This window comes from Streptomyces sp. NPDC049954, from assembly GCF_040656295.1.
Taxonomy (GTDB): Bacteria; Actinomycetota; Actinomycetes; order Streptomycetales; family Streptomycetaceae; genus Streptomyces.
The window spans coordinates 1-57671 of record NZ_JBFALS010000009.1 but is presented as its reverse complement, the minus strand read 5'-3'; the positions used below and the strand labels follow the sequence as shown (position 1 = coordinate 57671).

The window sequence follows — 57671 nt, the reverse complement described above, 5'->3', positions numbered from 1 at the left end:
GCCCATCGGCATGTCACAGGCCCTCGCGGCGGCGCGACGGGTCAGGCGAAGACGACGCAGGAGGCCGCGGGCGCCTCGACACTGCCCGCCCTGCGGGGCAGACCGGTCCCGGGGTCGAGGACGAACCAGACCACCGTGCCCGAGCGCTCGTTGGCGGTGTAGAGGAAGCGGCCGCTCGGATCGATCGCGACGTCTCGCGGCCACTCGCCTCCGCACGGAACGGTGGTGACCAGCCGGGTGGTGGACCCGTCGGCGCCCAGCGCGAAGACCGACACGACGTCCTCGCCGCGCACGCCCGCCCACAGGAACCGGCCGTCGGGCGACACCCGCACCGCCGAGCCGTACGCGTCGCCCGCGGGCGCCTGAGGCAGGAGCGCGGTCTCGCTCAGGGCGCGCAGATCCCCCTCCGCGGCGTCCCACCGGCACACGGTGAGCGTCGGCGAGAGTTCGTTGAGGACGTACAGGTGCCGGCCGTCCGGATGGAAGGCGAGGTGCCGCGGGCCGGAGCGGGGGCGCATCGCGATCTCGCGGTGGACGACCGGGGCACCGCCCACCAGCCGCAGGACGCGCAGCGAGTCGGTGCCGAGATCGACGGATACCGCCCAGCGGCCCGAGGGATCGGCGAGCACCTGGTGGGCGTGCGGCTCCTGCTGACGCTGCGGGTGCGGGCCCGAGCCCTTGTGCACGACGACGTTCGGCTCCGGGTCGAGAGAGCCGTCGGGGCGCAGTGCGAGAGCGCTGACGCTGCCCGAGTTGTAGTTGGCGGTCAGTACGTGGCCGTCGAAGAGGGTGAGGTGGGTGGGCCCGTCACCGTCCACCGGGACGGGTGCGCCGAGCGGTCGCGGGCGCTCGCCCGTGGTGTCGAAGGCGGCGACCGCTCCGGGAGTGGCCTCGCTCACCGCGTAGAGGCGTCCGGCCCCGGGCGCGAGCACGAGGTAGGACGGGTCCGGGACGCTGTCGAGGGAGTCCAGGACGCTCAGCGCTCCCGTCCGCGGGTCGACCGAGGCGGTCAGGACGCCCCGTCCACCGGCCGCGGTGAAAGATCCGATGTACGCCCGCCCGGCGTCTGTGCCGCTCACTGCTGGTCCCCTCTCGGCCCTGAGCGCGGTGATCGGCGCGCTCGTCGCGCCGACGGTAGCAGGGGGTCAGGACCGGGCACGGGCCCGGCGGCGAGGCGCCGGACCTCCGGGGCGGGCCCGGCCCGGACCCGCCCCTCGCGCTTGGCATGCTGGGGTCATGAGCACAACGCGTACGGCACCGGCGGGCACCGCGGTCCTCTTCGATCTCGACGGCACCCTCGTGGACAGCGAGCCGAACTACTACGAGGCGGGGCGGCGCCTGCTCGCGGCGCGAGGCGTCACGCTCACCTGGGAGCAGCACGAGCGCTACGTGGGCATCAGCACGCGCGAGACGCTGACCGACTGGCGTGAGCGGTACGGACTGCGCGAGGACGTGGCGGACCTCCTCGCCGAGCAGGACCGGATCTATCTCGGCCTGGCCCGCACCTCGACCGAGGTCTACCCGAGGATGCGGGAGCTGGTGGAGCTGCTGCACGGTGCGGGGGTTCCGCTCGCGGTGGCCTCCGGTTCCTCGCGCGAGGCCATCGGGGCCGTGCTCGCGGGTACCGGCCTAGCGGGCCGCTTCACGCTGTACGTCTCCGCCGACGAGGTCGCGCGTGGCAAGCCCGCCCCGGACGTGTTCCTGGAGACGGCGAGGAGGCTGGGCACGGCCGCGGCCGACTGCGTGGTCCTGGAGGACTCCGGACCCGGGGTGCGGGCGGCGCGCGCGGCCGGGATGCGCTGCGTGGCGGTCCCCTACCTCGCGGACCGGGCTCAGGAGGCCGAGTTCGCCGGGGCGGATCTGCTGTTCCGGGGCGGTCAGGCGGAGTTCAGCGCGGCGGCCGCCCACCGGTGGATCACCGGCCGGGCCGGCTGAGGGGGACGGCCCCGGCCGCGGGATGTCGTGCCGTCCGCCACGAGGCGGGCCTCCGGTCCCGCACCTTCCCTCTCCGGGGCCTCCGCTCCTCGCGCACGCGCTGCGGCGTCCCCACGGACGGCGGCAAGGCCCGTTGCCGCGACGGCAAATACGGCACGGACCGGACCTGAGGCCGCCTCAGGGGTCATACTGGTCCCGCAAAGAACAGGTGTACGCCTGCCCCTCCCGGAAAGAAGGGGAGGACAGGCAGGACCGGCAACGGTCTCCCGGACGGAAAGGCGGCGATCGCCGTGCATCTCCTCGGCCTGGTCCTCGTCGTCCTCGGGGCCTGGATCGTCGCCTCGCTCGTTCTCGGCCTGGCGCTCGCCCGGCACACCCACCGCGGCTACCGCCGCCGCCTGGGCGCGGCCCGGCGTCTGGTCATGCTCAGGGTCCCGGCGCGTCGTTCCCCCTCGGACACGAAGGCGGAGCAGCCCTCCGGGCGCGGCGCCCGCACGACCGTCTGACGCGCCCGCACGGACGTCCGGCCGCGGGGGTACGGCGCACGGAGCCCCGCCCCGGGCGCCGCCGCCCTCCGGCGCACCGGCCCCGCGGGCCACGCCCCGGCGTTCTTCGCTCCTGTGAATTCTCCACGCGGGTCCGTCAGGCGGACCCGCGTACCACCAGCTCCGTCGCGAGGACGACCTGGCGGTGCGCACGCCCCGAGTCGGCGATCTCGTCCAGCAGCAGCCGGGTCATCGCGCGACCTATCTCCTCGATCGGCTGACGGACGCTGGTGAGGGGCGGATCGGTGTGCCGGGCGACCATCGAGTCGTCGAAGCCGATCACGGCGACGTCCTGCGGCACCCGGCGACCGCTCCCCCGCACCACCTGCACGGCCCCCGCCGCCATGACGTCGGAGGCGGCGAAGACGGCGTCCAGGGAAGGCCGGCGCTCCAGCAGCTCCCGCGTCGCGGCGCGTCCTCCCTCCTCGGTGAAGTCCCCCACGGCCACCAGCCCTTCGTCCGCGACGATGCCCGCCTGGGCGAGCGCCCTGCGGTAACCCGACAGGCGCGCTCTGGCCACCTCCATGTCCAGCGGGCCGGTGATGGTCGCGATCTCCCGGCAGCCCCGGCCCAGCAGGTGACGCACGGCGCTGCGCGCTCCCCCGACGTTGTCGGCCTGCACGTAGCTGAGCGATTCGAGGTCGGAGCGGCGCCCCGCGAGCACGGCCGGCATGTCGAGCCGCTCCAGGAGGTCGGGCAGCGGGTCGTTCCCGTGCACCGACACCATCAGGACCCCGTCGACGTGCTGGGCCGCGAGGTAGGACGCCAGCCGTTCCCGCTCCTTCGCGTTGCGCACCAGGATCAGTAGCAACTGCATATCGGTGTCGGCCACGGCTGCCGCGACCCCCCGGATGATGTCCGAGAAGTAGGGCTCCGAGAACAGGCGCGTCTCCCCTTCGGGCACGACGAGGGCCAGCGAGTCGGTGCGCCGGGTCACGAGGCTGCGGGCGGCCCGGTTCGGCACGTAGCCGAGTTCCGCGATGGCGGCCTGCACGGCGGCCCTGGCACGTTCACTGACCCTCGGCGAGCCGTTCACCACCCGCGACACGGTGCCCCTTCCGACCCCGGCCCGCGCCGCCACCGCCTCCAGGGTGGGGCGGGCGGCGCGCGGGGCGGGAGGGCGCGCGGACTGACTCATCGTCACCTTCCAGTGATCAGGTCCTGAACGTGGCCTCATTGTGACCCCTTGGCGACCGAACCGAGGCCAAAGGCCGCCAAGAGTGCTCCCACCTGCGCGAGTTCGCTGTTGCGCGGGGCCGGCGGTGCCTTGCCGGCCCCGGGTCCTGCCGTCACGGCATGACCTGCGGGACACCTCCGGGCAACAGAACCGACTTCAAGTCTTGACATGGAGGTGAGGCAGGCAGCAACCTTCCGGCATCAGCCCGTGGGAACGCTCCCATAGTGTGCCAGGTTCCGTCCGGCACTCCGCAGGAGCGTGCGCCCGCGGGACATCAGGCACCACCGGCCCCTCCTCCACATGCCGCGGCGCGCAGCGCCGGGCGTGCGCCGAGGGTCGAGGTGGTGCGGGTCGGTCCTGCCCCCAAGACCCCGGTTACGCACTGGCACAAGGAGTAGTGGAATGCGCATCACCCGCACGGCCCCGGGACGCGGCCGAAAAGCCGCCGTCCTCGCGACCACGGCCCTCACGGCCTCGGCCCTGCTGCTGACCGGCTGCAGCAGCGACGACTCCGACGACTCCGCGGCTGATTCGAACGGGAACATCACCCTGACCGTCACCGACTACGGACAGTTCGGGTACAAGGAGGCCAAGCTCTTCGCGGAGTACCACAAGCTGCACCCGAAGATCACGGTCAAGGAGGAGACGACCGCCAACGAGGCGGACTACTACCCGAAGTTGCTGCAGCAGCTCAACAGCAACAGTGGTCTCGGCGACGTCACGGGCGTCGAGGTGGGGCGCATCAAGGAGGTCGTCGACACGCAGGCCGACAAGTTCGTCGACCTGAGCAAGACGATCAACGTGGACGACTGGGTCTCCTGGAAGGAGAAGCAGGCCACCGCCAAGAGCGGCGCCGTGATCGGTGCCGGGACCGACATCGGCCCCATGTCGCTGTGCTACCGCAGCGACCTCTTCAAGCAGGCCGGCCTGCCCAGCGACCGCGAGTCGGTCGGCAAGGCCGTCGCCGGCGGCTGGGAGGACTACCTCAAGCTCGGCGAGGACTACAAGAAGAAGGCTCCCCAGGGCACTTACTTCATGGACACGGCCAGCGCGATGTTCAACGGGGTCGTCAGCTCCAGCCCGCAGCAGTACTACGACGCGGACGGCAAGGCGATCTACAAGGACAGCCCGAGCGTGAAGGCCGGCTGGAGCCTGGCCGCCGACTCCGCGTCCAAGAAGCTGAGCCAGGGCCTCGCCCAGTTCGACAAGCCGTGGCAGGCCGCCCTTCGCAAGGGCACCATCGCGAGCGTGGTGTGCCCCGCGTGGATGGCCAACCAGATCCAGCTCTACTCGGGCGACTCCTTCAAGGGCAAGTGGGACATCGCGAAGGCCCCCGGTGACACCGCCGCCAACTGGGGCGGCTCCTTCCTGACCGTCCCGAAGTCCGGCAAGCACGTCAAGGAGGCCACCGCGCTGGCCAAGTGGCTGACAGCTCCCGAGCAGCAGGCCAAGATCTTCAAGGCGACCGGCCTGTTCCCGTCGAACAAGAAGGCCTACGAGCTGCCTGACGTGAAGACCGCGAAGCTCTCGTACTTCAGCGACGCGCCGATCGGTGAGATCTACGCCTCCGAGGCCACCGCCATCCCCGAGGCCGTTCTCGGCCCGAAGGACGCGGCCATCAAGGATGCGATCTCCCAGGAGATCAACAACATGGAGCAGCGGAACACCAAGCCCGACGACGCCTGGAAGGCCGCGACCCAGAAGATCGACAAGTCCATCGGCTGACCACCGGGCAGGCGCGGCCCGGCCCTCCGCGGCGGGCCGGGCCGCGCCTGCCGTCCCCCGTTCCACAGCATCCAGGGAAGGACTCCCGTCAGTGGCCACCTCGACCCCCACCCGGGGCACCCGCACCCCGCCTCCCGATCCCTCGGGAAACGGGCCGAAGAGTCTGTCGTCAGGCCGTCAGGCATGGCGCAGCCGGTTGTGGCGTTTCGACGACAAGTTCTCGCCGTACGCCTACATCTCCCCCTTCTTCCTCGTCTTCGCCGCCTTCGGGCTCTACCCGCTGATCTACACCGGGTGGATCGCGATGCACCGCGTCGAGCTGACCGGCCTCGACCAGATGGAGTGGATCGGCTGGGACAACTTCAGCCGGGTGCTCCAGGACTCCGAGTTCTGGAACTCCGTCGCCAACACGTTCATCATCGGCGTCATCTCGACCGTCCCGCAGCTGATGGTCGCCCTCGGCCTCGCCCATCTGCTCAACTACAAGCTGCGGGCCAGCACCTTCTGGCGCACCGTCATCCTCACCCCGTACGCCACCTCGGTGGCCACGGCCGCGCTGGTCTTCTCTCTGGTCTTCCGCGCCGACGGGGGCCTACTGAACTGGGTGCTGCACTTCGTGGGGCTGGGTGACACGAACTGGGCCAACGGACACTGGACTTCGAAGATCGCCATCTCGGTCATCGTGATCTGGCGCTGGACCGGTTACAACACCCTCATCTACCTCGCCGCGATGCAGGCGGTGCCCGCCGATCTCTACGAGGCGGCCGCGATCGACGGGGCCTCACGCTGGCAGCAGTTCCGCAAGGTGACCATCCCCTCGCTGCGTCCGACGATCCTGTTCACCATCGTGATCTCGACCATCGGCTCGATGCAGCTCTTCGGTGAGCCGCTGCTCCTGGAGGGCGGCACGCTGGGCGCGACCGGCGGCAACGAGAACCAGTACGAGACCATGAGCATCTACCTCTACAACTACGGCTGGAAGCTCGGTCACCTCGGCCCGGCCGCCGCCGTGGCCTGGGCGATGCTCGGACTGCTACTGCTGATCGCGCTGATCAACTGGATCGTCGGCCGTCGCGTGCGCAAGAGCGCGGCCTGACCGGGAGCGACCTCAATGACTTCGACGCCCACCACCACGCAGGGCCGCCCCCGTGCCCTGACACCCACTCCCGACAGCCCGCCCGCGCCCGGCGCAGGACGCCGGCGGTTCCGCATCGGCGCCGGCGAACAGCTGCGCGGCGGTCCCCTCACCTACGCGGCGCTCGTCGTCGTCGGCCTGCTGTCCGTCTTCCCGCTGTACTGGACGCTGGTGGCCGCCTCGCACAACCAGCAGCGGGTACTGGACTCGCCGCCGCCCCTGATACCGGGCGGCAAGCTCTTCCACAACCTCCAGGCGGCCTGGGAACAGGCGAACCTGGGCAAGGCCATCGTCAACACGGTGATCGTGGCGGGCTGCATCACCCTGGCGACCCTGTTCTTCTGCACCCTGGCCGGGTACGCCTTCGCGAAGATGCGGTTCAGGGGACGCGGCTTCCTCATGACCGCCGTCATCGCGACCCTGACGATCCCCCCGCAGCTCAGCGTCGTCCCGCTGTTCAAGATCATGGCGGACATCGGCTGGGGCGGTCAGCTGGAGTCGGTGATCTTCCCGACCCTGGTGAGCGCCTTCGGAGTGTTCTTCATGCGGCAGTACCTCCTGGAGGCGCTGCCCTACGAACTCGTCGAGGCCGCCAAGGTCGACGGTGCGAACAACCTGCGCATCGTGTGGACCATCGTCCTGCCGGTGGCCCGGCCGGCGATGATGGTCCTGGGCATGCTCACCTTCGTCCAGGCCTGGAACGACTTCTTCTGGCCCTTCCTGGCCCTCAACCAGCAGAACCCGACCATCCAGGTGGCGCTCGGTCAGCTCAGCGCCTCCTACACGCCCGACCAGTCCATCGTGATGGCGGGCGCGCTGATCAGCACGGTGCCGCTGCTCGCGGTGTTCGTGATCTTCGGCAAGCAGATCGTCGGAGGCATCATGTCCGGCGCGGTCAAGGGCTGAGAGCCCCTGCCGCTGCGCAGTCCGCCGCCGTGACCCACCCCCTCAGCACCACCGCATGGGAGCGCTCTCATATGACCGCCGTACGTTCCGAGACCACCCCCCGCCCGACGCCCGAGGAGACCAGGTTCCCCACCGGCTTCCTGTGGGGGGCGGCGACCGCCTCCTACCAGGTAGAGGGCGCCGCGACCGAGGACGGCCGCACCCCCTCGATCTGGGACACCTTCAGCCACACCCCGGGCAAGGTACGCAACGGGGACACCGGCGACATCGCGGCCGACCACTACCACCGCTTCCCCGAGGACGTCGCCCTCATGAAGGAGCTGGGGCTGGGGGCGTACCGCTTCTCGGTCTCCTGGTCCCGGGTCCAGCCCACCGGGCGGGGTCCCGCCGTCGAGCGGGGGCTGGACTTCTACCGCCGGCTGACCGACGAACTGCTCTCGGCCGGCATCACCCCGGTGGCCACGCTCTACCACTGGGACCTGCCGCAGGAGCTGGAGGACGCGGGCGGCTGGCCGCTGCGGGACACCGCCGAGCGGTTCGCGGACTACACCGCGCTGGTGGCCGGTGCGCTCGGTGACCGGGTGCCGGTGTGGACCACGCTCAACGAGCCGTGGTGCTCGGCCTTCCTGGGCTACGGCTCCGGGGTGCACGCCCCGGGCAGGCACGAGCCCGCCGCGACGCTGCGCGCCGCCCACCACCTCAACCTCGCCCACGGCCGGGGGGTCGAGGTGCTGCGCTCCGTCCTCCCCGAGTCCGCGCAGACCTCGATCACCCTCAACCTGCACCAGGTGCGGGCGCTGACCACGAGCGCCGAGGACGCGAACGCGGCCCGCCGTATCGACGCGGTCGGCAACCGGGTGTTCACCGGCCCGATCCTGGACGGCGCCTACCCGCAGGACCTGCTGGAGGACACCGCGCGGATCGTGGACTGGAACGAGCTGGTGCACGACGGGGACCTGGAGACCATCTCCCGCCCGATCGACCTGCTGGGTGTCAACTACTACACCCCCACGGTCGTTGCGGCCGCCGAGGAGGGCGCGGGCGACGCGCAGGACGACGGTCACGGCGCCAGCGCGTACTCCCCGTGGACGGGCGCCGAGGACGTCGCCTTCCACCTCGCCCCGGGCGAGCGGACCGCGATGAACTGGGCGGTGGACCCGGAGGGCCTGTACACGCTGCTGCGGCAGGTGGGCGAGGCGCACCCGGAGCTGCCGCTCATGGTCACCGAGAACGGCGCGGCCTTCGACGACTACGTCTCGCCGGAGGGCCGTGTCGAGGACCCGGAGCGGATCGCCTACCTGCACTCCCACCTCGACGCCGTACGCCGGGCGATCGCGGACGGGGCCGATGTGCGCGGCTACTTCCTGTGGTCCCTGCTCGACAACTTCGAGTGGTCCTACGGCTACGCGAAGCGGTTCGGCGCGATCTACGTCGACTACGCGACGCAGACGCGCATCCCGAAGTCCAGTGCCCGCTGGTACGCCGAGGTGATCCGCCGGGGCGGGCTGCCGGCCTAGGAGTTGCCCAGTGGTGCCACCGCGGCCCCCGCGAGCGGCTACGCCTTCGGGCGCAGGTCGCTCTCGGGGGCCGCGCGCAGCAGGAAGGCGCACCACGAGCGCAGGGGACGCCACTGTTCACCGATCTCGCGGTAGCGCTCGTCGGGCGCGTTCTTCGCGAGCCCGTACGCCCGTCGCATCCGCTCCTTCAGCCGTGGCTCGGAGGCAGGCAGGACGTCGGGCGCGCCCGCTCCCCTGACCAGGATCAGCCCGGCGTAGAACGGGCCGACCCCGGGGAGCTGGCCGAGTCGCTCGACGGCTTTCTCGGTGGGCAGGGCCCGCAGGGCGGCCGCGTCCAGGGTTCCGTCGAGCGCCGCCTCGGCGAGCGCCTGGAGGCGGGCGAGCCGGGGCGGCTCGACTCCGGGCAGTGCGGGGGCGTCGATTACCTGGTGCGGCGGGGGAAACGCCGCGCGCTCCTCCCCCTGCCAGGTGACGCGTGGTCCGGTCTCCCGCCGCACCCGCCGGCTGACGGTGGACGCGGCCCGCACCGAGGTGCGGTGCGAGAGCACGGACCAGCACACCGCCTCCCACGTGCTCCAGAACAGCACCGGGCGCAGCCCGGGGGCGGCCTTGAGGCGGGCGGCGACGACCGGGTCGGTGGCGGCGATCCTGGACAGCGGGGTGGCGTCCACGTCCACCGACAGGATGCGCGCGACATCGGCGAGAAGCTCGTCGGTCACCGTGCGCGAGGCCTCGACCCGCAGGGTGCGGTCCTTCTGGGTGACGCGGACAGTGGTGGGGGCCCAGTCGCCGGGGGTGCAGTAGGTGAAGTCGAGGGACGTGTCCCCGTGCTCGCCGGCCGTGGGGGGCCAGCCCTCCAGGAAGGCGAGCGAACGACGCAGATCGAAGGCGCCGAGAGGGTGCAGCTCGGGCATGTGGGGACCTTCCCGTACGGCGGCCGGGGTGAGCGGCGGGCGGGTGGCGCGGGCCCCTTCACCACGGGGCGCGGCCCGGGACTCACGCTAGGGCCGATCCCGCGCACCCGCACGGCCGGTGTCACGCGAACGGGGCCGGTCCCGCGCTGGGACCGGCCCCGTTCACCCGTTCGGCACCGGGTCGGGTGGGCGTCGTGCGCTCGGCCGCCCGGTGTGCCGGATCAGGAGCTTGTGCACCCCTTGACCACCGGCTGCGAGGCGTCGTGGATGAGGGCCTGCTGTGCGGCCTTCACCTTTTTGACGTCGGGCTTCATGATGCTGCGGTCGTAGGTCATGAGCCCGTTGAGTTCCCCTTCGACGTCGGCGATCTGGGTGTAGACGGACCCGTTGCTGCCCTTGCAGGCCAGGGCCCGCACCTCGTCGACCTTCTTGAGGTACTCGTCGGTGTACTGCTCCTTCTCGACACCGATGTAGCTCTGCTGCACGGGCCAGGCGTGGCCCGGCAGGGCAAGGCCGAGTCCGCCGAACTCCCCGCTGACCAGGGCACGCTTGCCGTCGGGCTCGGGCAGGAGCGGGCTCGGGTAGCCGTGGGCGTCGGCGATGTCGCCGTTGCCCCCGTCGACGGCGTCGCAGCAGTTGACCCCGCTCATGTTGTTGACCAGCCGGGTCGGGTCCCAGGCCTTGGCCTCGTCGGCGACGCGGGCCTGGTCGTACTGGCCCCAGCCCTCGTTGAAGGTGACCCACATGATCACCGAGGGGCTGCTGCTGTGCTGGTCGATCATCTGCTTCAGCTCGTGCTCGTACTCGGTACGGGCGGCTGCGTCGGGCGTGCGGTCGTTGTCCATCGCCGGCATGTCCTGCCACACGAGCAGGCCCAGCTTGTCGGCCCAGTAGAACCAGCGGTCCGGTTCGACCTTGATGTGCTTGCGCACGGAGTTGAAGCCGAGCGCCTTGTGTTCCTTGAGGTCGTAGGCCAGGGCCTCGTCGGTGGGCGCGGTGTGCAGCCCGTCGGGCCAGTAGCCCTGGTCGAGGGTGGCCATCATGAACACGGGTTTGCCGTTGAGCACGGTGCGCGGGGTGCCGTTGATCTTCTCGACGGATATCTCGCGCATCCCGAAGTAGCTGCCGACCTCGTCGTCACCGACCCTCACCTTGAGCTGGTAGAGGTGCGGGTCGTCGGGCGACCACAGGTGCGGGTCACGCACCGGGACGTTCAGGGTGGAGCCGGTGCGTCCGTTGGCGGTGGCGACCTTGCGCTTGCCGTCGTAGGCGGTCGCGGTGACGGGGACTCCGTCGCGGACCCCGCGCACGTCGACGGCCACCTTCTGGCCCTTGACGTCGGGGGTCAGCTTGAGCGAGTCGGCGTGGTCGGCGGCGACCGGCTCCATCCAGACGGTCTGCCAGATACCGGAACTGGGGGTGTACCAGATGCCGCTGGGGTCCTCGCGCTGCTTGCCCATGGGCGGGTTCTCCCCGTCCTTGGCGTCGGTCGGGTCGTACACCCCGACCAGCAGCTCCTGGGTGCGTCCGGGCTTCAGGGCCTTGGTGATGTCGGCCGAGAAGTGGTCGTAACCGCCCTTGTGCTCGGTGACCTTGACGCCGTTGACGTAGACCTCGGACTGCCAGTCCACCGCGTCGAAGTTGAGCTTGAGCTGCTTGCCGTGCCCGACCTTCCAGTTGTCGGGGACGGTGAAGGTGCGGCGGTACCACATCCGGTCCTCGTGGCGCTCGATCCCGGAGAGCTGCGACTCCACGGGGTAGGGCACCAGGATGTTCTCGCCCAGCTTCTTGCCCACCGGCGGCTTCTCGCCGGCCTTGGCGGCGGCGAACTGCCACGTGCCGTTGAGGTTCTGCCACTTGTCGCGGGTGAGCTGCGGACGCGGGTACTCGGGGTGGGCGTTGGAGGGACTGACGTCCTTGGACCAGCGGGTCTTGAGCTGGTACTCGGACTGGTTGTCGCCGCTGGCCCAGAAGGGGTCGAGCGCCTTGCCCTCGCTGGTGCTCAGGCCGCCCTTCCCGTCGTAGCGCAGGTCGACGGCCCCGCCCTGGCCGACGACCGGCTCCTTGAGCGGGAGGATGAGGCTGCTGGGGTCCTTCGGGTCGGCCTTCGCCTTGCTCAGCGGCCAGTCCGCGCCGCCGATGTTGGCGGTGAGGTGCTCGGTGAGACCGGCGGGCGGTGCCGCGAGTTTCTGGGTGAAGCCGACGCGCAGGCTGCGGCCGTCCTTGAGGACGGTCGCGGAGGTCGCGCCCTCGTAGTCCCAGCCGTCGGGCAGCAGGAAGGCCGACTGCGGGACGGGCTCCTTGGCCCCTCCCGGCGGGGTCCAGTCGAGGTGGAGGTTGGATCCGCCCTCGTGCTCGAAGTACTCGACCTTGATGTCGTAGGCGTGGCCTTCTTCGAGGTCGACGGGCTGGGACTTCTGCTCCACGTCCCAGTCGTCGACCCAGTGGTCGATGACGAGTTTGCCGTCGATCCACAGCCGGAAACCGTTGTCACCAGTCATCGAGAAGGTGTGGGCGCCGGAGTGTTCCGGCACGAGTTTCCCGGTCCAGCGGACGTTCACGTCGTCGGCCTGACCGGTGGCCGCTTCCAGCTTCCCGTCGAGGCTGTCGATGTCCAGGTTCGGGTCGAAGGCGGTGCTCTTCAACTGGTCGAAGTCGAAAGCGCCCGGGGCACTCTGTGTGTAGTAGTCGCCCTTGAGCCCGTGCACGGCTGCGGGACCCGGGTCGTCCGCGGCGTTCGCGGTGGGCACCGCGGTCAGTCCTGCGGCTCCCAGTACCCCTGCACACAGCAGGGTGAGGGGGGACATTCTCCTTCTGAAACGCACGTACTCCTCCGTTGTTGAGGAAGGGTGGCGGCTCGCCGCTCCAGTCTGTACAACGTTGCAAGCAACGGCAGATGGCATGAGAGCACGCCGTCTCGCCTACTGTCCAGGGTCATGACAAACGCCCCCAGTCGGCGGGGTGTTGACAAAGCGGAGGAGATTCCGTGCGGGTGAGCCTCAAGGATGTCGCACTGCGGGCGGGCGTGTCGATCAAGACGGTGTCCAACGTCGTCAACCAATACGAGCACGTCACACCGGCCATGCGAGCCAAAGTGCAGCGTGCCATCGACGAGTTGGGATACCGGCCGAACCTGACGGCACGACACCTGCGCAAGGGCAGGACCGGAATCATCGCGCTCGCCGTACCGGAGCTCGGCAATCCCTACTTCGCCGAGGTGGCGGGTGCCGTGATCGACGCCGCCGCCGAGCACGATCTGACGGTGCTGCTCGACCACACGCGGGGCGAGCGGGAACGGGAGGTGCTGGTCAGCCAGGGATTCCGGGCCCGGGTCATCGACGGGCTGATCCTCTCGCCGCTGGAGCTGGACCAGCAGGACCTGGAGGCGCGCGTCGACGACGTACCGCTCGTGCTGCTGGGGGAGCGCGAGTACCCCCTGCCCTACGACCACATCGCGATCGACAACGTGGCGGCGGCGCGGCAGGCGGTGCGCCACCTGCTGGACCTGGGGCGCAACCGGATCGCCTTCCTCGGCGCGCGGACCGATTCCCCCAACCGACCCGCCCAACTGCGGCTTCAGGGCTGGCGGGAGGAGCTGACGGCGGCCGGAATGGACACCTCCGAGCGGTTCGCGGCGCCGACCGGGGGCTGGGACCGGGGCGACGGGGCGGCCGGCATGGCCCGGCTGCTGGACTCCGGAGTGCGGCCCGACGCCGTGTTCGCGTACAACGATCTGGTAGCGGTGGGTGCTCTGCGCGTCCTGCACGAGCGGGGGCTGCGGGTCCCGTGGGACGTGGCGGTGGTCGGCTTCGACGACATTCCGGAGTCGCGGTACGGCTCGGTGACGCTCACGACCGTCGCCCCGGACAAGCGCGCGATCGCGAGGCTCGCGGTGGAGTCGCTGGTCAGGTCGCTGGCGCGGGCCTCGGACAAGAAATCGGGCCTGCAGCCGCCGGTGGAGACGGAGTTGATTTCGGTGACCGCTCCGTTCGAACTTCTACAGCGGGAGAGCACCCTGGGAAGGCGCTGACGGGCGTGGCGCGGGGACGTGCCGGCAAAGCCGCGCGCCCCGGAGGGTTTACAGCAGCCTTCCAACGATGTAAAAACCTGACCCACAAGCTGAGTTGACCGTAAGTGCCATTCACCCGACGGCGTGTCCGCGCCCGGGTCCGTGCCGCAATGGGGACTTCCATGAAGCCGACCGCACTGCTCTACCGCACCACCGTGAAGACCGCACTGGCCGCCTCCCTCGTCGCGAGCCTCGCGCTGGCGACCGGCTGCTCGAAGTCCGAGGACGACGGCGGCGACACGAAGGACAAGGGAGCGAGCTCCGCGCAGAGCAAGGACTCCGACCAGGTGGTGCAGACCCCCGAGGCCGGGGGAAAGACCTGCACCTCCGACACGTACGGGGCGAAGAAGATCGATCTGTCCTCGGCGACGGTCGGCTTCTCGCAGTCCGAGAAGGAGGCGAACCCCTTCCGCATCGCCGAGACCGCCTCGATCAAGGCGGAGGCGAAGAAGCGCGGGGTCAAACTGCTCACCGCCAACGCGCAGTCGCAGTTCTCCAAGCAGATCAGCGATGTGCAGGACCTCATCGCCAAGGGCGCGGACCTGCTGGTCATCGCCCCGCTGAACTCGGACGGCTGGGAGCCGGTGCTGCGTTCGGCGAGCGCCAAGAAGATCCCGATCGTCACGGTCGACCGGCAGATCAACGGGACGGCCTGCAAGGACTACGTGAGCTTCATCGGCTCCGACTTCGTCAAGCAGGGCGAGCGGGCCGCCGACAGCATGATCGAGGCGACCGGCGGCAAGGGCGAGGTGGCCATCCTGCTGGGCGCCGCGGGCAACAACGTCACCACCGAGCGCACGAAGGGCTTCAAGGACCGCATCGCGCAGAAGGCCCCCGGCCTGAAGGTGGTGTTCGAGCAGACCGGTGACTTCGCCCGCGAGAAGGGGCAGTCGGTCACCGAGCAGCTCATCCAGTCCAAGCCCGGCATCAAGGGCATCTACGCGGAGAACGACGAGATGGGCCTCGGCGCCGTCAACGCCCTCAAGGGCGCGGGCAAGAAGGCCGGAGCCATCAAGATCGTGACGGTGGACGGCACCCGCAACGCGGTGCAGGGCATCGTGGACGGCTGGATCTCCGGGGTCATCGAGTCCAACCCGCGCTTCGGTCCGCTCGCGTTCAAGACCCTGGACGAGTTCACCCAGGGCGAAGAGGTGCAGCAGAACATCCTGATCCAGGACAGCGCCTACTCCGAGGACAACGCCGAGGCCGATCTGGGGAAGGCGTTCTGATGCTGACGGTCTCGGGTCTGACCAAGGTCTTTCCCGGCACCCGGGCCCTCGACGGCGTGGACTTCACCGCCCGCGCCGGCGAGGTGCACGCCCTCATCGGAGAGAACGGGGCGGGGAAGTCGACGCTCATCAAGGTGCTGACCGGGGTGTACCGGCCGGACGAGGGGACCCTCACCTACCAGGGCTCCCCGGTCCGTTTCGCCACTCCGCTGCAGGCCCAGGAGGCGGGGATCTCCACGATCTACCAGGAGGTCAACCTCGTCCCGCTCATGAGCGTGGCCCGCAACCTCTTCCTGGGTCGTGAGCCGCGCCGGGCCTTCGGCCTGGTGGACTTCGGCCGGATGCACCGGGAGGCCGACGAGGCGCTGCGCTCGCTCGGCGTCCGGGTCGACGTGCGTCGTCCGCTGAGGGAACTGAGCGTCGGTACGCAGCAGATGGTGGCTCTGGCCCGCGCGGTGTCGGTGGACGCCAAGGTGGTCATCATGGACGAGCCCACCTCCTCGCTGGAACCGCGCGAGGTGCAGACGCTGTTCGGTGTCATCCGGATGCTGCGGGACCGCGGGATCGCGGTCGTCTACGTCAGCCACCGGCTGGACGAGCTGTACGAGGTGTGCGACCAGGTCACGGTGTTGCGGGACGGCAAGGTGGTGCACACCGGTCCGCTCGCCGAGCTGGAGCGGCTGCGGCTGGTGTCGCTGATGCTGGGCCGGCAACTGGGCGAGGTGCGTGCCGAGGGCGTCACGAAGTTCACCGGCAACCACAGCAACGACTCCGAACCGGTCCTGGAGGCCCAGGACCTGACCGCCCGGCACCAGTTGCACGGGGTGTCCTTCGCGGTACGGCCCGGTGAGGTGGTGGGCCTGGGCGGTCTGCTCGGCTCTGGCCGCAGCGAGACCGTGCGCGCGGTGGCCGGGGCGCTGTCCCCGGACAGCGGGCGGGTGCGGGTGGCCGGGCAGGAGGTGCGGACGGGTTCGACCCCGGCCGCGATCCGCGCCGGGATCAGTCTCCTGCCGGAGGACCGCAAGGCCGAGGGGATCGTTCCGGGTCTGTCGGTGCGCGAGAACATCGCGCTCGCCGCCCTCCCGGGGCTGTCCCGCTTCGGCCTGGTGGACGAGGGGCGGGTGGACCGGGTCGTCGAGACCTTCGTGGAGCGGCTGCGGATCAAGTCGGCCGGGGTGCACCAGAAGGTGGGGGAACTCTCGGGCGGCAACCAGCAGAAGGTGCTGCTCGCCCGGTGGCTCGCGATGCAGCCGAAGGTGCTGCTGCTGGACGAGCCGACGCGCGGGATCGATGTCGGGGCCAAGGCCGAGGTGCAGCGGCTCGTGGACGAACTGGCCGAGGACGGGCTGGCCGTCGTCCTCATCTCCTCGGACCCCGAGGAACTGGTGGAGGGCTCGGACCGGGTGATGGTGCTCAAGGACGGGGCGGTGGTGGCGGAGCTGACGGGGGACGAGGTGAGCGAGGACCGGCTGATGGCGGCGATCGCCGCGGCTCCGCCGGCCAGGGACGGCGCGGTCGTGGAGACCGTGCGCGTGGACGGCCCGCTGGTGAAGGGGGCGGAGGATGACTGACCTGACGCTGCGCGGGTTCACCGCGGACCGGGACCGGCTGCGCCACCTGCTCCAGGAGTACGGGGTGTACGCGGGCGTCGTGGTGCTGCTGCTCGTGAACATCGTGTTCACCCCGCACTTCCTGTCCGGCGAGAACTTCCGCACCCAGGCCGTGCAGGTCGCCCCGATCATCATCGTGGCGCTCGGTATGGCGCTCGCGATCGGGACGGAGGGCGTCGACCTGTCGGTGGGCTCCGTCATGGCGCTCGCCACCTCGCTGGTCTCGCTGTACCTGGGGTACGGGCTGTGGGCGGCGCTGGTGGTGGCGGCCGTCGGCGGGATACTGGTCGGGCTCGCGAACGGGGCGCTGGTCGCGTTCGTGGGAGTCCAGCCGATCGTGGCGACGCTCGCGCTGATGGTGGGCGGGCGGGGCCTGGCGCTCGTGCTGCTGCCGCAGCTCAAGGACGTGCGCAACGAGGGCATGGCCTCCCTGGGATCGGGTGCGGTGCTCGGCATCCCGTACCTCGTGATCATCGCGGCGGTGCTCGCGGTGGTCGTGGCCTTCGTGGTGCGGCGCACGACCTTCGGCCGGCAGCTGCTCGCCGTCGGCGACAGCCGTCCTGCGGCGAAGCTCGCGGGCCTGCCGGTGCGCCGGGTCCTGATCGTGGTCTACGTGTGCTCCGGGCTGCTCGCGGCGATCGCCGGGGTGCTCGCGACGGCCCGGCTCTCGGCGAGCGACCCGACCTCGCTGGGCACGCTCATGGAGCTGTCCGCGATCACGGCGGTCGTGGTGGGCGGCACTCCGCTCACCGGCGGCCGGGTGCGGATCGGCGGCACGGTCGCCGGCGCGGTGCTCATCCAGTTGCTCACCGCCACGCTCATCAAGCACGATCTGCCGCCGTCGTGGACGCAGATCGCACAGGCCGTGGTGATCGTTCTCGCCGTGTACGCGGCCCGGGAGAGGGGGAAGCGGTGAACAGCACGGTCACGAAGCCCGGGGCGCCCGTGGAGGACGGTCCGGTCGTCGAGGAGGAAGCCCTCGGCGCGAGCCGCTCGGAGCGGCTGAGCGCGCTGGCCCAGCAGCACGGTGCCCTGATGACGCTGGTGGTGGCCGTCCTGGTCGCCTCCCTGTGCTTCGACACCTTCATGACGGGTGACAACCTGGAGAACATGGCGGTGTCCTCGGCGTTCCTCGCCGTGGTCGCGCTCGGCATGACGTTCGTGATCATCACCGGGGGCATCGACCTGTCGGTCGGTTCGCTGTTCGCGCTGGGCGGCGTACTCGCCGCGTGGGGTTCGCAGTACGGGACGGCGGTGGCGCTGCTGCTGCCGCTCGCGGTGTGCGGCCTGATCGGTCTGGTCAACGGGCTGCTGATCGCGAAATCCCGGCTGGCGCCGTTCATCGTGACGCTCGCGGCGATGCTGGGGGCGCGCGGGCTGCTGCTCGCGGTGACCGACGAGGGCGCCGACACCTATCTCGTGGACAAGTCGACCTTCTTCGCCTCGCTGGGCCAGGACAAGCTGCTGGGCATCGGCGTACCCGTGTGGATCACCGCGGTGCTGTTCGTGCTGGGCGGTGTGGCCCTGCGCCGCAGCCGCTTCGGCCAGTACGTGTACGCGGTGGGCGGGAACGAGGACGCGGCGGCCCTCATGGGGGTGCCGGTCGCCCGGACGAAGGCCACCGTGTACGCCCTGTCGGGGCTGTGCTCGGGCCTCGCGGGGGCGCTCAACGCGGCGTGGCTGGTGTCCGGGGTGACGATCCTCGGCAACGGCATGGAGCTCGACGCGATCTCCGCGGTGGTGATCGGCGGGACTCTGCTGAGCGGTGGTTTCGGCTTCCTGACGGGCTCTCTGGTCGGGGTTCTGCTGCTGAAGGTGATCCAGAACATCATCAACCAGATCGGCTCGCTGGACTCCGCGTACCAGCAGGTGGTGAGCGGCGCGTTCCTCGCGGTCGTGGTGATCGCCCAGACCTGGCTGGGCCGGCGCCGACGCGTGCTGTGACGCGCGGGGCGCGCGGCGGAGGAGGACGCGGGGGCGGGGCGGGGCCGGAGGACCGGCGCCGCCCCGCCCTTCGTCCGCCCGTGCGCCCGCCCGGCCACCTCGTCCCCGGTGAAAGCGGCGGGTGCGGGTAGCCGGGAGGGGACACACCGTGCCGCACTCAGGGAGAAGACTCCATGGCGTCCTCACTGCTCGAAGCCGTCGACATCAAGGCCCCCGTGGCGGTGAGCTGGTCACTGTGGCAGGACGTCGAGCGCTGGCCCGCCTTCCTCAGCCACGTGGACGACGTGCGGCGCGTCGACGCGACCACGTTCGCCTGGCGGCTCTCCCTCCCCGGGGCCGACAAGAGTTTCGTGGCCGAGCTGACGGAGGTGGTCCCGCAGGAGCGCATCGCCTGGCGCACGACCGAAGGGGTGCACCACGCGGGCGCGGTCACCTTCCACCGGCTCAGTGACACGGAGAGCCGGGTGACCCTCCAGATCGAGTACGACCCCGCCGGCTTCGTGGAGCACCTCGGCGCGCTCACGAATCTCGACTCGGCCCTGGCCAACTACGACCTGGGCCGGTTCCAGCAGATGGCGGAGCGCGAGGCGGCGGGCCGCTGAGGCCGCGGCCCACACCTCGTCCCGCCCTCCTCCCCCGGCTCACCGGGGCCCTGACACGACCGCCGTACGGCTGTTTCCGTACGGCGGTCGGCTGTTTGCGCGCCTGGCCTGCCGCCCCGTCACGCGGACGATCCCCCCGGGGCACAGCACGGGGAACGGGGCGCACACCCGGCGCACGGGTGCTCGGAGCCGAAGCCGTGCGCGCGGAGGGACTTCGCCGGTACATACCGGGGCCCATCCGAAATCACCCAGGTCATACATCCGCAAAAACGGGCAATCTGGGCGCCAGTTGTCTCGATACGTCCACAGAGGGCGTCCCGGCATATGCCGCAGGCGCTTTGCGGCACCCTCCCCCTCGTTAAGTACCCGCCAGTAACAGGGCAAGTGTGCGTTTTTTGTGCGGCGGGTCCTCTAATGTGATTGGCATGAACGTGCAGACCCCGGGTATCCCGGTCTTCGGTGTGCCGACGGTAAGCGGGGGTGTAACGTATCGATATTGCGCATGGCCGAAGTCGCGGCGCGAGGGGGCGGGGGCCCATAGGCTGCGGAATAGGACTGACGCAACATTCCCGGAAATGACTGATGAACATGACGCGGAAAGAGCGAGAACAGGTGGGGAACGCCGTGACTAATCCGTTCGACGACGAGTCGGGGCGGTTCGTGCCCCTCGTGAACGGCGAGGGCCAGTATTCGCTGTGGCCCGCGCATCTCGACATCCCGGGCGGCTGGCGCGGCGCCGGCCCGGAGGGATCACGCCAGGAATGCCTGGACGTAATCGAAAGCGCGTGGAGCGACATGCGTCCCACCAGTCTGGTGCGGGCGATGGAGGCGGAGGCCGAGTAGCACGGGGCGTCGGCGCCGAGGACTCCCCGCAGGTCAGGAAGCGCCCCGGCGCACTCCGATACAACCTCACCCTCGTTTCGATCAGGTTCGATCAGACACAGACAAGGTTGCTCTCCTTTCGTCGACAAGTGCTCATTCCCTGTTCATATGGCCGGAATGAATGTCAACGGATGATATTGAGTCCTGGCCTTCTGTGCGCGAGGAAATGAACGGCCGCGTACCGGGCTCGCGCCGTCCGGTATGCGGCCCCGAAAGCGCTGACGCCACGGGCACGGTGATGCTTCTCCCCGATTTCACCGGTCGGCCCGTCATCGACGATCGGCGCACGGGCGTGATCGTCGTCACGCCTTCTCCGTCGTCCCAGAAAAACTCCTCCCGAAGGTGTCGACCGGCATGCACGAAAACCGACCGCTCTCCCCGCCCGCAGTTCCGGCAGAATTCCTTGAACTGACCCCTGCCCAACAAGGTGTTTGGTATGGGCAACTGGTCGACCCGGACAGCCCGAAATACAACATCGGTGAATGCCTGGAGATTCTGGGCGACCTCGACGAGAAGTTGTTCGCCGCCGCGGTGGGCCGGGCCGTCGCCGCCTGCGACAGCCTCAACGTCGAGTTCGTCGAGCGGGACGAGACGATCCGTCAGCGCGTCCTCCCCCGGCCCGCGACCGCGGACGACCGGCTCAGGGTGATCGACCTCGGCGACGAGAAGGACCCCCGGGCCGCGGCGGAGCGCTACATGGCCGAGGACATGGCCACGGTCGACCACCTGCGCGCCCCGCACCACCACCACGCGTTGCTGCGGCTGGGGCCGGGGCACCACTACTGGTACGTCCGCTACCACCACATCGCTGTCGACGGTCTCAGCGGCGCCGTCCTGGCCCGCACGGTGGCCGACCTCTACGGGCGCGCCGTACACGGCGAGGACCCCGCCGAGGTCGAGCTGCCCGCCGCCCCGCTGCGCGAGCTGATAGCCGACGAGGTGGCCTACCGCGCCTCGGACCGCTACGAGGCCGACCGGGCCTACTGGACCGGCAGGTTCGCCGACCTGGCCACCGGCGAAGCGGCGGACGGGGCGGCCGGGACCTCGTCGCGCGGCGGCTCCCCGCTCATCCGCCGGCGGACCGACGTGCCGGCCGGCCCCGGCGGATCGGAGGTGCAGCACCTGCACGGCGGCGAGACCCTGCCCCGCTCCGTCCTCGACGACCTGCGCGCACTCGCCACCGCCGGACGCACGAGCTGGACCGCCGTCCTCGTGAGCGCGGTCGCCGCGTACGTCGGCCGGGTCACCGGGAGAGCGGACGTCACCGTCGGCCTCGCCTCCCACGGCCGGCCCGGCGGGCTGCGGCACATCGCCGGCATGACCGCCACCATCCTGCCGCTGCGTCTGACGCTCGCGCCCGACATGACGGTCGGCGCACTCGTGCGGGCCGTCGCCACCGAGATGCGCGGGGCCCTGCGCCACCGCCGCTTCTCGCGCGAACAGCTGGCCCGCGAGCTGAACCTGAGCGACGGGGCGGCGCGCCTGACCGACATCGTCGTCAACATCATGGGCTACGACTACGGCCTCGACTTCGCCGGCGCCCCCGCCACCTCCCGGGTCCTGTCGATCGGCCCGGTCGACGACGTGTCCCTGTTCGTCTCCGAACGCTCCGAGGGCCAGGGCCCCCTGATCGGTTTCGACAGCAGTCCGGAGCTGTACCGCCAGGAGGACGTGGCCCTGCACCAGCAGGCCGTCGTCTCCTTCCTCACGGCCCTGGCCCGCGCCGACTCCGGCGCCCTCCTGCGCGATCTCCCCCTCCTCGACGGCGCCGCCGCCCAGGCGCTGCTCGCACGGGGGCGCGGGGCCGGCCTGCCGGTGGACGACGAGGTCACGGGGCTGCCGGCGGCCTTCGCCGCGCGGGCGCGGCGCACACCGGGGGCACCGGCCGTGGTGGACGGCGACGACACCCTCTCGTACCGGGAACTGGCACGGGCGGCGGACGGGCTCTCCAGCGCCCTGACCGGCTGGGGCCTCGGCGCGGAGGACGGCGTCGGGGTGCTCGTGGGGCGTTCGGCGGCCGTGGTGTGCGCGACCCTCGGCGCGGTGGGCGCGGGGGCCGCGTACGTGCCGATGGACCCGGACTGGCCGGCCGAACGGCTCGGCAGGGTCGCCGAGATCGCCCGGGTCCGGGCTCTGGTGGTCGACGAGGCCGCCGCCGCCCTGCCCTGGGTGCGACAGCGGGCGGCCTCGGTGCCGGTGATCGTCGTCAGCCGTCTCGGCGCCGTCCTGCACGGCGCTCCGCCGCGTCCAGGACCGCTGCCGCGGGTGACCCGGGGCGAGCAGCTCGCCTACGTGATGTTCACCTCCGGCTCCACCGGACTGCCCAAGGGGGTCGGTGTCACCCACGACGACGTGCTCGCCCTGAGCGCCGACTCGACCTGGGCGGACGGCGCCTGCGCGGCGGTGCTGCTGCACTCGGCCTACGTCTTCGACGCCTCCACCTTCGACATCTGGGTGCCGCTGCTCAACGGCGGCCGGGTGGTCGTCGCCCCCGAGGGGGTCCTGGAGGCGCGTGTCCTCAAGGAGACGGTGCGGCGGCACGGGGTGACCGCGCTGTTCCTGACCACGGCCCTGTTCAACCTGGTGGCCGAGACGGACCCGTCGGCCTTCGCCGGACTGCGCCTGGTGGCGGCCGGTGGTGAGGCCGCGGCGCCGGGCCTGATGGGGCGGGTGGCCGCCGCGCTGACCGGCACGCGGGTCCTGCACGTGTACGGGCCCACGGAGACCACCACCTTCGCCACCCGCCACCCGGTCTCCCCCGCGACGGCGGGCGTGCCGCCCATCGGCCGCGCCCTGGACGGGATGCGCCTGTACGTGCTCGACGACGACCTCGCCGTGCTGCCGCCCGGTGTCGTCGGGGAGCTGTACCTCGGCGGCCGGGGCCTGGCCCGCGGCTATCTCGGCCAGGCGGGGCTGACCGCCGGCCGTTTCGTCGCCGACCCCCACGCCGAGCACGGCGCCCGGATGTACCGCACCGGCGACCTCGTGCGCTGGACGGCGCACGGTGACATCGAGTACGTGGGGCGCGCGGACGGGCAGGTCAAGCTGCGCGGCTTCCGGATCGAGCCGGCCGAGACGGAGAGCGCCCTGCTCGCCGACCCGGACGTGCGGGCCGCCTGCGTCCTGGTGCGCGAGGACGTACCCGGGGACCGGCGGCTCGTCGCGTACGTCGTACCGGCGGCCGGCACGCTGCCGGACGAGGCGGCGCTCGCCCGCCGCGCGGGGCGCGTCCTGCCCGCGTACATGGTGCCCTCGCGGTTCGTGTGCCTCGACGCGCTGCCGCTGAACGCCAACGGCAAGGTCGACCGTCGCGCGCTGCCCGCGCCGCGCGCCGCCACCACGGGGCGGGCCCCGCGCACCACCTACGAGGAGGTCCTGGCGGGCCTGTTCGCCGATGTCCTCGGGGTGCCCGCGGTCGGCGCCGAGGACAACTTCTTCTCCCTGGGCGGACACTCCCTGCTCGCCACCCGCCTCGCCGGCCGGGTGCGCACCGCGCTGGGCGCGGAACTCGACCTGCGCACCGTCTTCGAACATCCGACGGTGGCCTCCCTCGCCGCCGTCCTCGACACGGTGGGGGCGGCCCGGCCCGCCCTCGTCCCGCAGGAGCGGCCCGAGGTGGTGCCGCTGTCCTTCGCGCAGCAGCGCCTGTGGTTCCTCAACCGCGTCGAGGGCCCGAGCGACACCTACAACGTGCCGCTCGTCCTGGACCTCGAAGGGCCCCTGGACGCGGACGCCCTGCGCGGTGCCCTGGCCGACGTGGTGGCCCGGCACGAGAGTCTGCGCACCGTCTTCGCCGAGCAGGGCGGGGTCCCCCGTCAGGTGGTGCTCGACGCGGACACCGCCACCGCGCTGGTCCCTCTCGTCGTCGAACTGCCCCCGGCCGGGGAGAACGCGGACGGCTGGGCCGAGGAGACGGTGCGCCGCCTGGCCCGCGCCGCCTTCGACCTCGCGGGCGACGCCACCTTCCGCGCCCATCTGCTGCGGCTGTCCACAGACCGGCACGTCCTGGTGCTCGTGCTGCACCACGTCGTCGCCGACGGCTGGTCCCTCGCCCCGCTCCGCCGCGACCTCGGCGCCGCCTACCGCGCCAGGGCCACCGGCGCCGGACACCCGGACTGGCCTCCGCTGCGCGTGCAGTACGCCGACTACACCCTGTGGCAGCGCCGGCTGCTCGGCGAGGACCAGGACCCGGACCCGGACAGTCCGGCCGCGCGCCGGCTCGCCTTCTGGCAGGAGGCGCTGCGCGGCGCCCCCGACCTGGTCGACCTGCCTCTCGACCGGCCCCGGCCGGCCGTGCCCAGCCACCGGGGCGACATCGTCCCCTTCGCGCTGCCCGCCGACGCGCACACCGCACTCGTCGGGCTCTCCCGCGCCGCCGGCTGCACCCCCTTCATGGTGCTGCACGCCGCGCTCGCCCTCACCCTGCACGCCCACGGTGCGGGCACCGACATCCCGCTGGGGACCGCGGTGGCCGGACGCGCGGACGAGGCCCTGGACGACGCGATCGGCTTCTTCGTCAACACCGTCGTCCTGCGCACGGACCTGTCGGGCGACCCGACGTTCCGGGAACTCCTGGAGCGGGTGCGGGAGTTCGATCTCGCCGCCTTCAGCAACGGCGACCTCCCCTTCGAGCGGCTCGTGGAGGTGCTCAACCCCGAGCGTTCCGGCGGCCATCACCCGCTGTTCCAGACCATGCTGGTCCTCCAGAACCAGCAGCAGGACGCCCTCGACCTGCCCGGCCTCACCGTCCACGACCGCTCGCGGCACACCGGGATCAGCAAGTTCGACCTGACCCTGTCGCTCACCGAGTACACCGGGTCCGCCGAACACCCCGAGGACGGCGGGCCGGTGGACGCCGGGGCCGACGGCATCGGGGGGTATCTGGAGTACGCCACCGACCTGTTCGACGCCGACACCGCCCACGCCCTGTGCGCCCGGTTCGCACGCGTCCTGTCGCAGGCCGTCGCCGCACCGGACCGGCCGGTCAGCACGCTGGACCCGCTCGTGCCCGGCGAACGCGAGCGCCTCCTCGGTCAGGGGCGCGGAGTGGAGCGTGTGGAGCTCACCCCCAACGCTCCCGAAGCGGTCCGCGAGCGGGCCGCCCGCACGCCCGACGCGACGGCGGTGCGCGACGCCCGTACGCACCTCACCTACGCCGAACTCGACGCCCGCGCCGACGCCGTCGCCCAGGTCCTGCGCGAGCGGGGCGTGGGGCGTGAGGACCGGGTGGCGCTCGCCGCGCCGCCGTCGGTGGACGCCGTCACAGGCATGCTCGGGGTACTGCGGGCCGGGGCGGCCTATCTGCCCGTCGATCCGCAGTATCCGCCCGCCCGTATCCGGCACATGCTCGACGACGCACGGCCCGCCCTGCTCCTCACCACCGCGGACCTCCTGACGGACCTGCCCGCCGGCGGGATTCCCCGGCTCGCCCTGGACGATCCGGCCCTGTGGCCCGCGGGCCCCGTGCCGCCCCTCCCGCACGCCCCGCACCCGGCGGACCCCGCGTACGTCATCTACACCTCCGGCTCCACCGGCCGCCCCAAGGGGGTGGTGGTGTCGCACGGCGCGCTCGCCAATCACATGGCCTGGATGGCGCGGCACCTGGACCTCGGCCCGGACGACCGGGTCCTCGCCCGCACCTCGTCCAGTTTCGACGCCTCGGTGTGGGAGGTGTGGCTTCCGCTGATGTACGGCGCCGAGGTCTGTGTGCTGCCGCCCGGCGCCAACCAGGAGCCCCGTGAACTCGTCTCCTGGATGGGCCGGTTCGGCGTCACGGTCGCCCAGTTCGTCCCCTCGCACCTGCATCTCGTGCTCGCCGAGGCGGCGCACACCGCCGGCCTGCCCCGGCTGCGGGCCGTCCTGTGCGGCGGGGAACCCCTGCCGCGCGCGCTCGCCGACGAGGTCCGCGAGCTGTGGCGGGCCGAGGTGCACAACCTGTACGGGCCCACCGAGGCCACCATCGACGCCACCGCCCACCGGGTGGGCGGTCCGGAGACGGCGGGCCGGGCGGCTTCGGGCGCTCTGTCCGAGACGGTGCCGATCGGCCGCCCCGTCGACGCCGTGCGCGGCTACGTGCTCGACGGCCGGCTGCGGCCCGTTCCGGCCGGGGTCACCGGGGAGCTGTACCTGTCGGGGGCCGGTCTCGCCCGTGGCTACCTGGAGCGCAGGGGCCTGACGGCCACCCGGTTCGTCGCCGATCCCTTCGCCGCCGACGGCGCCCGGATGTACCGCACCGGCGACCTGGTGCGCTGGAACCGGGACGGTCTGCTCGACTTTGTCGCGCGCGCCGACGACCAGGTCAAACTGCGCGGTTTCCGCGTGGAGTTGGGCGAGGTGGAGGCCGCGCTCCTGGCCCACCCCGGGGTCACCGCCGCCTGCGCGGTGATCCGTGAGGACAGACCGGGCGTGCGCCGCCTCGTCGCCTACGTCGTGGGCGCCGGCCCCGCGCCGCGCCCCGCCGCGCTGCGGGACGCCCTCGCCGAGAACCTGCCGCACTATATGGTGCCCGGCGCCGTTCTGGTCCTGGACGAGCTACCGCTCCTGCCCAACGGGAAGGTGGACCGGCGCGCCCTGCCGGAGCCCGGAGCGGAGCCGGGCGCTCCCGGCGGCACGGCCCGGCTCAGCCCGCAGGAGGAGCTGCTCGCCGGGATCTTCGCCGAGGTCCTGCACCGCCCGGCCGTCGGCCCGCACGACAGCTTCTTCGAACTCGGCGGTCACTCGCTGCTCGCCATGCGGGTCGTCAGCCGGGTCCGCGCCGTGCTGGGCGCCGAGATCGCGGTACGCACCCTCTTCGAGCACCCGACCGTCGCGGGACTGGCCCACGTCCTGGACGCGCCGGGCCGCTCCCGCCCACCGGTGGTGCCCGTGCGGGAGCGGCCCGATCCGCTGCCGCTGTCCTTCGCGCAGCAGCGGCTGTGGTTCCTCAACCGGCTCGAAGGCCCGAACTCCGCCTACAACATCCCGCTCGTCCTCGAACTCGACGGCGCCCTGGACACGGACGCCCTGCGGGCGGCGCTGCGCGACGTCGTGCGGCGGCACGAGGCGCTGCGCACCGTGTTCCCCGAGCAGGCCGGCGTCCCGTACCAGTCGGTGCTGTCCGCGGACACCGCCACACCGCGGCTGCCGGTCGCGAGCACCGCGCCGGGCGAGGTGGAGGCGGCCGTACTGGCCGCGGTGCGCGAGCCGTTCGACGTGCTCAGGGACCCGCCGTTGCGCGCCCTGCTGCTGCGCTCCGCGCCCGGCCACCACGTCCTGGTGCTCGTCCTGCACCACATCGCGGGCGACGGCTGGTCCCTCGCCCCGCTCGCCCGTCACCTCGGGACGGCCTACCGGGCCCGGCTCCTCGGCGAGGCGCCGGTGCTGAGCGCCGGGGTCCCGCTCCAGTACGCCGACTACGCCCTGTGGCAGCACGCCGCCCTGGGCGAGGGCGAGGGGACGCGGGGCGTCCTGCGCGCGCAGCTCGACCATTGGCACGAGGCGCTCGCGGGCCTGCCCGGGCTGATCGACCTGCCGCTGGACCGGCCGCGTCCTGCCACCACCGACCCGAGGGGCGCCGTCCACACCTTCGCCGTCCCGCCCGAGGTGCACTCCGGGCTGCTGCGCCTGGCGAGGGAGTCGGGCAGCAGCCTGTTCATGGTCCTCCAGGCGGCGGTGGCCACGCTGCTGCACCGGCACGGCGCGGGCGAGGACATTCCGCTCGGCTCGCCGGTCGCCGGCCGCACCGACGAGGCCCTGGAGGACATGGTCGGCTTCTTCGTCAACACGCTGGTCCTGAGAACGGATCTCTCGGGCAGCCCGAGCTTCCGTGAACTGTTGCGGCGGGTGCGGGAGTTCGACCTCTCCGCCTACGCACACCAGGACGTGCCCTTCGAGCGCCTCGTGGAGAGCGTGAACCCGGTCAGGGCCCGCAACCACCATCCGCTGTTCCAGACCATGCTGGTGCTCCAGAACCAGGAGACGGCCCGCCCCGACCTGCCGGGGCTCACCGTCGAGGACCGGCTCGTCCACAACGGGCTGAGCAAGTTCGACCTCACCTTCGCGTTCACCGAGGAACAGGGCGAGGACGGACTCGACGGCGGGATCGAGTACGCCACCGCCCTGTTCGACCGCGACACCGTCCAGACCCTCGCCTCGCGGCTGCTGCGTCTGCTGGAGCAGGTGGTCGCCGACCCCGGTCTGCCGCTCGCGCGCTACGAGCTGTTGACCCACGGGGAACACGACCGGGTCACACGGTGGGGCGCCGGCCGCGCGCTGCCCGCGGGTTCCGGGGGGTCCACCCTGCCCGCCCTCTTCGCGGACCGGGCCGCTCGCACCCCGCACGCCGTGGCCGTCACCGACGAGGACACTTCCGTCACCTACGCCGAACTCGACCGGATCTCCTCCGACTTGGCGGGTGTCCTGGCGGGCCTGGACGTCGGCCCGGAGACCGCGGTCGGTGTGCTGCTCGGCCGGGCGCCGGCCGTGGTGTCGGTGTCGCTCGGCACGGTCCGCGCGGCCGGTGCGTACGTCCCGCTGGACGCCCGCTGGCCGCGGGAGCGGCTGGACCAGGTCGCCGGGGCGGTCCACCTGCGGGTCCTGGTCGTCGACGAGGAAGCGCTGGACACCCCCTGGGTGAGCGCGGCGGCCCGCCGGATGCCGGTCGTGGTCGTGGACCGGCTCGGCCGGGTCCTGCGGGGAGCGCCCGAGCGGCCGGGCCACCCGGGTCCGGTGCCGGGGCCGGACGCCCTCGCCTACGTGATGTTCACCTCCGGCTCGACCGGGCTGCCCAAGGGCGTCGGTGTCACGCACGCCGACGTGGTCGCGCTCACGGCGGACTCCGCCTGGGAGGACGGGGCCGCCGACGCCGTCCTGATGCACTCGGCCTACGTCTTCGACGCCTCCACCTTCGAGATCTGGGCTCCGCTCCTGCACGGTGGCCGGGTGGTCGTAGCCCCCGAGGGGGTCCTGGAGGCCCGGGCCCTCGGCGACGCCGTCCACGAGCACGGGGTGAGCGCCGTGTTCCTGACCACGGCCCTGTTCAACGTGATCGCCGAGACCGATCCCGGCGCCTTCAGCGGTCTGCGGCTGGTGTGCGCCGGGGGTGAACTGGCCTCCCCCGACGCGATGCAGCGGGTCGCGGGCAGCGCTCCCGGTGTCCGGGTCCTGCACGTGTACGGCCCCACCGAGACCACCACCTTCGCCACCCGCTACGAGGTGTCCGCCGGTCTGCCGCCGGGCCCGCCGCCGATCGGGCGTCCCCTGGACGGCATGCGCCTGTACGTCCTCGGCCCGTCCCTGGTCCCCGTCCCGCCGGGCGTCGTGGGCGAGTTGTACCTCGCCGGACGCGGAGTGGCGCGCGGCTACACGGGGCTCCCCGGGCTGACGGCCGCACGCTTCGTGGCCGACCCCTTCGCCACCCCGGGCGGCCGCATGTACCGCACCGGCGACCTCGTGCGGTGGACGCGGGACGGGCAGATCGCGTACGTCGCCCGCGCCGACAGCCAGGTCAAACTGCGCGGCTACCGCATCGAGCTCGGCGAGATCGAGGGCGTGCTCGCGTGCTGCGAGGGCGTCGCCGACTCCTTCGTCCTCGTCCGCGAGGACGCCGCGGGCGAGCGCGGGCTCGTCGCGTACGTGGTGCCCGCCGCGGGCGTCCGCCTCGACGCGGGCGAACTCGCGCGGTCCGTGGGCCGCTCCCTGCCCGCGTACATGGTGCCCTCGGCGTTCGTCCCGCTGGACGCGCTGCCGCTGACCGTCAACGGAAAGGTGGACCGGCGGGCCCTGCCGGCGCCCGAGCGGCAGGCCGCCGGGGGCGGACGGGCACCGCGCAGCGTGCGCGAGGAGATCCTGTGCTCGCTCTTCGCCGGGGTGCTCGGCCTCGGCGAGGCGGGCGTCGAGGACGACTTCTTCGCCCTGGGCGGGCATTCGCTGCTCGCCACCCGGCTGGCCGCCCGGATCCGTACCGCGCTCGGGGTGGAGGTCGAGGTGAGAACTCTCTTCGAGCACCCCACGCCGGCCGCGCTCGCGGCGGCGCTGGACGGCGCCGGGGAGGCCAGGCCCGCCCTGGAGCGCGCCGCCCGCCGCCCCGATCCGCTGCCGCTGTCCTTCGCGCAGCAGCGGCTGTGGTTCCTCAACCGGTTCGAGGGGCCGAGCGCCACGTACAACGTGCCGCTCGTCCTGCGCCTGGACGGGCCGCTCGACGTGGACGCCCTGGAGAGCGCCCTCGTGGACGTCGTCGCCCGCCACGAGAGCCTGCGCACCGTCTTCCCCGACACGGGGGGCGTGGCGCGTCAGCTCGTCCGCGAGGCCACGAGCGCCGATCTCGACCTGACACCCCGGGACACCGACGAGGCGCGCCTCGACGAGGTGCTGACCGCCGAGGTGGCGCACGCCTTCGACGTGAGCACCGAGCTGCCGGTGCGCGCGCGGCTGCTGCGGCTGGGGGCCGAGGCCCACGTCCTGGTGCTGCTCGTCCACCACATCGCGGGTGACGGCTGGTCCCTGGCCCCGCTCGCCCGCGATCTGGCCGGGGCCTACCGGGCGCGCGTCGAGGGCGTGGAACCCTCGTGGCCCGGACTCGCCGTCCAGTACGCCGACTACACCCTGTGGCAGCGTGCGCTGCTCGGCGACGAGGAGGACCCGTCGAGCAGGGCCGCCCGGCAGCTCGACTTCTGGCGCACCGCGCTCGCCGGCGCCCCGGAGCTGCTCGACCTGCCCTGCGACCGGCCGCGCCCCGCCGTCCTGGCGCACCGCGGCGAGGCGTACGCCTTCTCGGTCGACGCGGACACCCACCGGGCTCTCGCGGACCTCGCCCGGGCCCGCGGGTGCAGCCTGTTCATGGTGCTCCAGGCGGCCGTCTCGGTGCTGCTGTCCCGGCACGGCGCCGGGACGGACATCCCGCTCGGCACCGCCGTCGCCGGACGCACCGACGAGGCGCTGGACGAGCTGGTGGGCTTCTTCGTGAACACCCTCGTCCTGCGCACCGACCTGAGCGGCGACCCCACCTTCGGCGAAGTCGTCGACCGGGTGCGCGAGTTCGACCTCGCCGCGTACGCCCGTCAGGACGTTCCCTTCGAGCGGCTGGTGGACGCCCTCAGTCCGGTGCGGGCGCAGAACCACCATCCGCTGTTCCAGACCATGCTGGTCCTGCAGAACCTGGAGGACGCCGCGGTCGGCCTGTCCGGTCTCACGGTGACACCGCAGCCGGTGCGTACCGGCATCAGCAAGTTCGACCTGAGCTTCACCTTCACCGAGACCCGCGACGGCGCGGGGCGGCCCGGGGGCCTGGCCGGCGTGCTGGAGTTCTCCACCGAACTGTTCACCCCCACCACCGCGCACGCCCTGGCCGACCGGCTGACCCGCCTGCTGGGTCCGCTCGCCACCGACCCGGGCCTGCGTGTCCACCGGGTGGACGTGTCGGACGACGCCGAGCGGCAGGCGCTGGAGAGGGCCGCGCACGGCCGGCTCCGGCCCGTCGCGGCACGCACCGTGCCCGAGGCGTTCCGCGCGCAGTGCCTGCGGACCCCTGAGGCGATCGCCGTCAGGGGCGGCGCACACGACCTCACCTTCAGCGAACTGGACGCTCTGTCCGACGACTTGGCTCACCACCTGCTCGACAGGAACATCGGCCGTGGGGACCTCGTCGCGCTCGCGCTGGCCGGCACCGCCGACCAGGTCGTCGCGATGCTCGCGGTGGCCAAGGCGGGGGCCGCCTACCTGCCGGTCGACCTGGAGTACCCCGCGGCGCGGATCGCCCACATGGTCGAGGAGGCCCGCCCCGCGCTGCTCCTCACCCACGGCACCGTACGGATCGCCCCGCCGGTGCCCTGCCTCGCGCTCGACGACCGGTCGGCGTGGTCCACCGGGCGGGTGACACCGCCCGCCACGGCGCCCGACCCGCGCGACGCGGCGTACGTCATCTACACCTCGGGCTCCACCAGCCGGCCCAAGGGGGTCGTCGTCACCCACGCCTCGCTGACCAACCACATGGCGTGGATGGCGGACCACCTCGGCCTCACCGGTGCGGACCGGGTCCTCGCCCGCACCTCGCCGAGCTTCGACGCCTCCGTCTGGGAGACCTGGCTGCCGCTTCTGCACGGCGGGTCGACCTGCCCGGTGCCGCCCTCCGTCAACCACGACCCGGCCGGGCTGCTGGACCGGATGCGCGAACTGGGTGTCACGCTGGCCCAGTTCGTGCCCGCGCATCTGTCGCTCGTCCTGGCCGAGACCGCCGCGCGGGAGCGGCCCGCGAGTCTGCGGGCCGTCCTGTGCGGTGGCGAGCCCCTGACCCGCTCGCTGGCCGAACGCGCCGCCCGTCAGTGGCGGGTCGACGTGCACAACCTGTACGGGCCGACCGAGACGACCATCGACGCCACCGCCCACCACTACCGGGGCGCCGCGGCGGGCCCCGGCGCGGAAGAGGGGAGCGTGCCGCTCGGCGGTCCCGTCGACAACACGCGCGCCCACGTCCTGGACGCCGCTCTGCGGCCGGTGCCGGTCGGGGTGACCGGCGAGCTGTACGTCGCGGGTGAGGGTCTGGCGCGCGGCTACCTGGGGCGTCCGGGCCTGACCTCGGCACGGTTCGTCGCCGATCCCCACGGCCCCGAGGGCAGCCGCATGTACCGCACGGGCGACCTCGTGCGACGGGGCGCCGACGGTCTGCTCACCTACGTCTCGCGCGCCGACGACCAGGTGAAGCTGAACGGCTTCCGCATCGAGCTCGGCGAGATCGAGTCCGCTCTCACCGCGCTCGACGGCGTGTCCGCGGCCTGCGCCGTGGTCCGCGAGGACCGGCCGGGCGAACGGCGGCTGGTCGCCTACCTCGTCCGGGAGGGGCACGGGGTCGCCCCTGCGGCCGACAGCGAGCTGCGGGCCCGCCTCGCGGCGGTCCTGCCGCCGTACATGGTGCCCGGCGTCTTCGTCGCGCTCGACGCGCTGCCGCTGCTGCCGAACGGCAAGACGGACCGGCGGGCGCTGCCGGTCCCGGTGCGTCCCGCCGCCGCCCGGACGGGCGGGGAGCCGCGCACGGCGCGCGAGCGCGTCCTGTGCGAGGTGTTCGCCGCCGTGCTGCGCACCCCCGTCCGGGCCGACGACGACTTCTTCGCTCTCGGAGGCGACAGCATCCTCTCCATCCAGGTCGTCAGCCGGGTCCGGGAGGCCGGTTACGGCGTCACCCCGCGTGACGTCTTCCTCCACCGCACCCCGGAGGCCATCGCGGCGGTCGCCGGCGCGCTCGACCGGGACACCGCGGCGCCGGCCGAGACCGGCACCGGTGTGCTGCCGCCGACACCGATCGTCGCGGGGCTCCTGGAGCGGCCCGCCGCCACGGACGGCTACAACCAGTCCGGGGTGCTGCGGACCCCGCCGGGCGCCGAACAGGATCTCCTCGTCGCCGCCCTGCAACTCCTGCTCGACCAGCACGACATGCTCCGGCTGCGAGTGGTCCGGCCGGCCGAAGGGGAGCCGGTCCTCGAAGCCCTGCCACCGGGGTCGGTGCCGGCCCGCAGCCGCCTGACCCGGGTCGACGTCGCGGGCCTGGACGCCGACGCGGTCCGCGCCGCCCTGAACGCGTCGGGTGAGGAGGCCCGCAGGCGGCTGCGGCCCGGGGACGGGAACGTGGTCGAGGCCGTGTGGTGCGACGCCGGGGCGCGGGCCCCGGGGCGGCTGCTGCTCGTCGTCCACCACCTGGCCGTCGACGCGGTCTCCTGGCGCGTCCTCGCCACCGATCTGGCCGCCGCCTGGCAGATCGTCACCGCTCGCGCTGCCGCGGGCGGGCGGCCCGCCCCGGCGGCGGCGCTGCCCCCCGTCCCGACGTCCTACCGCGGCTGGGCGCGGCTGCTGAACGCCCAGGCGACCAGCGCCGAGCGGGAGGCGGAACTCCCGCTGTGGGAGTCGGCCCTGGCGACCCCCGACCCGCAGCTGGGCTATCGGCCGCTCGATCCCGGTCTGGACACCGCCGACCGGACCCGGACCGTGGTGACCCGCCTGCCCGCGACGTGGACGAAGCCCCTGCTGACCACCGTCCCCGCCGCCTTCCACGCCGGGGTGGACGACGTGCTGCTGACGGGGCTGGCGCTCGCGGTCCGCGCGTGGCGCGGGGAGCGGGCGGCCCGGCTCGGCGGGGCGCGCCCGGCGGACACCGGCGTCCTGGTCGACCTGGAGGGGCACGGCCGCGAGCAGATCGCCGAGCACCTGGACCTGTCCCGTACGGTCGGCTGGTTCACGAGTCTGTACCCGGTCCGGCTCGATCCCGGTCCCCTCGACGGCTTCGCTCCGGGACACTTCGACGCGGCCGTGGTCGAACGGGCCCTCAAACGCGTCAAGGAGCAGTTGCGGGCCGTTCCCGACCACGGCGTCGGCTACGGCATGCTGCGCTACCTCAACCCGGCCACCCGGTCCCGGCTGGCCGCCGCGCCGCAACCGCAGATCGGCTTCAACTACCTGGGCCGGTACGCCGCCTCGCCCGGGACGCCGGACGGCTCCGGGGACGCGGGCGCCGACTGGGAGGTGCTGCTCGACGGCGGCGGGCCGCGCAGCCAGGACCCGGACATGCCCGTGCACCACGTCGTCGACATCAACGCGCACACCGAGGACCTGCCGGACGGCCCGCGGCTGGTGACCCGCTGGACGTGGCCGGGCGACCTGCTCAAGGACGAGGACGTGGAGGCCCTGTCCGAGGGCTTCGGCAGCGCCCTGCGCGCCCTGGCCGAGTACGCCGAACGACCCGAGGCGGGCGGCTGGACGCCGTCCGACCTCCCCCTGGTCTCGCTGAACCAGGCCCAGATCGACCGACTGCAGAACAAGTGGGGTGGACGCAAGTGACCGGGTTCCAGTTGGAGGACGTACTGCCACTGACACCGCTCCAGGCGGGGATGCTCTTCCACGCGCTGTACGACTCGCGCGAGGTCGACGTGTACACCTCGCAGTTCGTGTTCGAGCTCGAAGGGCCGGTCGGTGTACCGCGGTTGCGGTCCGCGATCGGCGCCCTGCTGCGGCGGCACGCCAATCTGCGCGTCGGCTTCCTCCACGAGGGCCTGGACGAGCCGGTGCAGGCCGTCGCCGCCGAGGTGCCGGTGCCGCTGGCGGAGCTGGACCTGAGCACGGCGGACGGGACGGGTACGCCGCAGGAGCGGCTGGACGCGTTCCTCGCCGCCGACCGGGTCCGGCGTTTCGACCTCACCACGCCGCCGCTGATGCGCTTCACCCTGGTGCGCACCGCGCCGGAGCGCCACCGGCTGGTGATGACCAGCCACCACATCCTGCTCGACGGCTGGTCGATGCCGCTGCTCGTGCGGGAACTGTTCGAGCTGTACGCGAACGGGGGTGACGACCGGGCGCTGCCGCGAGTCACCCCGTACCGCACCTACCTCGCGTGGCTGGCCCGGCAGGACCGCGCCGCCGCTCTGGACGCGTGGCGCACGGCCCTGGAGGGGATCGAGGCGCCGACCCTGCTGTCCCGGCGCGAGGGCGTGGGCGCGGCTCTCGCCGGTTCCGGCGAGTTGCCCGAGACGCTCGTCCTCGACCTGGGCGAGGCCACGACACGGCTGCTGCGCGAGAGCGCCCGAGCCCACCGGCTCACCCTCAACACCCTAATCCAGGGCGCCTGGGGCCTTCTGCTCACGCAGCTCACGGGGCGTCCCGACGTCGTGTTCGGCACCACCGTCTCCGGCCGCCCGCCGGAGGTGCCCGGGATCGAGACCATGGTGGGCCTGTTCATCAACACCGTCCCGGTGCGGCTGCGCACGGTGCCCGGTGAGACGCTGGCCGCGCTGCTGACCCGGCTCCAGGAGGAGCAGGGCCGTCTCCTGGGCAGCCAGTACGTGGGGCTGACCGAGACGCGGGACCTCACGGGTCTGGACGAACTCTTCGACACGCTGGCCGTGTTCGAGAACTACCCGATGGACGCCGAGGCCCTGCGTTCGGCGCGGCAGGGGCTGCCGGGGCTGGCCGTCACCGGGTTCAGCGGCACCGACGCCGCCCACTACCCGCTCACCCTCACCATCGCCCCCGGCGACAGCTTGCGGATCACCTTCGGGTACCGGGCCGCCGCCCTGGACCGCGAGGAGGTGGCGCGTACGGTCGACCGGATGCGGCGCCTGCTCACGGAGATGGGGCGGGGCCTGGACCGGCGGGCCGACTCGGTCCCCGTCCTGCTGGACGGCGAACACGAGGCGCTGCTCGGCCTGGGGCGCGGCGGCGAGTTGCGCCCCGTCCAGGACGGCGGGGGCGTGGCGCAGGCCGTCGCCCGTCTCGCCGCCCGTCACCCGGAGGCGCCGGCCGTCTCGGGAGCCGGCGAACACCTTACCTACGGCCAACTGGTGTCCCTCGGTGACGCATTGGCCGGCGCGCTGACGGGTCTCGGAACCGGCGCCGAGGACGGCGTCGGGGTCCTCCTGGGCCGCTCGACGGCCCTGGTCACCGCGTCCTTGGCGGCTCTGCGGGCAGGGGCGGCCTATGTGCCCCTCGATCCGCGCTGGCCCGCCGAGCGGCTTCTGCGGGTCGCCGAGGTGGCCGTCCCGCGTGCGCTGATCGTCGACGAGAGCACCCGCACGCATCCCTGGGTGCGCGCGCTCGGCCCCGAGGTGCCGGTGGTGACGGTGGACCGTGCGGGGCGGGTCCTCAGTGGCGGCCCGGCGACCCCGGGAGAGCTGCCCGTGGTCACGGACGGCTCCCGGCTCGCGTACGTGATGTTCACCTCCGGGTCGACGGGTCTGCCCAAGGGCGTCGGCGTCACGCACGGCGACCTGACCGCTCTCGCGGCGGACCGCACCTGGGGTGAGGGGGTCGCGGATGGTGTCCTGCTGCACTCGGCGTACGTGTTCGACGCCTCGACCTTCGAGATCTGGGTGCCCCTGCTCAACGGCGGCCGGGTCGTCGTGGCCCCCGAGGGCACTCTTCAGCCCGCCGTGCTGCGCGAACTCGTCGCCCGCCACGGGGTGACGGCGGCTTTCCTGACGACGGCGCTGTTCAACGTCGTCGCCGAGACCGACCCCGGCGCTCTGGGGCTGCTGCGGCTGGCGGCGGCCGGCGGTGAGGCCGCCGCGCCCGGGGTGCTCCAGCGGGTCGCCGCCGCCCACCCCGGTACGGCGGTCCTCAACGCCTACGGGCCCACCGAGACCACCACGTTCGCCACGCTCCACCGCGTGCGTCCTGACGCCCCCGCCGGGGTGCCGCCGATCGGCCGGCCGCTCGACGGGATGCGCGCCTACGTGCTGGACGCGGCGCTGCGGCCCGTCCCGGTGGGCGCGGAGGGCGAGTTGTACGTCGCGGGCCCCGGGGTGGCCCGCGGCTATCTGGGCCGCCCGGGCCTCACCGCGACCCGCTTCGTCGCCGATCCCTTCTCCTCCACCGGGGCCCGCATGTACCGCACCGGCGACCTCGTGCGGCTGGGCGTCGACGGCGCGCCGCACTACGTGGCGCGGGCGGACCAGCAGATCAAACTGCGCGGTCATCGCATCGAACCCGCCGAGATCGAGGCGGCGCTGCTGGCGCATCCGTCCGTGCGCGCGGCCTGCGTCGTGGTCCGTGAGGACCTGCCGGGTGATCGCACCCTCACCGCCTACGTCGTGCCCGCGCCCGGGCACACCGCGGACGCGGACCTGCTCACCGCGCACCTCGGCCGCCTCCTGCCCGCCTACCTCGTGCCGAGCGCCGTGCAGCCGCTGGACGCGCTGCCCCTGACCACCAACGGCAAGCTCGACCGGGCGGCCCTGCCCGCGCCCGCCGGGCCGAGCACGGCGGTGGGCCGGCCGGCGCGCGGCGCCCACGAGGAGATCCTCGCCGGGCTGTTCGCCGACGTGCTCGGAGTGGAGCGGGTCGGCGCCGAGGACGACTTCTTCGCTCTGGGCGGCCATTCACTGCTCGCCACCCGCCTCGTGGGCCGGGTCCGTTCGGCGCTGGGCACCGAGACCGAGATCCGTACGCTCTTCGAGCACCCGACGGTGGCCGCGCTCGCCGTCGCCCTGGCGCAGGAGAACCGCCCGGCCCGCCCCGCCCTCGTGGCGGGGGAGCGTCCCGAGACGGTGCCGCTGTCCTTCGCGCAGCAGCGCCTGTGGTTCCTGCACCGCCTCGAAGGCCCGTCCGCGACGTACAACATCCCCTTCGCCGTGCGCCTCGACGGGCCACTCGACGCTCAGGCCCTGCGGCTCGCCCTGGGGGACGTCCTCGCCCGGCACGCCGCCCTGCGCACCGTCTTCCCCGAGCACGACGGCGTACCGCGTCAGCACGTCCTCGCGGCGCACGAGGCGCGTCTGCCGTACGGCCGGGAGGACGTGGCGGAGGACGGACTCCACCACCGTGTCGACGCGCTGGCGGGCGTGTCGATCGACGTCGAGCGCGAGCTGCCGCTGCGGGCGACCCTGCTGCGGCTGGCCGAGAACTCCCATGTCCTGGTGCTCGTCATCCACCACATCGCCGCGGACGGCTCCTCGCTGGCGCCTCTCGCCCAGGACCTCGGCGTCGCCTACCGGGCCCGCAGCCGCGCCGAGGCCCCCGCGTGGGCCGAACGCGCCGTCGACTACGCCGACTACACCCTCTGGCAGCGCCGCCTGCTCGGCGACGAGAGCACGCCCGAGAGCCTTGTCGCCCGTCAGCTCGACTTCTGGAAGGAGGCGTTGGCCGGGCTCCCGGAGCTGATCGAGCTGCCGTGGGACCGGCCGCGTCCCGCGGTGCCGCAACACGGCGGCGCCACCCACGAGTTCGCTGTCGACGGTGCCACCGCCCAGCGGATCGCGGACCTCGCCCGGTTCGGCGGAAGCAGTGTCTTCATGGTGCTCCAGGCCGCGTTGTCCCTCGTGCTCTCGCGGCACGGCGCGGGCGAGGACATCCCGCTGGGCACGGCGGTCGCCGGACGTACCGACGAGGCCGTCGCGGACGTCGTCGGCTTCTTCGTGAACACGCTCGTGCTGCGCACGGACCTGAGCGGCGATCCGACCTTTCTCGAACTACTGGATCGCGTCAAGGAGTTCGACCTCTCGGCGTACGCGCACCAGGACGTCCCCTTCGAGCGGCTGGTGGAACTGCTCAACCCGGCGCGTTCGCAGAACCACCCCCCGCTCTTCCAGACCATGCTGGTGCTCCAGAACCACACTCCGGCCGCCCCCGTCGCCCTGCCCGGCCTCAGCGTGAGCGGCGTGCCGGTCGACCTGGGAGTCAGCAAGTTCGACCTGTCCTTCACCTTCACCGAGACCTACGGGGCCGACGGCACGCTCAGCGGCCTGCGGGCCACCGTGGACTACGCGACGGAACTCTTCGACGCGGCGACGGTCCACGGGCTCGCCGAGCGACTCGTCCTGCTGCTCGACGCCGTGAGCAGCGACCCGGGCCGCCCCCTGCACACGTACGACGTGCTCACCGTCGCCGAGCGCGACCGTCTCGGCGCCTGGGGCACCGGTCCCGACAAGGACCTGCCGCAGTCCACGGTCCCCGCGCTGTTCGAGCGCCGGGTGCGGCGCAGCCCGGACGCCCCGGCCCTCCGCGACGCCGGTACCAGCCTCACCTACCGTGAACTGAACGCGCGCGCCGACGCGGTGGCCCACCACCTGCGGGCCCGCGGCATCGGTCCGGAGGACCGGGTGGCCGTCGCCCTGCCCCGCACCCACGAACTGGTCGTGGCGCTGCTCGGCGTCCTCAAGGCCGGGGCCGCCTACCTGCCGCTCGACCCGGACTACCCGGCCCGGCGCCTGTCGTACATGCTCGACGACGCCCGGCCGCGCCTGCTCCTGACCACGCCCGAGACGCACCGCCGCCTCCCGCAGACGCGGGTGCCGTACCTGCACGTGGCGGACACCGGGCAGGGTGCCCCGGCCGGGGCACCCGCAGAAGACGTACCCGCCGCTCCCGCGCTGCTCCCCGCGCACCCCGCGTACGTCATCTACACGTCCGGCTCCACGGGCCGGCCCAAGGGCGTCGTGGTCACCCACGGGGGCGTCGGCGCCCTGGTCAGGACGCAGGGAGAGCGGCTGGGCGCGGGACCGGGCAGCCGGGTGCTGCACATGGCGTCCGTCAGCTTCGACGCCGCGTTCTGGGAGCTGTGCATGGGCGTGCTCTCGGGCGCCTGCCTGGAGATCGACACCCGCGAGGCCCTGCTGCCGGGGCCCACTCTCGCGGCCCTGGTGCGCGAACGCGGCGTCACCCACCTCACTCTGCCGCCCCCCGCGCTCGCGGTCATGCCGCCCGGCTCGCTCCCCGCGGGGACCACACTGGTGCTCGCCGGGGAGGCGTGCCCGCCCGCGCTGGCGCGGGAGTGGGCGCGGGACCGGTTCCTGGTCAACGCGTACGGGCCGACGGAGACCACCGTCTGCGCCACCATGAGCGGCTTCCAGCACGCACAGGGCCCGCTCGCCCCGGACCGCAGCGTGTCCATCGGTGTCCCCGTCGACGGCACGCGGGTCCACGTCCTGGACGAGCGGCTGGCGCCCGTGCCGCCCGGTGTCGTCGGCGAACTGTACGTGTCCGGTGCGGGCCTCGCCCGCGGGTACCACGGCCGGGCGGCCCTGACGGCCTCGCGTTTCGTGGCCGACCCCTTCGACACCGCCGGGGGCCGCATGTACCGCACCGGCGATCTGGTGCGCTGGACGGCCGAGGGCGAGCTGCGCTACGTCTCGCGCGTCGACGACCAGGTCAAGCTCCGCGGCTTCCGCATCGAACTCGGGGAGGTGGAGGCCGCTCTGACCTCGCTGCCCGGAGTCCGTGCGGCCTGCGCCATGGTCCGCGAGGACCGGCCCGGCGACCGGCGTCTGGTCGCCTACACCGTGCCCGCGGACGGGACGGCGACGGGCTGGGAGGAGGCCGAGATCCGGGCCCGTCTCGCGACGACCCTGCCCGACCACATGATCCCGTCCGCCCATGTCCGTCTGACCGCCCTGCCCGTCACCCCCAACGGGAAGACCGACCGGCGGGCCCTGCCCGCGCCGGGACCGGCCGCACCGGCCTCGGGCGGTGCGCCGCGCACCGCCCGGCAGCGGGACCTGTGCGCGGCGTTCGCCGAGACGCTCGGCGTGCCCGAGGTCGGCCTCACGGACGACTTCTTCGCGCTGGGCGGCCACTCGCTGCTCGCCGTGACCCTGGCCCAGCGGATCGGCGAACGCTGCGGTCGACGGCCGTCCCTGCGGGCGCTGTTCGCGGCTCCCACCGTCGAGGGCGTCGACCGCTACCTGGCGGGGACGGAGGGCGGGCGCGAGGAGCCCTCCCTCACGACCGATCTCGCCGCCGAGGTCCGGCTGGCCCCGGACATCACGGGCACGGGACGGCGCGGCCCGGACGGTGTCCCCGCCCCGCGCCCCTCGCGTCCTTCGCCCCGGCCCTTCCTGACCGGCGCGTCCGGCTTCCTCGGCGCCTTCCTCCTGCGCGACCTGATCGAGACCACCGGCGAACCGGTCGACTGCCTGGTACGGGCCGAGGACGGGCGACGGGCAGCCCACCGGCTGCGGGCCAACCTGGAGCGCTACGGCCTGTGGCGCGAGCGGTACGCGGACCTGATCCGGCCCGTGCCCGGCGATCTCGCCGCCCCGGGCCTCGGCCTGCCGCCCGAGGAGCGGGCCGCTCTGGTGCGCCGTCTCGGCCTCGTGCTGCACAACGGCGCGCGCGTCAACTTCGCCGCCGGGTACGGGGATCTGCGGGCCCCCAACGTGGCCGGCACCGAGGAGCTGCTGCGCCTGCTCGCCGACTCGGCCTCCCCCGGGATGCACTACGTCTCGACCACGAGCGTCTACGCCCCCGCCTCCGCCGCCGGACAGGCCGTCATCACGGAGTCGACGCCGACCGGCCCGGCGGCCGGACTGCCCGACGGGTACGCGCGGAGCAAGTGGGTCGCCGAGGGACTTCTCGGTCTGGCCCGGGAACGCGGCCTGCCGGTGACCGTCTACCGGCCGGGCCGCATCAGCGGCGACACCACCACGGGGGCCTGCCAGGACCGGGATCTGCTGTGGCAGCTCATCAAGGGCTGCCTCCAGGCGGGGATGGTGCCGGACCTGCCGTACGGGTCGACCGACTGGGTGCCCGTGGACTACGTCAGCGCGGCGGTCGTGGCGCTCGCCACCTGTGGCGGGGACGCCACGGAGCCGTTCCATCTCACGCACCCCGAGGCCCCCGGTCTGCGCACGGTCTTCGAGGTGGCCGCCCGCCTCGGCCACGAGCTGCGCACCGTCCCCGCTGCGCGGTGGCGGGCCCGTGTCGCGGCGCAGCAGGACAACGCGGCACAACTGTTCCTGGGTGACGAGTCCGACGACCGGCACGGGGCGACGGACCGGCGCCGCTTCGACTCCAGCCGGACGATCACCGCGGCGGCGGCCCGGGGCGTGCGTCTGCCGGTCCTGACCGAGGAGGTCCTGACCCGCTACCTGACCTGGTTTCGTACGACGGGGTTCCTGCCGGCGCCCGAGGGGGTGCCCGCCGTCTCCTGACAGCCGTGCGCGCCGGGCACCCGACGGGGAGTACCGGTCCGTCGGGCGCCCGGCGGGCCGGGGCGCGGGCGCCGAAACCGCCTGCGCCGCGCGGGCGGACCTCGGAGGATCGTGGCAGGACTCCGACGCCGGGTGCGGGGCGCTCCCCGTCCACCACCCGGCGTCCGCACCCCGCCGCCGAAGAAGGCCGCCCGTGGATCCGGGCCCCCTCCTCCCCCTGCGTACTCCACGCCTGACGCTGCGCCTGTTCACCGCGCGGGACCTGGACGCGATGCACGCCTACCAGGGGCAGACCGTGGTCGCTTGCGAAGTCCGCGCCACGAGACCGGTCTTGACGGCCGTTGCGGGCCCCGTGACACTGAGGAGGACGGTCACGATCGTCAGCGCCCGCGCGCGCAGACCCCGTACGCGGTTCATCGGCCCCGGCCCGCTGACAGGCAACCCTTCCGCCGCGATGGGGTGCCCCGGGTGACGACCGGGTCCCGCCGACGGCGGCGGGGCAAGCGTGGTTTGCCTCCGGCGAACCCGGGAGGGGACTGGTGGGGATGTCAGGAACGGTCAGGGAAGCGACGCGGATGCCGCGCCGGCGACCGGCCTCCTCGCCCGCTCCCCGGCGCCGCACCTTGACCCGTCGGCTGCACATCGATCTGCTGCGGGTGTGCAGCGCCGCTGTCCGTCTCCGCTGACGGGCGGATCGCCGGCGCGCCCCGTGCGGCCCCTGCCCACGCCGTGCCGCACCGTTCACGACGGGTCAGGACCTGCGTCCGGCTCGCCGTTCCGCACCGGGCGGGCCCGCCGGGACCCCCGCGCCCCGCTCCGCCCTCCTGTACGTCCCTCCTTCCGCGCCCGTTTCGCCGGCTCCGGACACCCCGCCGAGTCAGATGAGTTGGAGAGCCATGACCGCTACCGCCCCGCACACCCACGACCAGGCGCAGCACCCCCTCGCGACGCTCGTCCGCCCTTCCCTGCCCGCCCCCGTCTTCCGCGGCCGGATCGGCAGTTCGGCCGCCCGGGGCTTCTATCCGGCGCCGCACCGCTACGAGGTGTACCTGCGCGGCCACTGTCCCGACGCGCTGCGGGTGTTCGTCACGCTGGGCCTGCTGGGCCTGCGCGAGGAGGTGCCCGTGACGGTCCTGGGCACGCCGGGCGTCACGCCCTCGGCGGAGGCGGGGCTGCGGCACGCCTACGAGGCGGCGCGGCACCGGTACGCGGGGCCGCTCTCCGTGCCGGCCCTGTGCGACCGGTGGAGCGGCCGGGTGGTCAGCAACCACGCCCCGGACATCCTGCGCGACCTCACGGACCGGTTCCCCTCCCCCGCCCGCGACGGCCGCCCCGGGGCGCCCGGGCTGCGGCCCGCGTGCCGCGCCGCCGACATCGACCGGCTGGAGTCCCTGCTCCATCCCCTGCCCGAGGAACGCGAACACCACTGCTCTGGGGCGGTGTTGGACGAGATCGACCGGCGTCTGACGGACAGCCCCCATGTGTGGGGCGAGGCGCTGACCGCTTCCGACGTCGACGTCTGGGCGGCACTGCTGTGGCCGGCCGCCGGACACGGGGGCGAGCTGCGGGCCGCGCTGGAGGAGCATCCCGGCCGCCTGCGGCTGCTGGCGTACGTGGAGCGGCTCAGCGCCCGGCCGCAGTTCCGGGCGGCGCTGGAGGCCGGGCTCGGGCCGCGCTGAGAGGCAGCCGCCGGTCTCAGCGTTCCGCCGAGGTCACCACGTCGGCGAAGCGGTGGGCGACCGTGCGCCAGGTCTCGACGGTGGACGGCTCCTCGCGCAGGGCGAGGGCACGCAGGGTCTCGGGGTCCGGGGCGCCGTGCCGGGACAGCCGGCCGGGGTTCCAGTGCCGGATCCGTTCGGCCGTCGCCTCCGGGTGGAACTGCACGCCCCACGCCGAGGGGCCGACCCGGAACCCCTGGTAGGGGCAGTGCTCGCTGTGCGCAAGCCAGTGGGCGCCCGGGGGGAGCGCGGTGATGGCGTCGACGTGGTTCTCGATGGCCCGGGGGTGCGCGGGCAGACCGTGGAACAGCGGGTCGTGCGCGGCTTCGGGGCGCAGGCTGAGCCGGGTGCTGCCGAACTCCGGGGTGCCGTGCTCTGCGCGCACCTCGCCGCCCGCGACCTGGGCGAGCATCTGGCCTCCGAGGCAGATGCCGAACAGCGGGGTCGCTCCGCTCAGGGCCTGGCGTACGAGGTCCCGGGTCGCGGGCAGCCACGGGGCGCGCGCGTCGTCGTCGGGGAGATAGGCACCGCCGAGGACGACGAGCGCGTCGTGTTCGAGCCGGTCGGGGACCGGGGCTCCTTCGTACGCGGGCAGCACGTGTGCCCGTACGCCCCGTCCGGCCAGCCAGCCCGCCCAGGGGCCGAGTCCGCCGGCGGGCCCGTGCTGGATCACCAGGGCCGTGGCCGTCGTCCCCGTAGTACTCATGACCGGCTCTCCCCACCTCGTCGACGCGCTCCGGCCCTGCCGTACCACCCTAACCAGGGGCACGAGCCTCCTCCCTTGGCCGGTCGGCCGTCGAGTCCCGTGGTCAGCCGGCCGCCGAGACTCCGCTCGGCTGCGGCGGCGTCGGGGCGGGGATGCCCGGCTCCTCCTGGCCCCAGATCATGTGGTCGGGCACCCGGGCGCGGTCGCCGCGTGCCAGTACGGCGTAGAGGGCGGCGGGGATCACGAGGCCCACGATCCAGGAGATGTCCGCTCCGCCGAGCCGCCCGACCAGCGGGCCGGTGTAGAACTCCGTCGCGCTGAACGGGAGTTGGGCGAGGATGCCGAGGACATAGGTGAGGATGGCCCGCCACCGCCAGGTGCCGTAGCGGCCGGCCGGGTCGGACAGCGCCGGGAGGTCGTAGCGCTCCTTGGCGACGAAGTAGTAGTCGACGAGGTTGATGGCGCTCCACGGCGTGAAGAAGATGAGCAGGAAGAGCAGGAACGTGGAGAAGGAGTCCAGGAAGTCGCCCCGGCCCAGCAGGGCGACGACGGTTCCGGCCAGCATGATGCCCAGCACGTAGCCCGCCCGCCCGCGCCGGCTGAGGCCGCGCTGCGCGCGGAAGCCGCTCACTCCGGTCAGCAGGGACATGAAGCCGCCGTAGGTGTTGAGCACGTTGATGGTGAGTTTGCCGAGCGCGATCACGAAGTAGAGCACCGAGGCGATCAGTCCGCCGCCGCCGAGGCCCACGACGTAGCCGACCTCGTCGCCGACGATGGCGCCGGCGGAGGCGGCCGCGGCGAGCGCGCCGAAGGCCATGGACCACTGGGAGCCGAGGACGGTGCCGGCCAGCGTCGCCCAGAACGTGGTGCGCGGGGAGGTGTCGCGCGGGAGGTAGCGCGAGTAGTCGGCGACGTAGGGCCCGAAGGCGAGTTGCCAGGAGGCGGCGAGGGAGACGGCGAGCAGGAAGGCGGGCAGGTGGAAGGAGTGGTCGGCGAGGTCGCCCAGGGAGACGCGGCGCAGGAGGCGGATGCCGAGGTAGACGAAGGCCAGCGCGCACACCACCCCCGCGACCCGGCCCAGGCGGTGGATGACCCGGTAGCCGATGACCGCCATGACGGCCGTGACCACGGCGAAGACGAGGATGCCGGTGGTGTCGCCGAGGTGGGTGAGGTGACCGACCGCCTGTCCGGCCAGGACCGTGCCGCTCGCGAAGAACCCGACGTACATGACGACGACGCACACGAGCGGCACGATGGCCCCGTAGACGCCGAACTGGGCCCGGCTGGAGATCATCTGCGGCAGTCCGAGGCGGGGACCCTGCGCCGAGTGCAGGGCCATGACGGCGCCGCCGAGCAGGTTGCCGAGCAGCAGCGCGATGAGTGACCAGAAGGCGTCGGCGCCGAGGACGACGGCGAGCGCGCCGGTCACGACGGCGGTGATCTGGAGGTTGGCGCCGAACCAGAGGGTGAACTGGCTGAAGGGTGTGCCGTGCCGCTCACGGTCGGGGACGACCTCGATGGAACGGCGTTCGACCAGGCCGTCGTCGCTTGCGGACGGCTGGGGAGCTGACATGGCGGACTCCTCGGACCAGGGGGCGTCCGGGCGCTGCCTGCACACCCGGATAAATAATTCCATTCAGGCTAGGCTTGATTGAATGGTTGTCAATGCTCCAGGTGTTGCCGATCAGGGAACCTCGCGCTACGGAAACCGGCATTCCCTCGTGAACACGCGCCGGTCGTGGCATACGGCGCATCGGGCGGCACGGCGGGGCCCTCACCGAGCCGGACGCAGTGCGCCTGACCAAGAGCCCTCGATCTGCCGGGGACAATGTCCGCCCGTCCCCGGAGGAAAGCAGGTGCAGGCTGATGCGCTTCCACGACCGCCGCGACGCGGGCCGGAGGCTCGCCGTCCGGCTGAGCGAATGGTCGGCCGGTGCTTCCCTGGTCGACCCCGTCGTCCTCGCGCTGCCCCGAGGGGGTGTCCCCGTCGCCGCCGAGGTGACCGCGGTGCTCGGGGTGCCGCTCGACCTCCTGGTGGTCCGGAAGATCGGGGTCCCCGGGCAGCCGGAGACCGGCGTCGGCGCGATCGTCGGCGAGGACCCGCCGCTGTACGACCGGCGCATGACACAGGGACTCGGCCTGAGCGAGGACCGGCTCGGGCCGCAGGTGGAGAGCGAACGCACGGAACTGCGTCGTCGCGAACTGTTGTACCGGGGCGACCGGCCGGCACCTCCCGTCGAGGGGCGGACCGTGCTCCTGGTCGACGACGGGCTCGCCACCGGGGTCACCGCGCGGGCCGCCCTGCGTCACCTGCGGCGGCTGCGGCCCGCCCGGCTGGTCCTCCGCCGTCCCCGTCTGCGCCGCCGGGACGGCGGAGGAGATGAGCGGGGAGGCCGACGACCTCGTGTGCCTGCACCAGCCGTCGGACTTCCGCGCGGTCGGCCTGTGGTACGACGACTTCGACCAGGTCGGCGACGAGGAGGTCCTGCGCCTCATGCGCGAGCACCGTGCCGCGACGGAGGAGGGCTGAAGCGCCCCCGGGGCGCGTCGGACCGCGAGCGCCCACCGCGTGAGCCCCTCATCGCCCGCCGGTCCGTACCGGGAGGCGATGAGGGGCTCACGCGGACTCCGGAGCAAAGACGAGCGGGCTGGACGGAGCGCTCTCAGCCCAGCAGCGCCTTGTCGACCTCGCCGAGGAAGTCGTCCAGGTCGCCCGGATTGCGGGAGGTCACGAGGGTGTACCCGCCGGCCGTGTCGGTGACCACGGAGCGGTCCACCCAGTCCTTCGCCCCGGCGTTGCGGATGTCGGTGCGCAGCGAGGGGTACGAGGTGAGGGTCTTGCCCTCCACGAGGCCCGCCTCCACGAGGGCCCAGGGGCCGTGGCAGATCGCCGCGATCGGCCGCCCCGCCGAGGCGAAGGACCGGACCACGCCGAGCGCGTCCTGGTCGAGGCGCAGGGAGTCGGCGTTCAGGGTGCCGCCCGGGATCAACAGCAGTTCGTAGGCGGCCGCGTCGACGTCGGTGATCGTGGTGTCAGGCCGCACGGTGGTGCCGGGGTCCTCGTCGCTGACCAGTGTGCGGACCGGCTCGTCCTTCACGGCCGCGACGGTGACCTGCGCGCCGGCCTTCCTGAGGTGCTCGACCGGGACGACGAGTTCGTCCTGCTCCACGCCGTAGTTGGTGACGAGGGCAAGGACGCGGTGCCCGCTGAGATCTGCGCCGGCCATGGTGTCTCTCCTTCGTGCTTCGGTTCTGTACGAGGTGCCGCCTCGTGCGGCGCTGGGGCGCTGCCGCGCGGGTCAGCGGCCCACGGCCTTGCGCAGCTCCTGCTTGTTCATCGAGGAGCGGCCCTTGACGTTCTTCTTCCTGGCCTCCTCGTAGAGCTGGTCGCGGGTGGGGCCCTGCGCGCCGCTGTGCGAGCGTTCGCCGCCGCGTTCCGGGGCGGACTTGGGGTCCCTCGTCGAGACCTTGCTCGCGGATTTCGACTCGCCGGAGCGGGCCCGTTCCTTGTTGACGGTGCGCGCGGCGATCTCCTCCGCCCGCCCCTCGGACGTACCGCGCTTCTCGGCGCTGTCCTTGATGTGCTCGTACTGCCGCTCCCGCTTCGGGCTCGCACCTGCAGGCATGCTCCACCTCTTCTCCTACGGCTTCCACGTTCCTCCTGGCGGGGGCTCCCCGCCACGCGGGTCGGGTACCCCGGCGGGGCGGGCTTGCACACCCGCGAGTGGCCCACCGCGCCCCACTCCACTGGACGGCACAACGGCCCGGGCCGCTAGCCGGGTGCGCCGGCGGAGTCACCCGCCGTGGCGCGGCCCGTTTACGGCGCGCCGCCCCGGGCACCCAACCCCAGCCCCCTTCGAAGTGGCGTTCGTCAGGGAGAGGGGGCGAGGACGACAGAAATGCGGGCCCCTGCCGCAGCCCACAAAATACGAGAAGCAGCCACAGAGCCGGATCCCGTCCCCAGGGGCGGGTACGCGCCGCGCGAAAGGCACAGGTCGATGTCCCCCACCGCTCAGAATCCGCCCCCGGTCCCCGACTCCACCACGCTGCGGGAGGCGGCCGCGGACCGGTTCGCGCGCTGGGCCGCCTCCGGGGACGCCACGCTGCCGCTGCCGGGCGGCGGCCGCACCCGGGACCGGTTCCGGGCTCTGGTCGGCCTGGGCAGGACGGACCTGTCCCTGACCCGGCTCGCCGAGGGACACGTGGACGCCGCGGCGATCCTCCAGGAACTGGGAGCCGCGCCGCCCGGCCCCGGGGAGCGCTGGGGCGTGTGGGCGGCGCAGCCTCCCGGCCCCGGGCTGAGCGCGCGGCGCGCGGGCACGTCCTGGCTGCTGGACGGGGTCAAGCCGTACTGCTCCGGGGCGCACTCCTGCACGCATGCTCTGGTGACCGCCGACACCGGCGAGGGCCACCGGCTCTTCGTCGTGCCCACCGACCACCCCGGCTACCGGCCCGTGGAGGGCACGTGGCAGGCCCTGGGCATGGCGGGCAGCGACACCCCGGACGTCCGCTTCACCGCCGTCGCGGCCCGGGCGGTCGGCGGGGTCGACGCCTATCTGGAGCGGCCGGGCTTCGAGCACGGCGGCGTCGGAGTGGCCGCCTGCTGGATCGGCGGGGCGCTCGCGGTCGCGGACACCCTGCACGAGGCCGCCCGCACGCGGACGAGCCCCTTCCTCGCGGCGCACCTGGGGGCCTGCGACACGGCGCTGCACGCGGCGCTCACGGTGCTCGACGAGGCGGCCGACGCGATCGACCACGACCCGCTCGACCTGCTCGGCGGGGCCCGGGTGCGGGGGCTGCGGGTGCGGGCGCTGGCCGAGCGGGTGTGCTCCGAGGTCCTCGACCGGGTGGGGCGCGCGACGGGCGCGGGACCGTTGTGCCACGACCCCGGGCACGCCCGCAAGGTCGCCGACCTGACCGTCTACATCCGTCAGCACCACGGCGAACGCGATCTGGCCGCGCTGGGCACCCTGCTCGCCGAGGACGACGCGGTCCGGGCACAGGACGGCCCGGGCCAGGACCGCTCCCTGTCCGGCGGCACTGAAGGACGGATCGTGCCGGCCGGTTCCTCCGTCGGCGGACCGGCGAAGGGGGACGCGTGACCACCACGGACCCCGGCCGGTCGGCGGCGGCACGGTCCATCGACGCGCCCGGCACCCCCGAGGCCCGCTGGGCGGAGTGGGCGGGCCTCGCCGCGCTGCCCGCCGTCGAGTTGCCGCCGGGCCCGGTGGTCGTCGTCTCCGCGCATCCCGACGACGAGGTGCTGGGCCTGGGCGGCACCCTCGCGGCTCTCGCCGACGCGGGGACCGAGGTGCACCTCGTGACCGCGACCGACGGGGAGGGCTCGCACCCCGGGAGTGTCCATCTCACGCCGCGGGCGCTCGCCGAACGCCGGGCCGGGGAACTCGACGGGGCTCTCGACGCCCTCGGCCTCGACCTCGGCCGGGTGCACCGTCTCGGCATCCCCGACACGGCCGTCGCGGCTCACGAGAACCGGCTCACCGACGTCCTCGCCGGACTGCTGCGCACGACGGGCGCCGCGGTGTGCCTGGCCCCCTGGGACGGTGATCTGCACGCCGACCACGAGGCGGCGGGCCGCGCGGCGACCCGGGCCGCGCGCCGGACCGGCGCCCTGTGCCGGCACTATCCCATCTGGCTGTGGCACTGGGCGGGGCCCGGCGACCCCCGGGTGCCCTGGGCCTCGGCCGGCCGGTTGCCGCTCGGCGCCGGCGCCCTGGAGCGCAAACGCCGGGCCCTGGGCCACTTCGTCACCCAGACCGCCCCGCTCGGCCCCGGAGAGGACACCGTGATCCTCCCGCCCGAGGAACTCGCCCACCACATACGGCCCTTCGAGGTGATCTTCTCGTGACCGCACCTTCCGCGACGCCCCCGGACTACTTCACCTCCATGTACGCGGGCACCGAGGACCCCTGGAATCTCGCGGGCCGCTGGTACGAGCAGCGCAAGTACGCCCTGACCCTCGGCGCGCTGCCGCACCAGCGCTTCCGCCGGGCCTTCGAACCGGGCTGCTCCGTGGGCGTGTTGACGGGGCTGCTCGCGGGGCGCTGCCAGGAACTCCTCGCGGCCGACCGGGTCGCCTCCGCCGTGGACGCCGCGCGGGCACGCAACCGCGACCTGCCGCACGTCGCGTTCCGGCACCTGGTCCTGCCGGACGACTGGCCCGGGGGAGGCTTCGACCTGATCGTGCTGTCCGAGTTGCTCTACTACTTCGACGACGCCACGCTGCGCACCGTCCTCGACCGGGCGGCACACTCGCTGGAGCCGGGCGGCACGCTGCTCACCGTGCACTGGGACCACCCGGTGCCCGACCACGTACGCACCGGCCGGGAGCTGGACCCGTTCCTGGACGCCCTGGAGGGGATGAGCCCCCAACTGCGCCTGGACGACCCGGATTTCGTCCTGCGCACCTTCCGCAGAAGGCTCGCGGACGGCGGCGAGGCCCCGTCCACCGCCGCGGCGGAAGGGCTGGTGTGACAGACACCGGACCGCGGTGCGGTGCCCCGCCTGCCGCACACCGCACCGCGCTCCTCGTCGCCGTCCCGGCGCACGACGAGGCCGAACGACTCCCCGGGGCCCTGCGCGCCCTGCGGGCGGCGGCGCGCCACCCCGCCCTTCTGCGCGCCGGAGTGCGGGTGCTCACCGTGGTCGCCGCCGACGCCTGCACGGACACCACCGCGCAGGTCGCCCTTTCGTACGGCGCCGGGGTCGTGGAGGTGGCGCACCGGAACGTGGGCGCGGCGCGCGGCGCCGCCGTACGGCACGGGCTGCTGCGGCTGGGGATCGCGGCCCGCACGGTGTGGATCGCGACGACCGACGCCGACAGCCTCGTCCCGCCCGACTGGCTCGCGCACCAGTGGCAGCGGGCGGCGGAGGGCTGGGAGTGCGTGCTGGGCACGGTACGGCTGGAGGCCTGCCCGCAGCTTCCGCCCGAGGTGGTCGAGCGGCACCGTTCGCTGTACTACGCGGACCGTGCGCCGGGCGCCGCCTCCTGGTCCCATCCGCACGTGCACGGCGCCAACTTCGGTGTGTGCGCTCAGGCGTACGCCCGCGCGGGAGGTTTCCCCGCGCTGGAGCACAGCGAGGACCGCGCTCTCGTGCGGGCCCTGGAGCGGGACGGTGCGCGCGTCCTGCGCACCGACCGCTGTCCGGTGCTCACCTCGGGCCGCACCGACCCCAGGGCCCCGCACGGGTTCGGTGCCTTCCTTCAGGATCTGGCGACGCCCGTCCGCCCCGGGGACTGAGGAGGCGACGAGAGAGCGCTCAGGGCTTGAGGATCACCTTGGTCCAGCCGTCGAGCCGGTCGTCGAAGGAGCGGTACGCGGTGGCCGCCTCGTCGAGCGGCAGCTCGTGGGACACGATGAACGAGGGCGTGGCCCGCCCCTGGTGGATCAGCTTCCCCAGCCGGCGGTTATACGCCTTGACGTTGGCCTGTCCGGTGCCGATGCGCTGTCCCTTGAACCAGAACTGGCCGAAGTCGAACGGCAGTTTTCCCTGTCGCGTCAGTTCGGTGGGCGCGGCGTCGTCCTGCGGCAGGAACACGCCGACCACGCCGATCCCGCCGGTGGCGCGCACCGAGGCCACCAGGTCGTTCATGGTGGCCTCGGGCTTCTCGTTGCCCTGCGGGTCGTGGGCCTGGTAGCCGACGCACTCGCAACCCCGGTCCGCTCCCCCACCGGTCAGGTCGAGGATGCGCTCGACGTGATCGCCCTTGCTGTCGTCGACCGGGGTCGCCCCGGCCTCCTCGGCGAGTTTGAGCCGGTCCGGGTGCCGGTCCACCAGGAGGACCTGGCTCGCGCCGCGCAGCCGCGCGGAGTACGCGGCCATCAGCCCGACCGGGCCGCCGCCGTAGACCACGACGGACTCGCCGGGCGAGACACCGGCGAGTTCGGTGGCGTGGTACCCGGTCGGGAAGATGTCCGCGAGCATGACGTAGTCGTTCTCCTTCTCGGCCGCGTCCTCGGGCAGCACGAGACAGTTGAAGTCCGCCCAGGGCACCCGCAGGTACTCGGCCTGCCCGCCGGCGTAACTGCCCATCTCCGCGAAGCCGTAGGCGCCGCCCGGGGTGTCCGAGTCGACCGAGAGACAGAAGCCGGTGAAGCCGCGCTCGCAGTTCTCGCAGAAGCCGCACCCCACGTTGAAGGGCAGGCAGACCCGGTCGCCCACCGTGATCCGGTCGACGCCGTCGCCCACCTCCACGACCTCGCCCAGGTTCTCGTGCCCGAGGACGCGGCCGGTCTCCATCGTCGTGCGGCCCTCGTACATGTGCAGGTCGGACCCGCAGATGTTGGTGGACGTGATCCGGACGACGACGTCCGTCGGCCGCTCGATCGCGGCGTCGGGAACCTCTTCGACCGCCACGTCCTTGGGGCCTCGGTACACCAGTGCCTTCATGGGGTGATCACCTGTCTTCCGTACTCGCTGGTCGCCTGCGCACTCCCGCTCCGCACACCGTCTCGGCGCCCGGGCGGACGCACGGGTCCGGGCCTGTCCGCGTACCCGGGCATACCGGCCGTACTCACCACCATGCGCGGCCCGGGCACGGGGCGCATCAGCTGCGCCCGCCCGCCCCTTACGGCCGCATTCGCCCGCGTCCCACCCGTCACTTTCCCGCCAACCTTCTCCTCCCTCCGTACGGACTCTTGAACTTTGGTCCCGCCCAGGCACCTACTGAACGTTGCACAGCTTGCTGACAACGTTGTCCAAGGGTCCGCCAAGGACCGGAGTACGAGGAGGCCACAATGCGGAACCGGTCTCGGCACAGACGAGGCTTTCCCGCGGTCGTCCTGGGGACGGCCCTGCTTCTGCTGGCCGGCACGGCCCAGGGCGCGACGGCGGCCACGAACGCCGCCCCGCACCGTCCGTCGGACACTTTCCGTTCGTCGTTCGAGGACGGGGAACCCTCCCCGGACTGGCTGAGCACGGCCGACACGGATGCCGCCGGACACCCGCGCACCTCGGGCGTGGACGGGAGCTACAGCTCGGGCATCCCGGGCAATGTCAGCGACCACGTCACCGATGTACGGGCCAGCGAGGAGAACACCGGCGGCGGGGAGGGCGCGGCGAATCTCGTCGACGGCCTTCCCGGCACGAAGTGGCTCGCCTTCACGCCCACCGCGTGGACGGAGTTCGACCTCGACGCGCCGGCCAAGATCACGCGCTACGCACTGGTCTCGGCCAACGACCACGACGAGCGCGACCCGAAGGACTGGACCCTTCAGGGCTCCACCGACGGCAAGGACTGGAAGACGCTCGACACGCGTTCCGGCGAGTCCTTCGCCAAGCGCGCCGAGACGAAGACCTACGACATCGCGGGCTCGGCGGTCGCCTATGACCACTACCGGCTGGAGTTCACCGCCAACAACGGCGCGGACGACGCGATCCAGCTCGCGGACGTGCAGCTCTCCACGGGCGAGGACGCGCCCGGCCCCAAGAACATGCAGACGCTGGTCGACAAGGGCCCCTCGGGCTCCCCGACGGCCAAGGCGGGCGCCGGGTTCACCGGCAAGCACGCCCTGCGCTACGCGGGCACCCACCAGGCGGACGGCCGGGGTTACGCGTACAACAAGGTCTTCGACGTGAACGTCGCGGTGAAGCGGGACACCGAACTCTCGTACCGCGTGTTCCCCTCGATGCCGGAGACGGACCTCAACTACCCGGCGACGAACGTCTCGGTGGACCTCGCCTTCACCGACGGCACGTACCTGAGCGATCTGGGCGCGCTGGACCAGAACGGGTTCCGGCTCAGCCCCAGGGGCCAGGGCGACTCCAAGTCGCTCTACGTCAACCAGTGGAACGACCGTTCCTCGCAGATCGGCGCGGTCGCCGCCGGCAAGACGGTGGACCGGGTGCTGGTGGCGTACGACGCGCCGAAGGGCAAGGCGAAGTTCCGCGGCTGGGTCGACGACGTCGTCCTCGACAAGAAGGCTCCCCAGGCGCCGAAGGCGCACCTGTCCGACTACGCGCTGACCACCCGGGGCACCAACTCCAGCGGTGACTTCTCCCGGGGCAACGACCTCCCGGCCGCCGCGGTGCCGCACGGCTTCAACTTCTGGACGCCGGTGACCAACGCCGCCTCCACGAGCTGGCTGTACGACTACGCGCGCTCCAACAACGCGGACAACCTGCCCACCATGCAGGCCCTGGCCGCGAGCCACGAACCGAGCCCGTGGATGGGCGACCGGCAGACCTTCCAGGTCATGCCCTCGGCCGCCGCCGGCGCCCCGCCCACCAGCCGTACCGAGCGGGCGCTCCCCTTCCGCCACGAGAACGAGACCGCGAAGCCGTACCTGTACGGAGTCACCTTCGAGAACGGGCTCAAGGCCGAGGTCACCCCGACCGACCACGCGGCGATGATGCGGTTCCGCTTCCCCGGTGACGACGCCTCCGTCGTCTTCGACAACGTCTCCGAGCAGGGCGGACTGAGCCTCGACAAGGAGAAGGGCACCTTCACCGGCTACTCCGACGTCAAGAGCGGGCTGTCGACGGGCGCCACCCGCCTGTTCGTCTACGGCGAGTTCGACGCGCCGGTGAAGTCCGGCGAGTCCTCGGGCGTCAAGGGCTACCTGGGCTTCGACGCCGGCCGCGACCGCACGGTCACCCTGCGGCTGGCGACCTCGCTGATCAGCGTCGACCAGGCGAAGGCCAACCTGGCCCAGGAGATCCCGGCGGGCCGCTCCTTCGACACGGTCACGTCACAGGCGCAGAAGTCCTGGGACGAGATCATGAACGTGATCAAGGTCGAGGGCGCGAGCCAGGACCAGCTCACCACGCTCTACTCCAGCCTGTACCGGCTCTACCTGTACCCGAACTCCGGTTTCGAGAACACCGGTACGCAGAAGCAGCCCAAGTACCAGTACGCGAGCCCCTTCTCGAAGATGACGGGGCAGGACACCCCCACCCACACCGGCGCGAAGGTGGTCGAAGGAAAGCCGTACGTCAACAACGGTTTCTGGGACACCTACCGGACCACGTGGCCGGCGTACTCGCTGTTCACCCCGAAGAAGGCGGGCGAACTGGTCGACGGCTTCGTGCAGCAGTACCGGGACGGCGGCTGGATCTCCCGCTGGTCCTCGCCGGGTTACGCCGACCTCATGACCGGCACCTCCTCGGACGTGGCCTTCGCGGACGCCTACACCAAGGGCGTGGACTTCGACGTGGAGTCGGCGTACAAGGCGGCCCTGAAGAACGCGACCGTCGTACCGCCCTCCTCCGGGGTCGGGCGCAAGGGCATGGACACCTCCCCCTTCCTCGGCTACACCAGCACCGACACCGGTGAGGGCATGTCGTGGGCGATGGAGGGATACGTCAACGACTACGGCATCAGCCGGATGGCGGACGCCCTCTACAAGAAGACGAAGGAAGCGCACTACAAGGACGAGTCCGCGTACTTCCTCAACCGTGCGCAGGACTACGTCAAGATGTTCGACGACAAGGCGGGCTTCTTCCAGGGCAGGGACGCCGCGGGCACGTTCCGGCTCCCGGCCGACAAGTACGACCCGCGGGTGTGGGGTTACGACTACACCGAGACCAACGGCTGGGGTTACGCCTTCACCGCCCCGCAGGACTCCCGGGGCCTGGCCAACCTGTACGGCGGCCGGGACGGTCTGGCCAAGAAGCTGGACACGTACTTCTCGACCCCCGAGACCGCCACGGCGGAGTTCACCGGCTCCTACGGCGGGGTCATCCACGAGATGACCGAGGCCAGGGACGTACGGATGGGCCAGTACGGCCACAGCAACCAGGTCGCCCACCACGCCACGTACATGTACGACGCGGCGGGGCAGCCCTGGAAGACGCAGGAGAAGGTCCGCGAGGTCCTCTCCCGGCTCTACACGGGCAGCGCGATCGGCCAGGGCTACCACGGCGACGAGGACAACGGCGAGCAGTCGGCCTGGTACCTGTTCTCCTCGCTCGGCTTCTACCCGCTCGTGATGGGCGGCGACGAGTACGCGGTGGGTTCCCCGCTGTTCAAGAAGGTGACCCTCACCATGGAGGGCGGTCACAAGCTCGTGATCAACGCCCCGAAGAACAGCACGAAGAACATCTACGTGCAGGGCCTGCGGGTCAACGGCAAGAAGTGGGCCTCCACGGCGCTGCCGCACGAGGTGATCGCCAAGGGCGGCACCCTGGACTTCGACATGGGAGCGAAGCCGTCGAGGTGGGGCACCGGCAAGGGTGACGCGCCGGCCTCGATCACCCAGGACGACAAGGTGGCCGCGCCCCGTTCCGACGTCCTCACGACGGGTCAGGGCCCGCTGACCGACAACACCTCGGCCACCGAGGCCGCCTTCACCTCGGCCGAACTCCCGGTCCAGTCCCCGACGAAGGCGATCCAGTACACGCTCACCTCGTCCGACCACACGAAGGCCCCGGTCGGCTGGACCCTCCAGGGCTCGGCCGACGGCTCCACGTGGCGTGACCTGGACAAGCGTTCCGGCGAGTCCTTCCCGTGGGACAAGCAGACCCGCGCCTTCACCGTCCAGCACCCGGGCAGCTACCAGCACTACCGCCTGGTCCCGGACAGCGGCTCCGAGGGTTCGCGGATCGCGGAGGTGGAACTCCTGTCCTGACCACCGTCCGGGCGGGCAGCCGGTCCGCCCGGGAACGCTGACGTGGGTGTGCCCCCAGCCGTTCGGTGGCGACGGCGCTGCCGTCCCG

Annotated in this window: 30 protein-coding genes, 1 pseudogene and 1 riboswitch; of the genes and pseudogenes, 22 read left to right on the top strand and 9 right to left on the bottom strand. The window is 72.7% G+C overall.

Features of this window, described 5'->3' with window-relative positions:
• Positions 1 to 41 precede the first annotated feature (41 nt).
• Complete coding sequence (locus AB0J21_RS21570; protein ID WP_363147678.1) at positions 42 to 1079, bottom strand: lactonase family protein; 1038 nt, start codon at positions 1077 to 1079, stop codon at positions 42 to 44.
• 157 nt (positions 1080 to 1236) lie between these two features.
• Here AB0J21_RS21570 and AB0J21_RS21565 point away from each other — a divergent pair, with 157 nt between their 5' ends.
• The gene (locus tag AB0J21_RS21565) at positions 1237 to 1935 is read left to right on the top strand and encodes an HAD family phosphatase (protein WP_363147677.1); all 699 of its coding nucleotides are present in this window, start codon (positions 1237 to 1239) and stop codon (positions 1933 to 1935) included.
• 290 nt (positions 1936 to 2225) lie between these two features.
• Positions 2226 to 2441 carry a hypothetical protein gene (locus tag AB0J21_RS21560; RefSeq protein ID WP_363147676.1) on the top strand — a complete coding sequence of 72 codons (216 nt, stop codon included), beginning with the start codon at positions 2226 to 2228 and terminating at the stop codon, positions 2439 to 2441.
• A 136-nt stretch (positions 2442 to 2577) separates the two neighbouring features.
• Here AB0J21_RS21560 and AB0J21_RS21555 read toward each other — a convergent pair whose 3' ends face one another.
• On the bottom strand, positions 2578 to 3618 hold the full coding sequence (locus AB0J21_RS21555) for a LacI family DNA-binding transcriptional regulator (protein ID WP_363147675.1): 1041 nt from the start codon (positions 3616 to 3618) through the stop codon (positions 2578 to 2580).
• A 441-nt stretch (positions 3619 to 4059) separates the two neighbouring features.
• Here AB0J21_RS21555 and AB0J21_RS21550 point away from each other — a divergent pair, with 441 nt between their 5' ends.
• The 4 genes from AB0J21_RS21550 (at position 4060) to AB0J21_RS21535 (ending at position 8940) form a co-directional block, all read left to right on the top strand.
• Positions 4060 to 5382, top strand: a complete 1323-nt coding sequence (locus AB0J21_RS21550) for an extracellular solute-binding protein (RefSeq protein ID WP_363147674.1) — start codon at positions 4060 to 4062, stop codon at positions 5380 to 5382.
• Positions 5383 to 5473: 91 nt separating this feature from the next.
• Positions 5474 to 6478, top strand: coding sequence for a sugar ABC transporter permease (locus AB0J21_RS21545; protein WP_363147673.1), 1005 nt, complete (start codon positions 5474 to 5476; stop codon positions 6476 to 6478).
• A 15-nt stretch (positions 6479 to 6493) separates the two neighbouring features.
• On the top strand, positions 6494 to 7423 hold the full coding sequence (locus AB0J21_RS21540; protein WP_363147672.1) for a carbohydrate ABC transporter permease: 930 nt from the start codon (positions 6494 to 6496) through the stop codon (positions 7421 to 7423).
• A 71-nt stretch (positions 7424 to 7494) separates the two neighbouring features.
• Entirely contained in the window at positions 7495 to 8940 is a 1446-nt protein-coding gene (locus AB0J21_RS21535) for a GH1 family beta-glucosidase (RefSeq protein ID WP_363147671.1), read from the top strand.
• Positions 8941 to 8978: 38 nt separating this feature from the next.
• Here AB0J21_RS21535 and AB0J21_RS21530 read toward each other — a convergent pair whose 3' ends face one another.
• Together AB0J21_RS21530 and AB0J21_RS21525 are read right to left on the bottom strand one after the other, a co-directional pair.
• A complete protein-coding gene (locus AB0J21_RS21530; RefSeq protein WP_363147670.1) occupies positions 8979 to 9854 on the bottom strand; it encodes a DNA-3-methyladenine glycosylase 2 family protein in 876 nt (291 codons plus the stop codon).
• A 221-nt stretch (positions 9855 to 10075) separates the two neighbouring features.
• The gene (locus tag AB0J21_RS21525; protein ID WP_363147669.1) at positions 10076 to 12661 is read right to left on the bottom strand and encodes a PA14 domain-containing protein; all 2586 of its coding nucleotides are present in this window, start codon (positions 12659 to 12661) and stop codon (positions 10076 to 10078) included.
• Positions 12662 to 12840: 179 nt separating this feature from the next.
• On the opposite strand from AB0J21_RS21525, the gene AB0J21_RS21520 reads away from it, so the two are divergent.
• The 10 genes from AB0J21_RS21520 (at position 12841) to AB0J21_RS21475 (ending at position 44248) form a co-directional block, all read left to right on the top strand.
• Positions 12841 to 13884, top strand: a complete 1044-nt coding sequence (locus AB0J21_RS21520; RefSeq protein ID WP_363147667.1) for a LacI family DNA-binding transcriptional regulator — start codon at positions 12841 to 12843, stop codon at positions 13882 to 13884.
• Positions 13885 to 14045: 161 nt separating this feature from the next.
• Positions 14046 to 15152: an ABC transporter substrate-binding protein gene (locus tag AB0J21_RS21515; RefSeq protein WP_363147665.1), complete on the top strand. Its 1107-nt coding sequence runs from the start codon at positions 14046 to 14048 to the stop codon at positions 15150 to 15152.
• On the top strand, positions 15152 to 16723 hold the full coding sequence (locus tag AB0J21_RS21510) for a sugar ABC transporter ATP-binding protein (RefSeq protein WP_363147664.1): 1572 nt from the start codon (positions 15152 to 15154) through the stop codon (positions 16721 to 16723). Before AB0J21_RS21515 ends, AB0J21_RS21510 begins: the two co-directional genes overlap by 1 nt.
• Entirely contained in the window at positions 16716 to 17678 is a 963-nt protein-coding gene (locus AB0J21_RS21505) for an ABC transporter permease (protein ID WP_363147663.1), read from the top strand. Before AB0J21_RS21510 ends, AB0J21_RS21505 begins: the two co-directional genes overlap by 8 nt.
• 29 nt (positions 17679 to 17707) lie before the next feature.
• The gene (locus AB0J21_RS21500; RefSeq protein ID WP_363147939.1) at positions 17708 to 18706 is read left to right on the top strand and encodes an ABC transporter permease; all 999 of its coding nucleotides are present in this window, start codon (positions 17708 to 17710) and stop codon (positions 18704 to 18706) included.
• A gap of 173 nt (positions 18707 to 18879) precedes the next feature.
• Positions 18880 to 19308: an SRPBCC family protein gene (locus AB0J21_RS21495; protein ID WP_363147662.1), complete on the top strand. Its 429-nt coding sequence runs from the start codon at positions 18880 to 18882 to the stop codon at positions 19306 to 19308.
• 624 nt (positions 19309 to 19932) lie between these two features.
• The gene (locus tag AB0J21_RS21490; RefSeq protein WP_363147661.1) at positions 19933 to 20151 is read left to right on the top strand and encodes an MbtH family NRPS accessory protein; all 219 of its coding nucleotides are present in this window, start codon (positions 19933 to 19935) and stop codon (positions 20149 to 20151) included.
• 393 nt (positions 20152 to 20544) lie between these two features.
• On the top strand, positions 20545 to 34989 hold the full coding sequence (locus tag AB0J21_RS21485) for an amino acid adenylation domain-containing protein (RefSeq protein WP_363147660.1): 14445 nt from the start codon (positions 20545 to 20547) through the stop codon (positions 34987 to 34989).
• Positions 34986 to 42569 (top strand): amino acid adenylation domain-containing protein, encoded by a 7584-nt coding sequence (locus AB0J21_RS21480; RefSeq protein ID WP_363147659.1) that lies wholly within the window; start codon positions 34986 to 34988, stop codon positions 42567 to 42569. The genes AB0J21_RS21485 and AB0J21_RS21480 overlap by 4 nt, the downstream gene beginning before the upstream one ends.
• 369 nt (positions 42570 to 42938) lie before the next feature.
• Positions 42939 to 43081, top strand: a riboswitch (SAM riboswitch).
• 384 nt (positions 43082 to 43465) lie between these two features.
• Positions 43466 to 44248, top strand: a complete 783-nt coding sequence (locus AB0J21_RS21475) for a cell envelope biogenesis protein OmpA (protein ID WP_363147658.1) — start codon at positions 43466 to 43468, stop codon at positions 44246 to 44248.
• A 16-nt stretch (positions 44249 to 44264) separates the two neighbouring features.
• On the opposite strand, the gene AB0J21_RS21470 is transcribed toward AB0J21_RS21475, so the two are convergent.
• The gene (locus AB0J21_RS21470; RefSeq protein WP_363147657.1) at positions 44265 to 44993 is read right to left on the bottom strand and encodes a type 1 glutamine amidotransferase; all 729 of its coding nucleotides are present in this window, start codon (positions 44991 to 44993) and stop codon (positions 44265 to 44267) included.
• Positions 44994 to 45096: 103 nt separating this feature from the next.
• Positions 45097 to 46566 (bottom strand): cytosine permease, encoded by a 1470-nt coding sequence (locus tag AB0J21_RS21465; RefSeq protein ID WP_363147656.1) that lies wholly within the window; start codon positions 46564 to 46566, stop codon positions 45097 to 45099.
• A 293-nt stretch (positions 46567 to 46859) separates the two neighbouring features.
• On the opposite strand from AB0J21_RS21465, the pseudogene AB0J21_RS21460 reads away from it, so the two are divergent.
• A pseudogene (locus tag AB0J21_RS21460) lies at positions 46860 to 47523 on the top strand (phosphoribosyltransferase family protein).
• Between the two features lie 133 nt (positions 47524 to 47656).
• Here the strand turns inward: AB0J21_RS21460 and AB0J21_RS21455 are convergent.
• Both AB0J21_RS21455 and AB0J21_RS21450 read right to left on the bottom strand, forming a co-directional pair.
• Entirely contained in the window at positions 47657 to 48220 is a 564-nt protein-coding gene (locus AB0J21_RS21455; protein WP_363147655.1) for a type 1 glutamine amidotransferase domain-containing protein, read from the bottom strand.
• Positions 48221 to 48292: 72 nt separating this feature from the next.
• Positions 48293 to 48619, bottom strand: a complete 327-nt coding sequence (locus AB0J21_RS21450; protein WP_363147654.1) for a plasmid stabilization protein — start codon at positions 48617 to 48619, stop codon at positions 48293 to 48295.
• A 372-nt stretch (positions 48620 to 48991) separates the two neighbouring features.
• Here AB0J21_RS21450 and AB0J21_RS21445 point away from each other — a divergent pair, with 372 nt between their 5' ends.
• Genes AB0J21_RS21445 through AB0J21_RS21430 form a run of 4 tightly spaced genes read left to right on the top strand, consistent with a single transcriptional unit; the run spans position 48992 to position 52255 of the window.
• Complete coding sequence (locus AB0J21_RS21445) at positions 48992 to 50095, top strand: acyl-CoA dehydrogenase family protein (RefSeq protein ID WP_363147653.1); 1104 nt, start codon at positions 48992 to 48994, stop codon at positions 50093 to 50095.
• Positions 50092 to 50862, top strand: a complete 771-nt coding sequence (locus AB0J21_RS21440) for a PIG-L family deacetylase (protein ID WP_363147652.1) — start codon at positions 50092 to 50094, stop codon at positions 50860 to 50862. Before AB0J21_RS21445 ends, AB0J21_RS21440 begins: the two co-directional genes overlap by 4 nt.
• 38 nt (positions 50863 to 50900) lie before the next feature.
• Positions 50901 to 51488, top strand: a complete 588-nt coding sequence (locus AB0J21_RS21435) for an SAM-dependent methyltransferase (protein ID WP_363147938.1) — start codon at positions 50901 to 50903, stop codon at positions 51486 to 51488.
• Complete coding sequence (locus tag AB0J21_RS21430; protein ID WP_363147651.1) at positions 51485 to 52255, top strand: glycosyltransferase; 771 nt, start codon at positions 51485 to 51487, stop codon at positions 52253 to 52255. The genes AB0J21_RS21435 and AB0J21_RS21430 overlap by 4 nt, the downstream gene beginning before the upstream one ends.
• 19 nt (positions 52256 to 52274) lie before the next feature.
• On the opposite strand, the gene AB0J21_RS21425 is transcribed toward AB0J21_RS21430, so the two are convergent.
• The gene (locus AB0J21_RS21425; protein WP_363147650.1) at positions 52275 to 53405 is read right to left on the bottom strand and encodes a glutathione-independent formaldehyde dehydrogenase; all 1131 of its coding nucleotides are present in this window, start codon (positions 53403 to 53405) and stop codon (positions 52275 to 52277) included.
• 347 nt (positions 53406 to 53752) lie between these two features.
• Between AB0J21_RS21425 and AB0J21_RS21420 the strand changes: the two genes are divergently transcribed.
• Positions 53753 to 57583 carry a GH92 family glycosyl hydrolase gene (locus AB0J21_RS21420; RefSeq protein WP_363147649.1) on the top strand — a complete coding sequence of 1277 codons (3831 nt, stop codon included), beginning with the start codon at positions 53753 to 53755 and terminating at the stop codon, positions 57581 to 57583.
• Positions 57584 to 57671 lie beyond the last annotated feature (88 nt).

Coding starts and splice junctions, on each gene's coding strand:
- AB0J21_RS21510 (WP_363147664.1), top strand. CDS start 15,152: ATGCTGACGGTCTCGGGTCTGACCAAGGTCTTTCCCGGCACCCGGGCC.
- AB0J21_RS21485 (WP_363147660.1), top strand. CDS start 20,545: ATGCACGAAAACCGACCGCTCTCCCCGCCCGCAGTTCCGGCAGAATTC.
- AB0J21_RS21420 (WP_363147649.1), top strand. CDS start 53,753: ATGCGGAACCGGTCTCGGCACAGACGAGGCTTTCCCGCGGTCGTCCTG.
- AB0J21_RS21565 (WP_363147677.1), top strand. CDS start 1,237: ATGAGCACAACGCGTACGGCACCGGCGGGCACCGCGGTCCTCTTCGAT.
- AB0J21_RS21470 (WP_363147657.1), bottom strand. CDS start 44,993: ATGAGTACTACGGGGACGACGGCCACGGCCCTGGTGATCCAGCACGGG.
- AB0J21_RS21475 (WP_363147658.1), top strand. CDS start 43,466: ATGACCGCTACCGCCCCGCACACCCACGACCAGGCGCAGCACCCCCTC.
- AB0J21_RS21425 (WP_363147650.1), bottom strand. CDS start 53,405: ATGAAGGCACTGGTGTACCGAGGCCCCAAGGACGTGGCGGTCGAAGAG.
- AB0J21_RS21455 (WP_363147655.1), bottom strand. CDS start 48,220: ATGGCCGGCGCAGATCTCAGCGGGCACCGCGTCCTTGCCCTCGTCACC.
- AB0J21_RS21535 (WP_363147671.1), top strand. CDS start 7,495: ATGACCGCCGTACGTTCCGAGACCACCCCCCGCCCGACGCCCGAGGAG.
- AB0J21_RS21505 (WP_363147663.1), top strand. CDS start 16,716: ATGACTGACCTGACGCTGCGCGGGTTCACCGCGGACCGGGACCGGCTG.
- AB0J21_RS21445 (WP_363147653.1), top strand. CDS start 48,992: ATGTCCCCCACCGCTCAGAATCCGCCCCCGGTCCCCGACTCCACCACG.
- AB0J21_RS21540 (WP_363147672.1), top strand. CDS start 6,494: ATGACTTCGACGCCCACCACCACGCAGGGCCGCCCCCGTGCCCTGACA.
- AB0J21_RS21450 (WP_363147654.1), bottom strand. CDS start 48,619: ATGCCTGCAGGTGCGAGCCCGAAGCGGGAGCGGCAGTACGAGCACATC.
- AB0J21_RS21465 (WP_363147656.1), bottom strand. CDS start 46,566: ATGTCAGCTCCCCAGCCGTCCGCAAGCGACGACGGCCTGGTCGAACGC.
- AB0J21_RS21555 (WP_363147675.1), bottom strand. CDS start 3,618: ATGAGTCAGTCCGCGCGCCCTCCCGCCCCGCGCGCCGCCCGCCCCACC.
- AB0J21_RS21435 (WP_363147938.1), top strand. CDS start 50,901: ATGTACGCGGGCACCGAGGACCCCTGGAATCTCGCGGGCCGCTGGTAC.
- AB0J21_RS21525 (WP_363147669.1), bottom strand. CDS start 12,661: ATGTCCCCCCTCACCCTGCTGTGTGCAGGGGTACTGGGAGCCGCAGGA.
- AB0J21_RS21550 (WP_363147674.1), top strand. CDS start 4,060: ATGCGCATCACCCGCACGGCCCCGGGACGCGGCCGAAAAGCCGCCGTC.
- AB0J21_RS21495 (WP_363147662.1), top strand. CDS start 18,880: ATGGCGTCCTCACTGCTCGAAGCCGTCGACATCAAGGCCCCCGTGGCG.
- AB0J21_RS21530 (WP_363147670.1), bottom strand. CDS start 9,854: ATGCCCGAGCTGCACCCTCTCGGCGCCTTCGATCTGCGTCGTTCGCTC.
- AB0J21_RS21515 (WP_363147665.1), top strand. CDS start 14,046: ATGAAGCCGACCGCACTGCTCTACCGCACCACCGTGAAGACCGCACTG.